Consider the following 41876-nt stretch of genomic DNA (forward strand, 5'->3'; position numbering starts at 1 on the left):
ATCTGCAAGGGCAGGTCCTCGCCCGGCAGCTGCTCGGCCAGGTAACGGCGGAGTTTCTCCTCGTCTATGAGAGGGGGGAGTGTGGTCATACTTCCTCCTTTATCTACGAGCCTGGGATTCCCTGGAGGGAGCTGCATACAGGAACATCGCTATATATGATAGCGCGCACGCTCGCGCTTTGGCCAGGCGGACTTGATTCCGAGAGGATCAGGCAGGAGTGGGAATAATTGAGCCTGAAACCTCTGTTCCAGATGGTGACGAGGACGAGGCGAGAAGATTGCCAGCTCGTCTAGTCTCGCTCCGCTCATGGAGAGGCCCAGGGAGGGGAGGGGGTTGGGAATAAAAGGGGGAGGCCCGGTGTTATTCTGGGTAGTTAGCAGTCAAGATTAGCGAGTGCTAGACAGCAGTGAAAAATCTGTGCTATAATGCTGGCAATCACCCGCGTAGATTGCTAAAATTCCCGGGGAGGAGAGAGAGCGGGGCGCCGGAAGTCGGAGCTGCCGCTCCCCCGGTTGAGTGAGGAGCCTGGAATGAAGTGTGAGCGATGTCATAAAAACAATGCCAGCATCTCCGTCGATCTGCTCGTGGAAGGGCGCCATGAGCGGCATTATCTCTGCCAGCAGTGTGTCGATGAGTTGATGCGCTCATCGATGAACCAGGCGGGGAACTTCTTCGGGCAGGGTTTCCCCGCGGCGGCCTTTGGCTTCTTCAACGGCCATGAGGCGGCCAACGGGCGCGGGACCAGGACCGCCGAGCGTCAGGCGAACGGCAACAGCAAGACGCCGACGCTGGACCAGTACGGTCGGGACATTACGGCGGAGGCGGCACAGGGGAAGCTTGATCCGGCGGTTGGACGTGAGCGCGAGCTGCGCCGTTTGATCACCGTCCTGGGTCGCCGGCAGAAGAATAACCCGGTGCTGATTGGCGAGCCAGGCGTGGGGAAAACGGCGATTGTCGAGGATCTGGCGCGGCGCATCCATGCGGGTAACGTTCCTGCCCCGTTGCGCAACAAGCGTATTGTGGCGCTCAACATCGGCGGCATGATCGCCGGGGCGATGTTCCGCGGGCAGTTTGAGCAGCGCATGAAGGCGATCCTTGATGAGCTGCGGCAGGCGCCGGATGTGATCCTCTTCATCGATGAGCTACATACCGTTGTCGGAGCGGGTGCGGCGGAGGGCGCGGTCGGTGCCTCGGATATGCTGAAGCCGGCGCTGGCGCGCGGTGAGATCCGCTGTATCGGTGCGACGACACTTGATGAATATCGCAAATATATTGAGAAGGATGCGGCTCTGGAGCGCCGCTTCCAGCCGATCATGGTCGATGAGCCGTCGGTTGAGGAGGCCATCGCCATGCTGCGCGCCGTGCGGCCCAACTATGAGGCTCATCATGGCGTGACTATCCCGGATGAGTCAATCGAGACGGCGGTCAAGCTCTCCGATCGCTATATCAACGATCGCTTCCTGCCCGATAAGGCCATCGACGTCATGGATGAAGCTGCTTCGGCCCTGCGTCTGGAGGCCCTGGAGAAGGGCATCGTCAGCCCGGCGATGATTACGGAGCTGGAGCAGCAGTTGGCCGATATCCAGGCCAAGAAGGAGGCGGCGGCTAACGCCGAGGACTATGAGCGCGCAGCCCTCTTGCGCCAGCAGGAGCTACTGACGCTGCAGAAGCTGGAGAAGGCTCGTTCCGAGGCGGATGCCTCGTTCCAGCTGATCGTGACTCCGGAGCTTATCGCTCAGGTGGTCGAGAACTGGACGGGTGTACCGGTGACGCAGATGATGGAGAGCGAGCGCCAGAATCTGCGCGATCTGGAGGAGCGCCTGCGCAGACACGTCATTGGCCAGGACGAGGCCATCAGCGCGGTGGCTCGGGCCATCCGTCGCTCACGGGCCGGATTGAAAGATCCGAAGAGACCAATTGGTTCCTTCCTCTTCCTTGGCCCGACGGGCGTTGGTAAGACCGAGCTGGCCCGTGCTCTGGCGCGTGAGCTGTTCGGTGGCGAGGAGAATATGATCCGCCTCGACATGTCGGAGTACATGGAGCCGCATACGGTCTCGCGCCTCTTCGGTAGCCCGCCTGGCTATGTGGGCTATGAGGAAGGCGGCCAGTTGACCGAGCAGGTGCGGCGTCGCCCCTACAGCGTGATCCTGCTGGACGAGGTGGAGAAGGCCCATCCCGAGGTCTTCAATGCCTTGCTGCAGATCCTGGACGATGGTCGCCTGACCGATGGTCAGGGGCGCACCGTGGACTTCAAGAATACGGTGCTGATCATGACCAGCAACGCTGGTACCAATGAGCTGAGGAAGGCGGCTCGCATCGGCTTCATGCCGATCACTGGCAGCGGTGAGCGCGCGGAGCAGTACGAGGCAATGCGCGAGAAGGCTCTTGAGGGCCTGAAGCAGATGTTCCGGCCCGAGTTCCTCAACCGTATTGACCAGATCGTTGTCTTCCATTCGCTGGGCAAGGACGAGCTGTATCGCATCGTCGATCTGATGCTGGATCAGGTGCGAGAGCGCCTGCGCGAGCAGAAGATCGAGCTGGTGATCAGCGATGAGGTGCGCGAGTTCTTGCTGCGCGAAGGCTACGACGAGGAGTACGGTGCGCGTCCTCTGCGCCGCGCTATTCAGACGCACATCGATGATACGCTGGCCGATGCCCTGTTGAACGGTGAGATCGCTGCGGGCCAGACGGTGCGCCTGGTGCTGCGCGATGGCCGCGTGGTGGCCGAGGCAGCGGTTCCTGAGTCTGAGCCCGCTGCCTGAGAAAAGCCAGGCAGCGCTATTCAAGACGTCCATCGATCCCCTCACTGGGATCGATGGACGTCTTTTTATGCTTGTGCCTGAGCCGTTGGCCGGTCGTTTGGGGGGCGTTGCAGCAAGAAAAGCTCCCCTGGGGGAGTCGTGCCAGCAGCGGGAGCAGCATTGTAGTGTGTGTCTCGTCGAGGGTGCCCCAATCGCGATCATAATCGGGCGCCAGTTGATCGTAGCGCTCGGCGGTCAGGCGTCGCCGTTCCTGCAGCCAGACAGTGCGCTCTAAGGTCACTGCCGTGCCTCCCTCTCTGTGCTCTGACAGGATGCTAAAGCAGGTTGGACCATGAAAAGTGTGCTAGCCGATCGAGTTGGCGAATGTGGCTGATGAGAGACTCGCGCCTGTCTGGCTCCTCAATGGCGGCGGCGGCCAGCTCATGGAAGCGGTCGGCCAGTTGTTCCTCGCTCAAGGGGTTTTCGGGATCGCCGAGCGGATAGCGTACGCTGGCGCGGAAAACCTGGCCATCGTCCATCTCCACGCTGGCCGTGGCGCGCCACTCAGCAGGGTAGTAGCGGTCCAGTGCGGGATCGCTCTCGCAATCGACACGCTGCATCAGGTCGCGGATCTCAGGGCGCTGCAGCCAGGTTTCGCTGAAGACGCTCAGGCCGGCCTGGCCCGTGATCAGGGCTACGGCGGCCCCGAAGGGCATGCTGAACTGGGCGTCGACAACGTTGCCTGGCCGCCGCTTGGCCTCGATGGGATCGGCGATCAGGCCACGCCCGGCGCTCAGCACGCCGCAGCGTACGCAGCGGATATGATGCGGGTCAGGAGCGTGTTGGCGGCGAATGGCCAGCAGACAATCGATGGGGCCATGCATATAGCGACAGCAGGCGTAAGGCTTGAGCGAGACGCGCAGAATAGCGAAGTCCTCTGCGCTGGCGGGTGGCCGCAGCTCCTCTGGCAAGCCGGCGTCAGAGTAGGCATGCAGGAAGCCATAGCGTCCACTGAAAATCTCCTGCGGCCCACGAAAACCAGCGGCGGCCAGGCGCGCAGCGGTGATGCCGGCGTGGGCGCTCCAGCCGGGGTGCAGGCGTTTGGTCCAGGCCCCGTCATCGAGGTAGGCTAACGAGCCAGCGGCCATGCTGCCGGCAATGCCCAGGGCTTGCGCTATCTGTTCTGCTGAGAGACCCAGCAAGCGGGCGCTGGCGGCGGCGGCGCCGAAGGTGCCGCAGAGAGCGGTTGGATGGAAGCCGCGGGAGTAGGCTGAGGCGGGATTGAGGGCGGCGCCGAGGCGCAGCGTGATCTCATAGCCGGCCACGACGGCGGCGTAGACATCGTTGATAGGGGCGGCCAGCTGTTCGGCCAGGGCCAGTGCCGCGGGAAAGATCGCCACACCCGGATGCAGCGACGAGCGGTTCTCGACGTCGTCCATCTCCAGGCCGTGGGCGGCCACACCGTTGACCAGGGCGGCCCAGGCAGCTTCGGCGCGCTCACCACGTCCTAGCAGGGTGGCCCCAGGTCTGTCAGGCGATAGGCCGGCCCGCGAGGCCTGCACGACTCCCATCGTCACCAGCAGTTGATAGGCTGCCTCAGTGGATGGGAGCCGTGCGCCGCCTAGTGCGACAGCCAGATGGTCGAGCAAGAGATCGCGAACTCTGGCGCGCACTCGCTCGGGCAGGGCCGTTCCTTCCAGGGAGGCGCAGAAGCGTGCCAGCGCTTGCGTTGCGCTCATAGAGCACCTCGTCTCTTTCTGTGGGAGGTTCCTCGTGTAATAGAAGAGGTGACCTGCACTCCCTCACCTGTATTCCAGATCAACACTCGATTCTGATCATATCTCATCTGAAGTAGAGGTGTATAGATGTGTGCTCGTAAAGCCGAGGGGCCGTCGTCTGACGAACCTTTGGAGGAACTACCTGAAGACGTCGAAGCCTTCATTGATCACTTTCTCGGCACGATGTGTGACCCCAGTCGTCGGCAGATCCTGGCCTTGCTGGCCGCGCCCGCTGTTGAGCATGAGAGGCCGGTGGAGATGCGTTCGGGGGAGATCGCGCGGGCGCTGGGGTTAGCCCATGCCACCGTCTCTGGCCATCTCCGTCAGCTAGCGCGTACGGGACTGCTCGGCTCGCGGCGCAGTGGTAACGAGGTCTACTATAGCGTGCGCAATCACTTGCTAGTGCGGGCCTTTCACGATCTTGTTGAGGCTCTTTACAAAGAGCATCAGGAGCGCTTCAAAGGGAAGCAGGAGTCGCCTGAAAGCGATAGGAGTGCGTGAGAGGGCCTGATGGACGGCCCCCAGGCAGGCTTGTAGGGCGGACGAACGGACGGAAGGATCAGGCGCTCGCCTTCTCGATTGCTCTCTGAGGAGGCGAGCGTCTCTGCTTTGCTCAGGCTGTGAGAGAATGCTATACTGCACAATGAATGACACTGAACCTGGGCAGGAGAGACCAACGGTCATGCAAGCCACACGTGTCAAGGAAGGTCGCAGGCCACTGATTCTCATGCGTCTTCGCCAGAGCGCGGAAGTGCGCAAGCTCTACGCCGCGCGGGTGCCCTGGTGGCGGCGCGCTCCGATTGGGTATCTACTGTGTATTCCGATCGTGGCCTGTGGGCTGGGGATCGTCTATCTAGAGCATTTCTTTGCCCTGCATATCTATGTGCCGGACCTGCCGCTGGTTTTGCCGGTACTGCTTGTCGCCTTGCTATGGGGAGTTGGGCCGGCCCTGTGCGCTGCACTGCTCTGCACCCTGGCGCTCATCTATATTTATGTTCCCCCACAAGGGGCCTTTATGGTGTTGCCGCGTGTCCAGTGGGCTGCGGACAACATCGACAAGCTCGCCGAGATCATGCCTTTCTTTCTGATCGAGGTGGGCATCGCCATTATCGCCGGCCAGCGTGAGTCGGCGCGGCGCCGCGCCTTGCTGGCTGAGCTGGAGGCCCAGGCCCGGGCCCAGGATCTGGAGCAGCTCAACGAAGAATTGAAGCGTGTAGATATGCTCAAGGACCACTTTATCTCGGTGGCCTCACATGAGCTGAAGACCCCCATCACCACCATTCGTGGTCAGGCTCAGATCGCCCTGCGGCGTCTCACACGTGTGGCTGATCTACCACCCGAACTGGAGAATGTGCGCCTGGCCTTGCAGAAGATCGACGAGCAGACCTATCGGCTCAGCGCGCTCATCGATGACATGCTGGCGCTGAGCAGCATTCAGGCCGGCAAGCTCAAGCTGCGGCCTCGTGCCTGTGACCTGGTAGAGATCTGCCGCGAGGCCGTTGAAGATCAACAGCTCGTCTCAGGTCGCACGATTACCCTCTCCACCCCTGTGGAGAGCCTCACAATCAAGGCTGACTCCGACCGCCTCCATCAGGTATTGACCAATCTCCTCAGCAATGCCATCAAATACTCGCCCGAGCATACGCCTGTCGAAGTCGGCCTGGCCTGCCTGGATGGTCAGGTAGAGATCCGCGTACGTGATCATGGTCGAGGCATCCCTGAGGACCAGCGGGAGCAGATCTTTCAGGCTTTTTATCGGACGCCCGAGGCTCAGGCCTCGCCCAAAGATGGCTGGGGCTTGGGCCTGGCCATCTGTAAAGATATTGTGGAGCGGCACGGCGGGCGCATCTGGTGCGAGCCTGCCCCTGGCGAGGGCACAGTCTTCGTCATAGTCCTGCCCGTGAATCTGGACTGATCCCACCTGTCTGGCACCTGCCCGAAACAATCCGCATCCAGGGGGGCCCGGCCCGTCCTCAGCTCAGCCAGTAGGGCCAGGGCCCGACAACTTACTGCCCTGCCGAACAGGAGCAAGGCGTATCGGCCTCGCGCTCGTCAAAGGGGTGCTGAAGACGCCCGCTCCTGTTTCTCGGCCTCTTCAGGTCAGGGTAGAGGCGACCAGATACTAGCTGGCCGCGACACCCGCGCTGGCTCGACGATAGCGTGCGGCGCCCATCTCACCAATGCCGATGGCCAGCAGGGCGACCAGCAGGTGCACGACCTGGATAATCCAGTGCGAAGAGTTCAGCAGCCAGGAATTCTGCATCAGCCCAATGATCGGCAAGAGAAGGCCGACAATGACAGCCAGCACTGCGATCACCGGACTCCCCCCGCGCACCAGGGCTTGCCCGATGCCGACCACCCACAGCGCGAGCACCACGATAAAGCCGAGCAGCATATGGACTGGAACCAGCTGGGCGGCGTTGCCTGTCCAAAAGAGCACCCCAAGGATCAGGGCTAGCAGTCCGGCAATGCGCAGAACGAAGGAAGCGATCTTAATAGCCATGCAATTCTCCTGCAAACGGCGAAAGTAGCAGAGGTGACCTCCCTTTTCACCTGGGCGGACGAGCGTGCTCTCATCCATCCCTCCATCCATCTAGCCAGCCAGTGGACCCCTGGAAGCCTGGGAGGGCACTCTCACTGTGTGGCAGGAGCAGCCAGGTCGCTGCTTCCGATTCCGATGAGGAGGGATCGATGGCGGCCTGCTCCTCGCCACAACTAGAATCATAGCATTTACCGGAACGGCAAGAGCAAGCCGGCCCGCCCGGGCGGACCAGCTCCCGTTGAGAAGGTGCAGGACGTGGCAGCCGGCCTGGCCTCTCCCGGCGAGGGAAGCTGTGTGTGGGCACTAGTGTGGGATGAAGGCTTGCCAGAAGCGGCTCAGGTGTTCCCGTAGCGGCGCGTGTTCGGGGCGTCGCAGATAAGGATCACTTGCCCATAGGCGCGCAGCCAGAGTGCGTGTCTCCTCGATCAAGCGCGTGTCGTTGAAATCGGCGATCCGTAGCTCGGGCATCCCGCTCTGACGCACGCCAATGAAATCGCCTGGACCGCGCAGACGCAAATCGTGCTCGGCCAACTTAAAGCCGTCGTCGGTCTCCTGGAAGATTGCCAGGCGCTCACGGGCCTGTAGGCTTGCATCGGCGCTCAACACATAACAATAGGACTGATGAGCGCCGCGTCCGACGCGGCCACGGAACTGGTGGAGCTGCGAGAGACCGAAGCGATCGGCGTCTTCGATCACCATGACAGTAGCATTCGGCACATCGATGCCCACCTCCACCACCGAGGTCGCCACCAGGATATCCAGCTCGTGATCGCGGAAGCGGCGCATGACGGCGTCCTTCTCCGCGGGCTTCATCCCGCCGTGCAGCAGGCCCAGCCGACGATGAGGAAATACCTCGCGGCTCAGCCGCTCATATTCGGCAGTGACTGCCCTGGCGCTCAGGCTCTCAGACTCGTCGACCAATGGGCAAATAATGAAGGCTTGGCGGCCCTCGGCAAGCTGTTGCTCGATCAGGCGATAGGCTTCCTCGCGGCGGGCGCCGGTGCGCCAGCGGGTAATCACCTTCTGGCGGCCTGGCGGAAGCTGATCGATGACCGAGAGATCCAGGTCTCCGTAGAGCGTCAGCGCCAGCGTGCGCGGAATTGGGGTCGCTGTCATCACCAGCATATGGGGATGGTAGCCCTTCTGACGGAGGGCCTCGCGCTGTTCCACGCCAAAGCGATGCTGTTCGTCGATAATCACCAGGCCCAGGCGCTGGAAAGTCACATCCTCCTGGATCAAGGCATGGGTTCCGATGGCCACAGCCGCCTCGCCACTCTCGATGGCCGCGCGTCCAAGAGCGCGCTCCCTGGGACGCAGTCCCCCAGTGAGCAGTACAGTGCGGATGCCGAAGGGAGCGAGCATAGCGCCGATGCTGCGTGCGTGTTGCTCGGCCAGGATCTCGGTCGGAGCCATGATCGCGCCTTGGTAACCATTGAGAGCGGCCACAAAGAGAGCAGCGGCGGCCACGGCAGTTTTGCCCGAGCCGACGTCACCTTGCAGCAGCCGGCACATTGGCTGGCTGCGGCTGAGGTCGCCCAGGATCTCGCAGAGCACGCGGCGCTGGGCCGCTGTGAAGCGGAAAGGAAGGGTAGCCTCGAAAGGACGCTGATCCGCCAGCGGGGCCCACAGCGTTGAACCTGGCTGAGGAGATGGGGCATTCTGAGAAGCCTGGAGATTCAGCTCCTGAGTGGCAGCGGCGGCCTGGACCGCTTCGCGCTCGGCTGCTGTTGGCTCGGCGAAGACGCGCGCCAGGTCGACCCGGAACGCCTGACCGCTGGGGAGTTCACGCTGCCAGCGTGTTCGACGCTCCTGCATGCCGAGCTGGATCAGGAACAGCTCGTCGAAGGCCAGACGACGTCGAGCAGCGGCAAGCTGCTCCTCAGTGGCTGGGTAGTGCATCTGGGCCACGGCCTCCGACAAAGGCAGCAGTCCCGCAGCCTGCCGAATCGTCGCGGGCAGATGGTCGGGGATGAGAGCCGCATAGCGATCGACGACCCAGCGCGTCAGGCGGCGCATCGTGCGAGCTGGCAGACCCTCGGTGAGCGAATAGATGGGGACAAGGATGCCCGTATTGAGCAGCTCGCCTTTCTCGGGCAGCTCATGGCTGCGCACTGTGAAAGTGACCTTATTGCCGAAGCGCTGTTTGACTCCCGTGACGACCAGCCACTCGCCCCGCGCCTCGGACAGCTGCTTTTGCAGATAGGGCTGGTTGAACCAGACCGCGCTGAGACGACCGGTGCCGTCGCTAAGGGTGGCTACCGTACGTGTGCGCCCGCTGCCCGTGCGGCTCGTTTTCACCTCCCAGATAAGTCCGCGGGTGGTGACTAGCTCGTCAAAAGGCAGCTCGGCGATACTAAGCAACTTGCTGTAGTCGCGGTGCTCGCGTGGAAAATAGAAGAGCAAGTCGCCAACCGTGCGGATACCCAGACTGTGCAGGCGAGTTGCGACCGTTGGGCCTACGCCATGAATGGCGGAGACATCGGTCGTCAGCAGCGTCAAGGCCGCGTGACCAGGTGAGCTGTTGCTATCCAGGGCGATCCGGTCCAGCCCAGCCTCCTGGTGTTCACGGCCTCCGCGGCCCGCTTCCACTGGCTTGCTAGAGCGCGCTGGGGTGGCAGAGGCTATTGTTGGCGCCGAGCGGGGCGACTGCCCGAGTGGCTCGTTGGGGGGGGCTGACGATCTTGGCCCTGAAGAAGGTTGGCGGCCAGGAACGGCGCTATCCTCACTCTCCAACTCGTTCAGGAGGGCTAGAGCGGCCCGCAAATTGGCTGCCCGCTGCAGCGGGTCCTGCTGGCGATAGCCCTCTAAACAGGAGGCCAGGCGATAGAAAGGGCGTAGGTCACGTCCTGACGCATGGCAAACAGGTCCGATCTCGTCCAGCCAGCGTCTCACAAAGGCTTCCAGCCCCCCAGGTTTGACGGCCTGGTCCTGATGATTGGTGTGCTGTTCGTGTTGAAGCACTTTGCGGGCGCGCTCGATATATGGCTTGAGTGCGGTGCTGGCTCCTGTTGTCATACGTTGACGCTACTGCTTGTTTCTTAAGAATACTGCTGCTCACCTACTATAGTCGTCGCTGCCCAGGAGTGTCAAGGGCCTCTGGGCCGAGGCGGTCTTGTATTCTGCAGCCGGTCCGGGCCTGTTGCGAGGTGGCGGGCCGGGGTCTGCATTGTGTGCCGAGTAAAATAAAACTGAGCCTCTGGTCCTGGTGGGCCTATCTACTAAAGGTGTTGCATAAATAGTACCTATTGATCCTGGGGCCGAATGGGCATAATATAAGAGCTGTGAGCCTGCAAGATGCTTCTGGAGGGAAAGAAAAAGAGATGGCACTGATTGGATCTGCTGCCGTGGTGGGAATTTTCGAAGAGCGGAGTCAGGTGGAGCAGGCGATCGGCGAGCTGAAAGCAGCTGGTTTCCGGGATGATCAGATTACCAGGCTATCGCGTGAGCCACTCAAGCTGCAGGAAGCCGGTCCAGCGGAGCGGTTACTGGAGCGAGTGAGGGCCAAATATAACCTGACGGTACTTGGGGGTATAGTAGGGGCCATTGGAGGGGGGCTATTCAGCCTCATAGCATCTTTTGTGCTTCCTCTGGCTGGTGTCCGGATCAGTGGGGGGCCGGTAATCGCCTTGCTCGAAGGTCTTGTTCTTGGGGCGTTGGGAGGGGGCTTTCTCGGGGCCATCATTGGCCCCTCTGTCATTGCAACGGGGCCGGGGCTGGGGCCGCGTTCTGCGGAAACCGAGGCTTTGCGGGGACGCACCATTATCATGGTCAGAACGCTAGAGCGTCAGGCCGAAGCGGCCTTCATCCTGCGCAAGTATGGAGCGCGCAATGCTCTGGTGCCGCGAGCCACAGAGACCGCCGCGATGGCCGCCCTGCGCCTTGCCGGTCCTGGTCCTGGTCCTGGCGACGGTGTGGCCAATCCTGGCGGTGGGGGGGTGTCCTCTCCCCCTGCGGAGGAAAGTGCTCAACTGGAAGGAGAGAGCCTTACGGGCCGTGGAACGGAAGTGGAAGAAAGCGCAACGGAGCGAGTAGCGGCCCGCAATCGGGTAGATGAGGGGAGGGGCGAGGGCTAGCCGGACTTGTGCGGCCTCGCCAGTTCGGAAAGAAATCCTGGGCTCGAGCCAGGGCAGGACAGGGAGGGAGAGGCGCAGCGCCAGGAATCGCAGAAGGCCAATGCCAGGTGAAGCAAGCCTGGCGGTCGTAGCGGTTGGCCTACCCTACTCTGTCCTGCTCAGGTGGCCCCGCCTCACACAGTGGGAGGTCGGGCTTGGGTTGGCGAGAGTCTCTCACTCTTAAGCAGAGACCACATCCTCATAGGTATCGTGGACTGGCTGCCAGCCCAGCACCTTGCGGGCTGCCTCATTGCTGCAGCGGAACGAAGGAGGGCAGGGCATTGAAAGATCGCGTGGGGGAGGAGGCACCTGCAGCAGGGCGGCGATGTGGTCCACGTACTCCCCATAGCGGACCGGCGTTGCGACGATGTTAAAGATGCGTCCCACTGCCGCCGGCTGCAAAGCAGCGATGATAGCCGTCGCCATATCGGCCACATGAATCGGCGAAATAAAGTTGCTCCCATCGCAGATCACCACAAGCTGTCCCTCGCGCAGGCGAGCAACCAGCGTATCCTGGGCTGTGCCGCGCCCGACGAAGCTGCCGCCGCGCAAGATGCACCATCCCAGTTCAGTGGGATCGACGGCCTGGACCATCTCCTCCATTGCGATCACCGGTCCGCAGACCGTAGCGCGCTGCGGCGAGCGGTCAATTGGAGTCGTCTCATCGAGCCAGCGCTCGCCCCCATCGGGGTAGGCGATGGCGATGCTCTGCTGGATATAGTAGCGGGCCCCCGCCGCGCGCGCTGCTGCCAGCAACAGCCGGGTGCCCTCGGTGCGCAGGCGAGTAGTAGTTTCCCAGGCTGAGGCTTCGGTGGGATTTTGCGGGATGGCTGTCGCGATATGCACCACCGCATGACAACCACGGACCAGGGCCGGGAGCTGTTGCGCGGTGGCCTCGGTCAGCAGGTCGCCACTGACTAGCTCGACTCCGGGGGCTTGGATCAGTCGTCCCCGTTCGGGAGAGCGCACCAGCGCGCGCACCGTATGTCCCTGCTGGAGCAAGCGAGGAACAAGCGCGCGCCCCAGAACTCCTGTTGCACCGGCAACAAAGACCTGCATTGTCTTTCACCTTTCTCTGGTGGCCTTGCTTCAAGCCTTGCTTTTTTAACCGTTCCAGGCGCTTGCTGGCCTCGCTTTCTGCTCTGCTGGCTGGCTAGCTGGCCGGTTTACGAGCAGCGCCTGGCAGGTAGTACGTAGTGAATAAGTAAGCTGCCGCTCAATGAGCAACGGTTGGGTTGGTCATGGGTCGGAATGGAAGAGAGCCCGCTGCCAACGGGCGAGCGGGCAGGCTGGGCTTGCCTGAGCGAGAGAACAAACGAAGACGATGACCTACTCAGGCCGATTTCTCGCGCTCCGACGCCGGCTGGCTGGCGGGCGGCGCAAAATGGATTTCCAGGGCCTTATCGACGAAGCGCGCCACCGTTGCCTCCTGGCTGGCCAGCACAGCAGGCAGAGGGATATCGCGCTTAAAATTGCCGATCTCGATGATCATCTCATCTCCTTTTTTCGTCATCAGAACCTTCTCCAACTCGATATGGGGGAGAGGAAGGCGCAGGACGTAATGGCCATCCTGCTCGATGACCTCCTGAACAGGCCCGCGATAGAAGACCTGGGTTGGGTCCTGCTCACCGAAGATGGCGCAAGCCAGCTCGGCCAAACGCTCGATGCCGAGCGGTTCCTGAGCGTAGTAAGGGGCCTCCCAGACGGGCAGAGGAGCGAAGGTCTGCTGGATATGGCGACGAAGCTTTTCCTGGCTCTGATACATCTGTTGCATAAACTGATCCTGGTAAGGACCGGGCGGCAAGACGCGGTTGCAGACCACGCCGTCGATGGGATAGCCGAAGAGAGCGAGATAGGTTTCAGCACGCAGCGCCTCCTTAATCACCATGCGTTCTGGATTCACGACTGGGCGATAGGAGCTAACGGCGGGGTCGCTCAGCACGGTGCGGAGGGCCGTGACGCGCTCGCTGAGCAACTGGATGGCGTCCAATACCTCTGCTGATGGGAGGAAAGCCTTAATCAAGGGGCGTGCCAGATTGAGCGCACTGTTTTGCAGGCCGGCGATACGCCCGGCATACCACTGGAAAGTATCGGGCATGCTCAGCAGGCGCACCGTTTCGCCAGTGGGGGCAGCATCGATTACCACCACCTCAAAAGCGCCGTCGCGGGCATTACGGTAGATATTGAGCAGGCTCACGATTTCATCCATGCCAGGGATCAGGGCCAGTTCTTCGGCCATGATACTATTCAAGCCCTGAGCGCGCAGGAGAGTGCTCAGCGTGCTCTGCAGTTTCCCCCAACTGCGTCGCATCTCATCGAGCACATTCACCTCCTGGGCCCACAACAGGGGAGCCAGCTCGCTCGGTTCCGAGGTCAGAGGCTGCTTCAGGCAATCGGCGAGACTATGGGCCAGGTCGGTACTCACCACGAGCGTCCGCTTGCCGAGCTGAGCTGAGCGGACGGCAGTAGCAGCGGCCACCGTTGTTTTCCCCACGCCACCCTTGCCGAGATAGAGAATCATTCGCATAAGAGAAACCTTATCTTCCCTCGTCGGGTGTGCTGTCCTTATTATATGCTCTCGAAGGCACAGTCTGGCGGCGCAAGGTATCTATTCCAGAGGGCGGCGCCTGGTCAGACGGCCTTGTTTCTGTTTCTGCAATTACTACGTTGGGTGGTGGGGCCAAGTTAGAGGGAGATAGGAGCAAGAAGCAAAGCGGCGAGCAGGCAGCCGCACAAGCCCAGGTCGGCAGCCGACTCGCCGGAAAAGAGCGCCTCTATCGTCACGTGCCTGCCCGCATGCTCACACTGAGGCAGTTGTCAGGGAGCCAATCCCACTGCCCGGCTGGAGATCGCCGGGGGTGGGATGGTTTTGCCGGCGTTGCCGGAGGGCAGGTAGACGAAATAAGCTACAACTGAATTTTGCCGTGCAGGAACAGCATTCTAATGAACTCCAGGCGACGGACGATCTCCATCCGATCGCTTCCTCCACTCTGGTACCACTGGCGTAGCCAGAGCAGAGAGGTGACCTCATCCTCAGTAAAGCCCTGGCACATCAGCGCCTCGCCCTCGTCGATCAGTTGACTGAGCGTCGTGTCGCACGGGGTCTCAGGTTGCCGTTCCTCATCGATCCGTGGATTCATCATGCTCTCTCTGTCCTCACGTTCAATCGCTCGCTCACTCACTCACGTGCCGAGCCCCTATCTCGCTTTGCCCATGTGGTGCAGGTTCGATGACTGCTGATGCTCGTCAATTATAGCGAGAGAAGAGCAGCAGACGGTCAACGTTTCAAATAAGGCGAGACCTGGGCATCTGCACAAGTCCTCTCATTTTATAGTAACGCTTTCCATCCCTCACTTTGGCATTTCCTCCGCAGCAAGGGAAAGCGGAAATAGCAGGTGCGGCTCTCTACCCATTAGCCCGGGAGCGCCCAAGCGGCGCACTGGGCGACCTCTGGCGGTTCTCGCTCTTATTACGATTGAGGCCCCGCACAGGTTCCATCTCTGGTGGTGGTGCGAGCAGCGAGCCTGGTGAGGAGAGGAAAGGCCCTGACATCCCATCTGGTCTGGCCTGGGCCTGCTTACTGGGTACTTGCTGGGCCAGTGAGAGAGTGGGGAAGCGGGCGAGGCACTGGCAGGAAGTGTGGAATAGCAGAGGCAGAGGGGTGTGGATATGCTATAATAGTTGCCGGGACTGGAACAGCTTGGGAGCGAGGAGTGGCTTCAAGCCGCACTTCACTTCTTTTATCCGATCCTCTCCTCTATACTTTTTATCTCACAATATCTTAGGAAGTTGAGGGGTGAATTATGCATTTGATGAAGCAGATGCAGGCACAGAACTGGCTGATAGATTTTCGCGGGGGCACGCGGGCCAACATGTACCGTGTGCTCAAGACGGTTGTTGCCACCCGGTCGCCGTATCAGGAGATCCTGATTCTGGACACCATCGGTTTTGGGAGGGCGCTTTTTCTGGATGGCATTCCGCAGTCCTCGGCCCTAGACGAGCACATCTATCACGAAGCGCTCATTCATCCAGTCCTCATTGCACATCGGCAGCCCAAGAAGGTTTTCATTGTTGGAGGGGGAGAGGGAGCCTCGCTTCGTGAAGTACTGAGGCACAACACCGTTGAGCGGGTAGTGATGGTAGACATTGACGACACGCTGGTGGCGCTGGCCAGGGAGCATTTGGGGGAGTGGCACCAGGGAGCCTTTGACGATCCGCGAGTTGAGCTAGTGCATACGGATGCGCGGGGCTATCTAGAGAAGACCAACGAGACCTTTGACAGTGTCATTGTTGACGCCACAGACCCACTGGAGGGGGGGCCGGCGGCCCTGCTCTTCACCACTGAATTTTTCCAGCTGGCCAAGTCGCGACTCAATCCGGGGGGGACTTTTGGCATGCAGGCTGAAGCGACCGACATTGGAGTCTGTGAGGCGCATGCCTCGATCATCAAGACCCTGAAGCAGTGCTTCAAATCGGTGTTTTCCTATCAGGCGATGGTCACTTTCTTTGGTCTCCCCTGGGGCTTTGCTGTAGCCAGTGACGCGGACATCGCGGCGCGCTTTACGCCGGAGGTTATCGCGGCCACGCTGCGGGAGAGGGGTTGCACCAATCTCAGATTTTACGATGTTGAGTCGCACCAGCACATGTTTGCTCTGCCCAAGTACGTACGGGATGCCATCGAAGACCCGAACGTGGGCATGATCATCCGGGACGACCGTGTCCTTGTAGTGGAATAGAAAAAACGCCCACCTGAGCCATGCCCCGCTTGGCTTCGGCGCGGGGCATGGCCGTGAGCGTTTTCTGCGCCGAGGAGCCGACCCCACCCACAGGGATGCTCTCCTTCCTCCTCTTGTTCCCTTCCCTTCCTCCTCCTTTCCTCTCTCGCACCTTCGCGGCGACCCGTCCCTGCGGACAGGCAGGTGGATAGCGGGCAGGCGGACAGGTTTGGTGGATGAGCGGAGGGCGGAATTAGCGGGCGAGCCGGCGAGTTTCGACTTTCCCTGGCTCGAAGAAAGAGACGAGCGCGGCGTGGATGCGTTCAGCGGCGTCGGAATTATCCCGCTGGTAGTTGCAGATGTAGACCTCCAGCGTCGCGTAGCCCAATTCTGGCCAGGTATGGATAGCAATATGAGACTCAGCCAGGGCGATCAGGCAGGTGATACCGCCCCCATCGAACTGATGACAAAAAGCTCCCAGTTGCGTGAGATTGTGCTCTTTCGTCATCCTAGAGACGGCTGCACGCAGCTTCTCGCTATCCAGCTGAGCCATCAGGTTCTTGTCGCACGAATACAGTTCCGACAAGATGTGCTTTCCAACCGGAGGGGGTGCCATCGATTCAGAAACGCTTCCTTTCCTGAATTAATGTACCACTTTCGTAGCCCTGGTCGGTGCAACCAAACTCTATGTATCGCCAAAGCGATATTGTTGAGGTGCGTTGGTGAAAGCAGATATATCAGCCCAGATGGCTCCAGGGCGTTTTGTCACAGCGGCCATACTAGTTTAGCATATTTCTTCCCCCATGACAATGGCTGTGCTTTTGGCCAGCGGTCGATGTTGCGCGGTGCCTCTGTGGGCCTCTCGAGTGCTCTGAGGTCCTCTACGGTCTGTCCGATCAGGGAGCAACGTGCTGGAGAAACTCAGGGAAAGGCCAAAAAGAGACCTCCCAAAAAGATGGCCGTGATGCGCAAGCTGGCATCACGGCCATAGACTGGCTGATTGGTTGCCTTTAGCCGCTGTGAGAGAAGATCAAGGCACCAGCCTCCAGCCCTGCTACTGGCTTACTCTGCTGGCTGGGCCTGCTCTGGCTTCGAAGCCTGGCGTGTAACCACATTTGCGATGCGGCCTGGCACGTAGATGAACTTCTCCACGGGGGTATCGCCGATAGAGGCGGCCACGCGCGGATTGCGCAGCACCAGCTGACGGATCTCCTCCTCGGATGTCTCGACCGGCACCTCCAGGCGTTCGCGCACGCGCCCATTGACCTGGACCACCAGCGTGAAAGTTTCATCGCGTGTCAGGGCCTCATCATACTGTGGCCAGTCGCTCAGATGGATGCTGCCCTGGTGGCCGGTCATTTCCCACAGCTCCTCGGTGATATGAGGGGCCATCGGAGCCAGCAGGTGCATCATGGTCTCCAGGGCCTGGCGATAGGTGGCGGTGCGAGCGACCGGCTCGTGCTGTTGTTTGATCAGGGCATTGTTCATCTCCATCAAAGCGGCCAGGGCTGTATTGAAGCGGAAGTGATGCAGGTCCTCGGTGACCCGCTTAATCGTCTTATGGCGCAGGCGCTCGATGGCGCGGCTTGCCTCGTTCTCCTCCTCGCTGACTGTGCCGCTGACCCAGCTTTCCGTCACCAGGTTCCAGAAGCGGTTCAGGAAGCGCCAGACGCCTTCCAGGTTCTCTGCTTTGAAGCTACCGCCCTGGTCGAAGGGGCCGATGAACATCATGTAGCAGCGCACCGTATCGGCGCCGTACTTCTCGACATACTTATCGGGGGCCTCGACGTTGCCGCGCGACTTTGACATCTTTTGGCCGTCGGAGCCCAGGACCATGCCCTGGTGATACAGGCGCAGGAACGGCTCATCGAAATGCAGATAGCCCATATCGCGCAGGGCCTTGACGAAGAAGCGCGCGTACAGCAGGTGCATGGTAGCGTGCTCGGCGCCGCCCACATACTGGTCGACCGGCAGCCAGCGGCGGATGGCCTCCTCGCTCCAGGCCTGTGTGTCGTTATGCGGATCGGCGTAGCGCAGGAAGTACCAGGACGAGCAAATGAAGGTGTCCATCGTATCGACCTCGCGCGTAGCCGGGCCGCCGCACTGGGGGCAGGTTGTATTCAAGAAGGCCGGTTCGTAGCGCAGAGGGGACTCGCCCGTCGGCTTGAACTGGACATGCTCGGGCAGATAGACGGGCAGCTGGTCCTCGGGAACGGGAACCGTGCCATCCTTGGGACAATAGATGATGGGGATCGGGGCGCCCCAGTAGCGCTGGCGGCTGATCAGCCAGTCGCGCAGACGGTAAGTCACCTTCGACTGTCCGATGCCCTGTTCCTCCAGGTAGCTAATCACGCGGCGGATGGCCTGGTCGGCGGGCGTTCCTGTAAAGGGGCCGGAGTTGATCATGGTTCCGTAGGCCGCCTTGGCCTCGCTCCAGGTTGCCGGATCGCTTTCCTCCTCGCCTGGGGGCAGGATCACCTGACGGATGGGCAGGCCAAACGTGCGGGCGAACTCGAAATCGCGCTGATCGTGGGCAGGCACGCCCATCACCGCGCCCGAGCCATAGCTCAGCAGCACATAATCGGCGATCCAGACCGGCACGCGGTCGCCGCTGACAGGATTGGTGACAAAGCCGCCGGTGAAGACGCCCGTCTTCTCCTTCTCGGTATTCATGCGCTCGATCTCAGTCATGCGGCGGGTACGCTCGACGTAGGCCTCGACCGCGGCGCGCTGTTCAGGAGTTGTCAGGCGCTCGACCAGTGGATGCTCCGGGGCCAGTACGAAGAAGGTCACACCGTAGATCGTATCGGGGCGCGTGGTAAAGACGGGGATCTCGACGCGCTCACCGGCGATCTCGGTAAAGAAACGGATCTCTGCCCCCTCGCTGCGTCCGATCCAGTTACGCTGCATCGTGATAGTCTTCTCGGGCCATTCGATGCCATCGAAGCGCAGCAGCTCCTCGGCGTATTGAGTGATGCGCAGCAGCCACTGCTCGATCTCCTTGCGGATCACCGTACTGCCGCAGCGTTCGCACGTGCCGTTAGGCAGCACCTGCTCATTGGCCAGGGTAGTATTGCAGCCGGGGCACCAGTTTGCGGGGGCGCGAGTGCGATAGGCCAGGCCGTGCTTATAGAACTGCAGGAAGAGCCACTGTGTCCATTTATAATACTCGGGCTGACAGGTCACGACCTCGCGCTGCCAGTCCCACTGAGCGCCCATCATGCGCAGCTGTTGGCGCATGCGTTCGATGTTGGCCATTGTCCAATCGTGGGCCTGGATGCCGCGTTTGATGGCGGCGTTTTCGGCGGGCAGGCCGAAGGCGTCGAAGCCGATGGGCTGCATAACATTGTAGCCCAGGCGGCGCATAAAGCGGCCATAGGCATCGAAAGGAGAATAGTTGTACCAGTGGCCCATGTGCAGATCGCCGGAGGGGTAGGGGAACATCACCAAATGATAGAACTTGGGCTTAGGCGAATCGTCCGGCGCGTGATAGATCTGCTCCTCCTCCCAGCGAGTCTGCCATTTTGGTTCAATTACCTTTGGATCATATTTTGTGCGCGTGATCATTGCAGGTGTCCCTCCCCTGATAATCGGTCGGACCTGATCAGGCACTGCGGCCAACAGCAGGAAAGCAGAGGCAAAGCGAACTGGCGTCGTACATAGGCTTGCGAAGCCAGCCCGCGGCGCCCGCGCGAGAGCGGTGGCGCTTATTCTGCTGCTTCTCCTGGTCTGGCTGGCTGGCTGGCTCGTAGTGGTGGCCCTGCTTTGATAGCGGCGGTAGTCCAGGTGGAGCGGCAGCCGCCGAAAGACAAAGCAGGCTGCGGCGCAGACCAGGCGCAGGGCGAACGGCGCCGAGCCAGGAAGGCGACAGCGACAGGCCAGGAAATAAGCGACGGAGTAGGGAGCGAGCGTAGCAATAAAAAAACCTTTCATCCCCTCGGGACGAAAGGTTTTTCCGTGGTACCACCCTGTTTCCAATCACCATCAGCAGCTTACTGCGGAGTTGAAGAAAGGTGGACCTGAGGGGACTCGAACCCCTGACCTCCTCCATGCCATAGAGGCGCGCTACCAGCTGTGCTACAGGCCCAAGCAAGAATAGAGGCGACGCTTCAGAGCGCCGAACAAGCGAGCTATTCTTCACTCCGCAGGGCCGGGTGACTGGCACTCATTCACTGCTATAACGGGCATACCGACAGGTGCTACTGACTCCCGAGGCGTTCGCACCTGTTGCTCACAGGCGAGTTCGGTCGTTTTCCCGTGTAGCCTTGCACCAGCCGGCTACTCTCTGGACGGGTCTGGCGACCTACTACTCCTGCTCATCGCCAGAGCTGTTCTCTTTCCGCTGCCCTTTTACTATAGCACAAAGCTTTGCGGTTTGCAAGGGGGGAAGGCCCTTTAGTCCTTGCTGCCGTTGAGCTGTGCTCTACTGCTGAGCAGGCAGCGGGTGGAGATGAGGGGACTCGAACCCCTGACCTCGACAGTGCGATTGTCGCGCTCTACCGGCTGAGCTACATCCCCAAGCCTTTGTGTTGGCAGCTAGAATGATAGCACATTGAAGGGTGAATTGTAAAGACCCTTTTCGAGGAGATCTTGCAATTCACCCGTTCCGTTTTATGGAGATGGCGGCAGGCTGGCGATAAATTCCGCCAGGTTTTCACGTCCGTCGACGCGGATGCGCAAGAGAGCGAAAGGCTGGGTGCTTTGCTGGAGCCAGCCGGTGGGGCCGGGGTCGGTTGTAGCGCCGACATAGCCGTCGGCGGCCAGCATGGTGGAGATGCGTGTCTGTTCGAGGGGGGTACCGTGGCGGAATGGCTCGCCGCTGGGGTAGCAGAACTGTTGGATAGGGATGCCGAGGTGCTGCTGCAGGGCAGCCTGTGAGGCCTGCAGCTCCTGCTGAGTGAGCTGGGGGTCGCCGATGATGATCCAGCCCAGGCTTGTATGGTGCACGGTATGTGAGCCGACCTGCATGCCCTGGGCGAGCAGACTACGGATCTCGTTCCAGCTCATATAGCCCGCGGCGCCCACGGCCCCGGTGATGATATAGAACATGCCGCTGAAGCCGTGGGCCTGTAGGAGGGGCACAGCGTAGTGATAGACGTCCTCGTACCCATCGTCAAAGGTAAGGATGATGGGATGCGGGGGCAGCGGTGCGTCGAAATAGAGAGCGTTGAAGAGCTGGTTGAAGGTGATGGTGTGGTAGCCGTGGCTTTTGAGATAGTCGAGCTGGGCGGCAAGGTTGCGCGGCGTGACCGTCAGGCTGAAATCGAGCAGGTTGTGGGTGGGGGCTGGTGAGACATGATGGTACATCAGGATGGGGACGGAGACGCTGCGGGCGGCTGGCTGCGGTGGGGGCAGGATGGGGGCTTCGGAGTCTGCCGGTCCGCCAGAAAGCACATACCAGTGTGGCTGTTCATCGCCCTGACCGGGGCTGCCCTGGACGATGAAGGGCAGGTTGTGGTAGACGCTCGCCGGGTGCCGGTCCTCGGGCGGTAAATTAGCTTCCTTGCTCAAGATGGCGTCGGGGGCCAGTTGCAGCGAGGCCGGGACGGTCAGGGTATCGCTGTAGCTCGTCATGGTCTCGGGGTCGACCCAGCGGCTGAGCCGGCTGGGCAGTCCCAGGCTGAAGCCCTGGAGGGTGTAATGGGCAAAGCGTGCCTGCCAGAAATGCGCGAAGGCTTGCTCGTCGGGCCAGAGGGCGCGCCGGGCAGGTGCCAGGAGCGACCACATGGTGCTGTAGTCATGGTGCAGCAAAGCTGTCAGATAGCGCTGAGCGAGAACAAGCACTTGCTGCTCGTTGGCCGGCTCCTGCGGGTGCTCGGCGATGAAGGTAGCAGAAGAGTGACGCTGGGCCTGGTTGCCGCCCGTGCTACTGCCGCTCAGAAGCGCATAGAGGCCCCAGGCGAGAACGGCGGTGGCGATCAGAAGCAGGCTGAGGAGGCCAGTCAGCAGCAGTTGGATGGTCCGGGATGGGGTCGAGCGATAGCGGTTCCTGCTGGGAGAGAACAGGCTTGCCGGTCGTCTCGCTGCTCCCCCTGAGCGGGCTGATCCTGGCTCGCTCTGGGAGACCGACCCGTGCGGCTCGTGATTGGTGGTGTATCTCATGGCTGAGCACCTGTGCATGTTGTGTGTTCTTGCCTATAGCTGTACATGACCGCCCCCTCATTATACCAGAATTTAGGTAAAAATACCTATTCAAGAGCAGCAACTGGCGATCAGCTGTGATGAAATACGCTGATAAGTGATGAGGTGGAGAGAGTGGCTTGTGTCTCCTTAGAGGATAGGAGTGCTGGGAGAAGTTCTTCACCCAGGTTTGAGGAGAGGAGGGAGAGGAAAGGGCAGGAAGGCTGGCTCCGCGCAGTAGCGGGCCAGCCCATTCCGGAGCCGCGGGCAAACGTTATGTGGCGGTGGCTGCCCGGCGGTCGGCGGCCCCGGCGCGCATCTCGCGAGCGAGGCGGGTCGGCTGTACGAGGGGTTAGCCTTGACAGAGGTGGTAGTAGCCGGGGCTAGCCTTGCTTCTCATGGTGACCACCGAACTCGAAGCGCATAGCCGAGAGCAGCTTATCGGCAAAATCTGCCTCGCCGCGGGAAGCGAAGCGCTCGTAGAGGGCGGTGCTGAGCACGCCGGCGGGTACGGCCTCGTCAATAGCGGCTTTGATTGTCCAGCGCCCTTCACCGGAGTCGGAGACGCGCCCCGCAAACTGGCTCAGATCGGGATCTTGGAGCAGGGCGTGAGCGGTCAGATCGAGCAGCCAGGAGGCGATGACGCTGCCGCGGCGCCAGAGTTCGGCGATGTCGGCCAGGTTGAAGTCGTACTGATAGTACTCGGGGTTGCGCAGCGGCGTCGTCTCGGCGTCGATCTCTTCGGGATGCTTGCCGATGTTGGCGTGGCGCAAGATGTTGAAGCCCTCGGCGTAGGCGGCCATGATGCCGTACTCGATGCCGTTGTGTATCATTTTGACGAAGTGGCCGGCGCCGTGTGGGCCGCAATGCAGATAGCCGTGCTCGGCGGTACCGCCGACCTGCTCGCGTCCGGGAGTACGTGAGACGGCCTGGAGGCCGGGGGCGAGGGCTTCGAAGAGCGGTTCGAGCCGCTGCACGATTTCTGCCTCTCCGCCGATCATCAGGCAGTAGCCGCGCTCAAGGCCCCAGACGCCGCCGCTGGTGCCGACGTCCAGGTAGTGGATGCCATGCTCTTTGAGTGTGGCGGCGCGGCGAATGTCGTCCTGATAGAAGGAGTTGCCACCATCGACAACGACGTCGTCGGGGGAGAGCAGCGGAATGAGCTGCTCCAGAGTGGCATCGACCGAGGCGGCGGGAATCATCAGCCAAACGGTGCGGGGCGGCTTCAGCTGCCCAACGAGTTCGGACAGGGAAGTAGCTCCTGCAGAGATGGCCCCCTCTTTCAAGCGTTTCTCCACGGTCTCGGCGTGGCGTGCATAGCCAATGCATCTGTGGCCGGCCCGTTGGAGCCGCAGCGCCATATTGGCTCCCATGCGTCCAAGCCCGATAAGACCAAGTTCCATATAGCGATCCTTTCTTTTTTCTTTCTTCTCTAGCTAGCGAAGTTGGTGTTCTCCGGGGTACGGATGGAGAGGCGGGCGCGGCATGCTCTGGTCTGCCTGATGGGAGGGAGTCCCTTCTGACGGCAGACGGCTGGATGCTGGGCGAAAGGAAGAGCAACGCAGCGCTGCCTGTCCATCGCTAAGTGTACCATACTGGTGCAGGGAAGTGAAAAGAGAAGGGCTGACTGGTCGGAGTGGGGGCGCTGGGGGAAGGTCTGCCAGGCTCTCACCAGAGGGGAGGGCCGACGCCAGCGAGGGGGATCTAGAACCTGGAAAGGGCTGCTCCCTGGCAATCTATCTGCCAGGGAGCAAAGCAAGGGTAAGGGAGGTTGCTGCTGTCGAGCTGTAGTGTAGCCTGAGAGGCGATAGACCTACCTCATCGGCGCTACAGCGAGGCGGCGCTTTCCAGGCGATCTCAGCTCATCAGATCGTGTGAGCAACTGGCTGAGCGGTTTGACTTCCTCTGCCAGGTCTGGCGAGAGCAGGCGCTGGCTATCAGGATCAGAGAGGGACAGCCCCGGGGCTGTCCCTTACGCGCTTAGCTGCTGGTGCGCTGGCGTGTTCGACGCATCAGTACATAGCCCGTTTCCAGGATGGAGAAGATATCGATGCCGAAGGCGTACAACTTCATGCGCGTGCGCGAGAGAACGTTGCGCACCGGGCGCATCTCCTGATCCCAGACGCCTTCGGCCTGGGCCAGGCTCAGGCGCCGCCGACAACGCTCTACTTCGGCCTCGGTGATCTGGCCATTGGTGAAGCTGGCAAGAAGGACTTCGTAGGGGCAGTAGTGGGGATAGGCTTCGAGCAGGGGGAGCAGCACACAGATTTCACTGTTGGTAAATTGCTGCTCGGCGATGAGACGGGGCAGACCTTCCTCACAGGCGAGCTGGGCCAGGGTGCCCAGGGTCAGGTTGAGGGCCAGGAGATGGTGGGAAGGGAGCAAATCGCGCAAGGCAAAATGGCGAATCTCTGCAGGTTCTTCTTGCACGGGACGTGGGGACGCTTTGGTCATACGCAGAGAGGTCTTCTGCATGGCACGCTCCTTCTGGCTGGCTAAGATAGCTGCTGACGGACGGACCAACTTGCCGAACGAAGCCCGCGCCGAGCCGGGGGCCGGTGGTGGCTTTGTGCCGCCTGTTTGCTGCTGGAGCGCCCGGGACGTCCCCCCTCTTTCCGCGTCAAGGCCAGCGCAGTTCGTCGCCGGGCCGCGGACCCCTCTTCCGCTGGCGCTCGCTTGTTGCTGGCTGGCGAAACGGCTGCTACTCAGGAGAGGAGCAGCAGGCCCTGCACTGCGAGAGCACTATAATAGCTGCACGAAAATAACGCTCCTTTCCTCATACTGCTTCTCCACAAGCGCATCTTGCTCCTTGAATGCTGCTCTCTACAGAGGACGAACGAGCGGCGCGTTGATCAAATTACGTCTGGGGAGCGCGCTCGCTGTCGCTGAGCCGGCGCTTCGGCGCGCTGGCCGTTGCCGTGGGAAGCATGGACTGCTTCAATAGGTGCTGTACAAAGAAACGCAATGATATTCAATGTCTGGTATATTTTGTTCCTTCCATATTTTACAGTACCAGATAATCGCCCAAAAATCAATACCTGAATTGGCTTTTTTGCTTCTCTTGCCAGAAAGGGCAGTGCCATCCCTCTGGTGGGGGGGGGTGAGCGCTGCGTATGGGACATTCTGGCTATTTTCCCGCGCTGTGCCCGCAAATTGGGCGATTCTGTTCCATACTGCCTTTCGGTATCAGCTTTTCGGTATCGGAATGCAGCTGATCGTTCAAGGGTTAGCCCTCTCTCTCAGTACCTCTCTATCTCATTCCTGTTCTTCCATCCTGGCTACTTCGGATCATCTCGATTCCACAGGTACATGCTGGAAGAGCTGCCTTGCTTCTGAGATATGGGGTAAGAGAGACGGTTGTCCTTGAAAGGATAATACAGATGTAATTCAACAGGAAAGGTGCGCTTCAACCATGCAGAAGACCGCCCTGCCGGCCTGGTTCGGCGATTCGCGAATAGAGGCCAGCGCGGATGTCGTGATTGTGGGGAATGGGATCGCCGGCCTGACTGCTGCGATCGAGGCTCGCCGTTTTGCGCCTGATGCCACGATTCTAATCCTGACGGAGCAGTGCTATCCGACGATTCACACGCCGGCGCTGCGTCAAGTCCTCTCTGGTAAGGTGAGCCGGAGCCAATTGCTGGCCTATCCCGAGGGGACGGAGCAGGCGCGTGGGATCAAGGTGGGGGTAGCGCGGGTTGAGATGATCGATGCGGTCGAGCGGAGGCTGCTGGTAGCGGGTGGGGGGGTAGTCCACTATGGAGTACTCCTCTTGGCGACAGGTAGTGTTGCCCGTGGGTTGCCGAAGGATCTGCCTGGTACTGCGCTGGATGGCGTTCTGACGTTGCATCGTCTGCCTGACTATCTTGATGTCAGGCGCCGGCTGCGGGAGGTGCGAGAGGTGGCGGTGATTGGTGGTGGGGTGCATGGAGCTGAGACCGTCATGAGCCTTTTGCACGTAGGTAAGCGTGTTCACTGGTTCATTCGCGGTTCCTACTGCCTGCCGCGCTTGCTCAATCGAGTGGCGGCTGAGCTTGTTTTGCGACACGTGGAGCAGGCGGGGGCGCTGGTTCATCTGGAAAGCGAGGTGATAGGCTTTGTGGGCAGGGTAGGGGAGTTAGCGGGTGTTGCCACGGCTGACGGGCGTCTTGTTCCTGCGCAGCTGGCGCTGATTTGCACAGGGACCCGTCCCGCGCTCGACCTGGCGACTCGTTCCACCCTGCCTCTTGTCTACGAGGAGCAGCAGGGCATTCTTGTCGATGAGCGGCTCTGCACCAGTGTCCCGGGAATTCTGGCCGCGGGCGATGTGGCGGCCTGGCGGCATCCTCTGAGCGCATCCTATCGCTCGCGGCCATCCTGGCATGCTGCTGTCCTTCAGGGACGAGTGGCTGCAGCGACCATGATGGGGCGGGTGGTGACCCAGGTCAGCGAGGTGATTGGTGCTTCCTGGCAGGCCACACGGCTGGGTTCGCTCTCCATCCTGGCGGTCGGCGATCCCTTGGCGGAAGCAGCGGAGGTGAAGGTCCTGACGCGGCATGGGAAGCAGAGCTACCATCGCCTGGCGCTGGTGGATGATCGTCTGGTTGGCTATCTCGCTCTGGGAAGGGCGCAGCCTGATGCCCTGGCGATCAAGCGCCTCATCGATGAGGCGTTGCCTGTGGCGGCCATTCAGGATGCTCTGCTCCGAGGCGATTTTGATGCACGTGCCTACTTTGCGCGGCTTCGCTCGTCTAAGCTCTATACCTTAACGGCGCCCGGGCGGCTGGCGGAGCGTACATTGGCGACCTCCCGGTGTGCGCCTCCTCTGTCTCCTCCGCTGGGCACGACGGCTGCAGTGGCGGGATGGCAGGCGCCGCCCCAGGGCGGTGAACCCTTCCTGCAGGGAAGCGTGTCAAGAAGGAGGCCCCAAACTGAGCCACTACGGAGATTGATCCCTGCGCAGCATGGTGCCGATGTAGCCAATGCCGCGGGTTCTGGAGCACTTGCTGATCCCGATTCTTGGACTGGGGGGCTGGAGCCTGAGCCGCTGCCGCGACGGCTCTCGCTACCGGCCTCTCTCTCCCAGTCGAACCCGCGTCCGCTGCGGTATTGTCGCTAGCCAGGCAGCGAGGCCTGGCATGAACTTGCTCCTTTCTCAAGCGATGCAATCCTTCTTACTGACTGGGAGGCGCCAGGGTGGTTGGTTGCGGGCGTCAGATGGCTGACTCTCTGGCATCTGGCTGCTCTCTACTGGTGTTGCTTGGTGGTTTTGGGCTGACCATCCATCCTGGTGGTGTCCTGGTGATAATGGTCCACCGCGTGCTGGCCGGTAAGCAGGGAGGCCGGTCACTCAAGCATCCATACATCAGGGGAGGATGATTTTATGCTGTGTCCACGTTGTCACGCTCAGTGGGATGGGGAGAGGCGAGCCTGTCTGCGCTGTGGCTTCGTGTTACCTGTGGCCAGCGGAGACGCGGTGGCTCGCCCGGGAGATCGGGAGCGGCCCCATTGGTCAACCGGCGCTGGTGGAAGGCAGCCGCACTTGCATGTTCCGCGGGTGACTCCTGTTGCCGGGCGGCATGCTGGTGGGCAACAGCCGCCCGTTCCACCGGTGCTGGTGAGCGAGGCGCCGCGTTACCAGTCGCCAGCGGAGCAGCTGCGTCAGCATCGGCCCTGGCAGACTGCTGGTGCTGGTGCTGGTGGGCGTCAGGAGCCGACGACTCTGGATGATCAACGCCGCACAGAGGAGCAGGTGCGCGAGCGGGAGCGCCGGGGAGTAGGGCGCTCTTCTGGGGCGCAGCCTTCGACTGCGGCTGAGGGGCTGCGGTCCCTGCAGGCGGGCGAGCTGCTCCAGGGGGGGCGCTATCGTCTGGCTGAGCGTCAGGGGCGTCATGAGTGGTTGGCGGAAGCTTACGAGACCTTCTGGCTGGCGCATGATGCTCGCCGTGGGGGGGCGCCAGTTCGCATTTGTGAGTTTGTGCTGCCGCGTGAAGATGGTCGCCTGCGGGGGGCGCTTGTTCGCTCTGCTGCTTCTTCCCTCCATGCGGCGGGACGTCACACGCAGATCCCTACCTTGCTCGATGTTTTTTCGGAGGCGGAGCGCGATTTCTTCGTCTTCGAGCATGTTGAGGGGGAGTCGTTGTTGCTCCGTTTGCGTCGGCGCGGGCGTCCTCTTGGTGAGCAGGAGGTGGTCGAGTGCTGTCTGCAAATGGTGGATGTCCTGGAGTTTCTGGCCAGTCAGACCCCTCCTATTGTTCACGGTTTGATCCGGCCAGACTATATTATTGCCGGTCGCACGCGCTCTCACTATGTGCTGACGGGCTTTTCGGTGATGCTGGCCTCGGGGGCAACGCAGTTTGTGACCGGTATGGCTCGCGCGCAGCTCTCGCCTTATACGGCCCCCGAGCTGACTCATGGGGTGATCGATAGCCGTGTTGATCTCTATGCTTTGTTGGCCACGGCCTACCATCTGGCGACCGGTTGTCCGCCGGCCAGAAGCCAGGGCCGTATCCCTCCGGCTCGTCAGTTGAATCCGGCGCTCAGTCCTGGTTTCGAGGCTATTTTAGCGAAGGGTCTCTATTCAGGACAGGGGCTACGGCCCGATCTCTCGCAGCGCTATCAGCATCCTGCCCAGTTGCGTCAGGCGCTCACCGAACGGACGACGCAGCGGGAGGCACCGCTCCAGGTTGTTGAGCCTCCTGCTGGACTTTCCCAATCTGTGTCTGTGGTCTCTGAGCCGCGTCCGCCTGCGACCGAGCCGCTGCCTGATGCGTCTGAGGACCCGCTGCAGGGTCATCCGCTCTTGCAATCGTTGGCTCCTCCCTCGGATCTTTCGCAGCACGAGGAGTCACTGCTGCCCGCTCCCGAAGAGCTGCCCCCCTTGCCAGATGGCAATGATTATCAGCGGGTGCTGCTGTGGGGGATCACGCTCTTTCTCTCGCTCGTCTTGACCATCGCTCTCGCGCGTGGCTGGTTCTGATCAGGCTCGACGAGTGGGTGATGGCCGAGGTGACCAACGGGAGGGGAGAGGCGCTGCGTTGAGTGCAGCCGCCGGGCTGAGCATGCCAGTCGCTCCAGCTAGCCGGCGAGGGAATAAGTAGGGGGAGACTGCCCGGCTCGCAACCTGGAGCCGGGCTTTTGTTCTGCTGTGCGAGCTGCCTCGTCTGGCAGCTGGTGTCTGCTCAGGAGGAGGGTTCTGCTGCTTGAAGTTGCAGCAGGTCGAGCATGGCCCCACACTCGCGGAGGATGCCCGTGGCCTCGCGTTGATAGTTGAGGGCCTCGCTCTGGCGTCTGGGGCTGTCTTGTAAGAGCAGCTGGGCATAGCTGATCAGGGTGCGGGCGTAGTGCAGTCGCATGCCGCGTTCCTGGAAGATGCGCAGGGCCTCCTCAAGGTGGTGCTCTGCCTGGAGATGGGTCTCACGGGTTCCTGCCTGGGCAGAGATACGGCCTAGCAACGCCAGGGCCTCCCCCTGGATGATCGTCATGTTGGTGCGGCGCGCCTGTTCGAGAATGGCCTCGGCCTGGGACTGCGCGTGGCCTGGTTCTCCAAGTAGGAGGTTGACCTCGGCCAGGGTCAGTTTTCCCTGGGCTTCGACGTCTGCGGTGATCCCTGATTGGGCTGAGGCCAGCCGCAGCGCGGCCCGGGCTCGTTGGAGCAGTCGCTGTTGAAGTTGCTGGCCCTGCGCGCGTTGCTCGGTCTCGGCGGTGATTTCTCGGGAGAGGCTGGCCTGTAGCAGGCGCGCCTGGCCAAGGCGTAGACGGGCCAGGGCGACCAGGGCCGAGCTGATGCAGGGGCTGCTTTTAATGGTGCGTCCGATGGTCAGCGCTTGATAGAGGGCCTGGCCGGCCTCGCTCAGCTGACCGCGGGCTTGCAGGACACCAGCCAGATAGCCGTTCCAGTAGCTGAGGTAGACCTGGTCTTTCCCTTGCTCGCCCTGGGCGATAGCTTGCCTGAGATAGCGCTCGGCATCGTTAAGGTCACCTGTGCGTTCGGCGAGGATGCCCAGGTTGCTGAAGACGACGGCCATCAATGGCAGATCGCCTACCTCGTCCGCCAGCTCTAGCGAGCGACGACAGTAGGCCAGGGCTTCGGCATGGTTCGCGCGGTAAAGAAGGACATGTCCAATATTACAACAAATGTGGGCAATTTCTCGCTTATGGCCGAGTTCTTCGGCAAGCTGGAGGGCGACTTGCAGGTGATGCAGGGCCTGCTCGTGGCGACCGGTGTTGATCTCCAGGGTACTTAAAAAGCGGTGGGTGCGGGCGAGACCGATGGGGTCGCCGCTGATCAGGGGGGTAGCGGGCCGTGTTTCTTGGTGAGCCAGCCTCTCCTCGGCGTTGGCTGGGGTTGAGATGGGGGCGCCGCCGGCGCGTGTCTGGAAGCTGTGCGTGTAGAGGGCTTCAAAGAGGCGCAGAGCCTCCTGCCCCTCCTGGCGCGCTTCGGCGTAGCGGCCTTCGTCATTGTAGATGTAGCCTCGCAGGTAGCGCAGGGTGGCCCAGGCCATCCCTCCTTCGATGCCTGCTGCGCGCAATCTGGTGGCGGCCCGGTCGCAGTAGTCGTGGGCGCGGGCGAAGTCGCTCATATAGAACCAGGTGCGGCCAATCTCGGTGAGCAGGCGCGCTTCAAGTTGCGTTTGATAGGGCGGATCGCTCGGGCCGTATGTCCGGCCTTCCTGTGCAACATCAAAGGCACGCTGATAGAGCTGGCAAGCCTCGGCGTAATGTCCCTGGATGCGGATGCACTCGGCCAGTCTCCCCAGGAGATAGGCGCGGCGGTCATAAGGGAGAACCTGGGGGCTCCTGGTGGGCGTAGTGGGGTCGCTGATCTGTGGGAAATGTTCGACGGCGATCCGATAGAGGCGGGCCGCCTCGGTATAAGCCGAAAGGGCGTAGGCGGCCTCTGCTGCCAGCGAGGCGTAGCGGATAATCTGCTCGGGTGGGCCGCCGCCGGCGACCAGGTGGTAGGTGATCATGGCGGCGCCCTTCTCTTCGTGGCCACTATAGAGCTGGCGCAGGGTTTCGGCGGCGCGCCGATGCAGCAGGACGCGCTTCATTCCAGACATGCTCTCGTAGAGGTGGCTCGCCAGTAAAGGATGCCAGAAGTGGTAGCTGATATGGCTGCCGCTGCTGGTCTCGCTCAGGACGCCGGCCTGCAGGGCCTCGTCTAACAGATCGAGGACGCGCTCCTCGTCGAAAGGCTGGGGATCGGCGGCTTCCAGGGCGCAGAGGGCCTCGAACTCGAAGGAGCCGCCGAGAATGGAGGCGTCGCTGAGCAGGCGGCGGCAGTGGCGACTGAGCCGGGTGAGGCGCATATCGAGCACGGCGGTGATGGTCTCGGGCAGGTGCTGCAGGCTTGCCTGAAAGCTGCTCTCGGTAGGGGAAAGCAGTTGCATTTCAATGCTGCGGGCCAGTTCCTCAGCAAAGAAGGGATTGCCAGCGGCGTGCGACTGGATGAAGCGCAGGGCTGCCGGGGGCATATGGCTGACGATCTGGGCAATCTGTTCATCGGTGAGCGGCGGCAAGTCCAGGGTGATGACGCCGTGTTCGCGCTGCAGGTGGGCGATGAGCGTCTGGAGGACGGTATTGGCGGCCAGATCGCTGTCGCGGCAGGTGCCGATGAAGAGCACCGGGTGGCCGGCGAGACGGCGCACCAGGTAGCCGAGTAGCTCACAGCTGCTGGCGTCGGCCCAGTGCAGGTCGTCCAGCACGAGCAGGAGGGGAACCTGTTTGCTGATGCGCGTCAGCAGTTCTTGCAAAGCCTCTTTGAGGCGCTGCTGTTCCTGCTCTGGGGGTAGTGGTGGTGGGGGTGGCAGGATCTCGTAGAGTTCGGGCAGGATAGCCCCGAGGGGGGCATAAAGTTCGGGATGTTGTCGAATCTCCTGGGTAAACCAGAAGTCTTGCTCGGTAATGCTCCGCAGTGGTTCAATCCAGAGGCGGTACGGGATGGCGCTTTCTTGCTCGTAGACGCGGCTCCAGATGACCGTCCACTGGCGTTGCAGGGCCTCGCGGCTGAGTTCTTCGGCCAGACGAGTTTTGCCAAGGCCGGGGGCTGCGACCAGGACGGCGTACTGAGGTTGGCGTTGGGTTGCCAGGGGCAAGGTGGCAGTGGCCCCGTTGCGGGCCGAGCCGGTCCCGCTGGCTGCGGGAGTCAGCCGCTCCAGGGTAGTTGTAGCGAGCTGCTCAGTGGTGATGAGGAGTTGCCGTAAGCGTGTCAGCTCCTGATCACGCCCGACCAGAGGGCTGCGGTGGGTGCGCCCGATCTGAGGGGAAGAAGAGGCGGAGACACTCTCTCGGGAGGTGGCTGGCTGGCTCGGTTGAGGAGCGGGCGCAGGCCGGGGGCGAGAGAGAGGATGGTTGGCGCAGATAGCCTGGTAGAGGGTCTGAAGCGCCTCTGAGGGGATCCCTTCATGTGAAGAAAGGAACTGCTGGTAAAGGCGGATGGCCTCGCTGCGGCGACGTAGGGCTGCCAGGCAGTACATCGTCAAGGAGAGAGCTTCGTCATCGCTGGGGTTGTAGGCTAAGAGGCGTTCGAGCAGTGGCAATGCGCCAGTGAGGTTATCTCGGGCGAGGCGTAGATCGACCAGGGTTAGCAGGGCCTGGCGCCAGCTCCTGCGTAGGGTTTCGCGTCTTCTGGCGAGCTGGGCGGGATAAGGCGGGACAGTCCAGCCAGCGAGCAGGTCCCCTTTGTAGAGGCGCAGAGCCTCATCGAGCAGGCTCTCGCGGAGCGGCTCGTCGCTGCAGCGCGAGGCCTGGTTGAGCAGCTCTTCGAAGGCGTCGGCGTCGATCCACAGGGTTTGCTGGCCGGCAAGGCTGAGCGCCTCCTCGCTTTCTTGAAGCAGTATGGAAGCTGAGGCTAAGGCGCTGGCACTGGTGAGCCAGTAGCGCAGGTTGGAGACGGCGCGTTCGAGGCGGCGGATGGCCTCGGACGGCTCCAGGCCAGGCCAGAGGGTGATCATGGCTTGCTGACGCGAGAGCTGACGCTCTGGACTGGCGGTCAGCAGAGCCAGGAGGGCGCGCCCGGCGAGTTGGAGAGTGGGGCGTCCGCCACGTCGGGTGGTTCGCTGTTCTTCGATGGAACGTTCCAGACGTAGGCTGCCAAGCAGGTAGAGGCGTCGCTGCGAGGGCTGCGCTGGCTGACCGGCCACGATCTCTTGTTGTTCGATCTGGGTCAGCGCCTCTGGTGGCAGGGTGCGGCCAATATAGGTGCGTGTGGTCTGGCCGCCCTCGCTGCGATAAGCGTACCAGTAAGGTCCGTGCCCGCGCCCTGCGCGACATTTTTTACACTGTGGTTTGCCACAAAAGCTGTACTGACGATAGTAGGTGACCTTACTGTTCATCGCGCGCACTCCTTGCCGCTACGCAGGCTTGCTGCTGGGGAGCTGATCGCAGAGGCTACCAGGAAGGGCCTGGCCTGCGTGCGTCGCACTGGTCTTGCTGGTGCGTCTAGGGGCCACTGGGCGGCCCACAGGCTCTTTCTCCTGGCGAGGGCAAGACGGTGGCTGCGTGGCTGCGCTGGTCCCAACTGGGTCTGGGGGGCCGCTCCTGCCCCGGAAAGCCCTGACACTTCTGGCAGAGGGAGACGGTGATGGTTGACGACGTGGGGCGACTGCTGGAGCTGGCTGCTTACTGGCAAAGCAGGACCATCCCCGGCCTGCGCTGCTCTGGCATGGGAGCGCGCTCTCTTTCCGTGCTCCAGTGCGGGTCTGGTGAACTGGGCAGGAGAGCCCCGGAGTGCTGCAGGCATCGCAAAGCTGTGGCGCTGGTTCTTGAACGGGTCTTCTGGCGCCATCGTTACTACACGCATGCGCTCTGCTGCTCCCTCGTGAACTGGCCTGGCTTACGTGGCATCGGGCACCCTGTGAGGCCATCGCAGGTGTGAAGCGGAGCCTCTGTCTGATCCCTGGCCAGGACGGCCTGATCTCATTCGTCTTAGCTCGCTGAGTCTGCTCGCTAATCTTTAGCAGGACTGCTGCATTCTCTTGGCTGCCATAGGACGAAGGCTTAGAAAGAGGCCTGCGCCTACCGGGCCTCTTTCTCTCCTCCGAATCCCAAAAAGGCCGCACTGTGAAATGTCGGTAGGAAGTAAGTAGTCACAGCTAAGATTACCCGATAAATATCGGTGCTTCAACCTGACCGCCAAATGCGACCGCTGGCGAGCGGCGCGGGAGGTCGAACTGTTCATGCGAGCGACCGGCGTTTCTTATTATAGCTTATGAGATGTGATCTGTCAGGTAATGCTCGCTCTATGGTGGCAAGAAGCGCCTGCCAGGGATTGCGGCCCGGTTCTGGTTGAGGTTCAGGGCCGTGGAGAGGTGCAGTAATCGAGAGAAGGGGAATGGGAGACAAAAAGGTGGGTCGGTCAGCGCTGCGGCTTCGAGGGGTTCAGACCGGGGGAGGCTGACCGACCCGTTGTATCGACAGGCGGGCCAGGCAGGTGCGGCTGGTGTGTCAGTGGGCCGGGATGGTGCTACGGGAGGTGGCCGTAGCCCGTGGCTCACTGGCTGTGGCACCCTGCCGGGGGCCTGAGCTAGCTCGCCATGTCTGCAATCACGGCGAAGGGTGCGCTGATTAGTCGAAGTGAGACATCAGGCGCTTCCTTTCTCAGGGACGTTACTCTGAGAGGGACGAGGGCGATCCGATCGGTTGAGTGATCTTGACCTGGTCGCATCCTCGCCCGCTCAGGCAAGGGTTGTGTCGTTTGCCCGTGTGGGCTATGGGTAGCTCCTCTGGCCAATGCGGCCCGTAGAGGGCGGTGCTGCCAGGACGGCTGGAGCGACGGGCGCTGTTGCAGCCTATGAGTGGCTGGGTGGTACCACGTGACGCTCTGCGTCGCTCGCCGTCACTGCCACATCCCCGGGACCACTGCCAGCAGCAGGACCAGCAACTTGTTAAAGGCTTTGAGATCGACGCGCTAGTACTTAGGCTATACCTGTATCTGTACCTGCACGTCTCGCCTGGTGCCCGGTCTCGTTACGGCTTGTTTAGGTCTCGCCTTGCTTCAGTGAATATGGCTGACGAGAGTTGCCCTCGGCTAGAAAACACGGGCAGGAGGCAGAACCTACTTATGGACCATAGCGATACTGAAGGCTTGGTGATGCGCTTGATGGCAAAGTAAGTAAATGATGGAACCCGCCCGTTTGCAGGGTCAAAATCAGACCCACGGCAAGAGCCGCCAGAACGATCAGTAGGCAGATGGTGATAATGAGCTGCTTGCGGTAAACGGCAATATTCATTGGGCTTGCTCCTTCCTGAGTGCACTTCCGGACGACAGGACGAGATGACTACCTGCTGACTAATCGTAACGGACAACGTCAGTCTAGATATCTTGGAACAGATGGGCACATGGTTTTCGGTAGATGTTCACCTCCGCTGGATAGAGCGAGCTTGACTCTTACGGCTTTGCGCATGGGGTGCTGCTTGTGATCCGGAGCTTTGCTCCAGCCTCATCCCCATTCTGGCTTTAGCTTACTTTTATAGTAATCGATGAACCGCTGACAGCACCCAGGATTCTTCACCTGTGTATCAGGACAAATAACCGCCGCCCCCTAGAGGGACATATCAAAACTGATGGATGTATAAACGCGATAAAGCATTAGAGGGTGATTGTCAAACTGACCTTTACTCTGGTCACTTCCGTCTGAGCGAGGTGGCACTGGAGCTGATCAGGATTGAGGGGCTTTTGCCTTTATCCTGTATTGATGGAGGAAACGCTCTGCCACTTGGACCTCAAGGTTGGCCTGACACTCTCTAAAGATCCGATGAGCATCCTGCATGTAGTTGAGACCCAACTTGTAATCACGGCTGCTAGCTTTGTTTTTTGAGAGGAGGACTTGGCCATAGCGGCAAGCGGTACGAGCATATTCCAGATACATTCCTAAAGAGGAGAACAGGGCAAGGGCTTGCTCAAACATTGGTGCAGCCTCTCTATAGTTTTCCCTGAGAGCTAGGATCTCTCCCATGAGACGTTGCGTCTTTGCTTGCTCTTGTCCCGAGTGACTCGATATGAACTGCTCCATCAGATAGACAGCTTGTTTATGGGCTGCATCTACCTGCCCGAGCTGAAGGCATGTTTCTGCCAGTGCTAACAGTCCTTCGATACGTACCTCTCTCTCTAGCTCTTCAATTTTGAGACCTCTTAAAAGTGCGGATTTGGCTTTCAAAAGTAATTTTGCTTGATTATTGTCTTTCAATGTTGCTTTTGTGGAATAATAGGTTTTACTATTGATAATACTCTTGCTCTGAAATAAGTAGAGGCTACCGAGAGAAATTAAGGCATATCCAATACAAGGTTTATTATTTATATGTCTAGCTATATTGATGGCTCTTAATATATATTTCCTAGCTTCCTGGAAATCTCCTTTATCTCTAAGTGTATTTGCTAGATATGTTTGGCATATACTCATATAAATATGATCGTTTAACACCTCTGCCAGGGCGATGCACCGTCTAAGCCAGGCTTCTGACTCGGCCAGTACGCCAGTCCTTGCGGACAAGATGCCTAAATTGCCATATATTACCAGCAACAGTGGACTATCGTTATATTTTTCTGCGATTGAAAGCGCATAGCGGAAGAAGGTCTGGGCCTGCCCATAGCTGGCTCGGCTTAGATGGGCATGTCCAATGTTACAGCATACTGCTGCTATATCCCTTTGGCAGTTCAGTTGCTCGAATCTGGCAAGAGCTAAATTAAGATGAACTAGCGCCTCATCTGTCTTGCCTACGCTGTTCGCAATCGAGCCGATTAAACGATGGGTACGGGCTAGATCAATTGGGTCGCCAGCCAAAATCGAGCTGACATGAGTTGTCCTTGGGCTAAGCGAGCCTCCCGGTGCTGGACTTTCCAGGATATCTTCAAAAATGGTTAAAGCCGCTCTGGCCTCCTCTAATGCCTTTTCATAGTTGCCATCCTGCCAATCAATGTAGCTACGCAATCTTCTAATACTTGCCCATGCAGCGCTTCTTACAATCCCCGCCTTCTCTAGAACATGCTCGCTATGCTTACAGGAGTGTCTAGCTTGTTCATTGTCTCCCTGGTTGTACCAGGTCCAGCCGATCTCGACCCAGATCATCGCCTGATACTGGGCCTCGTAGAGGGCCTCCTCCGGGCTGGCCGGCTGGCGCCCATAATTGCGCACCTCCAGCAGGCGCTCGTAGAAATGGCGGGCCTCCTCCGACTTGCCCTGCACCCGCAGCGAATAGGCCAGCAGCTCGTACAGGTCCGCCAGGTGCAGGCGCTCCTCCTGGCTCCAGGCGGCCAGCGGACGCCCCTGCGACGCCTGCAAATACTGGATCGCCAGGCGATAATAATACTCGGCCTCCCCATAGGACGACAGCGCGTAAGCGTGATCCCCCGCCAGCTCCGCGTAGTGCCTGATCATCGCCGCCTCGCCTCCGCCCTTCACCAAATGCTGCGTAATCGTCGCCGCGCCTTCCGCCTCGCGTCCCGCATACTTTTGCGTCAGCACCAGGGCGGCCCGCCGGTGCAGGCTCGTCCGCCGCGCTCCCGACAATCGCTGGTAGAGGTGCAGGCCGAGCAGCGGGTGCCAGAAATGGTAACTGATGCGCGTACCGGCGCCTTCCTCGACAAGGACACCCTCGCGCAGCGCCTCCTCCAATAGATCGAGTAATGTGGCTTCATCAATATTGCTGCCACCCAATTGCTCTAGCTGCAACACCTCCCCAAACTCGAAAGCCCCCTCCAACACCGAGGCATTGCTCAACAAACGCTGGCAGGCCGAACTCAGGCGGCGCAAACGCAGATCGAGCACCGCCGCAATCGTCTCCGGCAGCGGCAGAGCCCGCCCGAGCTCCTGCTTCTGCCCGCCGTTGGCCGCCTCTGACACGAGCTGCTGCACCACCTGCGGGCCTGTACTGGCCAGCGTCCGCGCCAGCTCCTCGGCGAAGAACGGGTTACCTCCCGCCTGCTTCTGAATATAATGCACCAGTGGCTCCGGCAGATGGGCCACCAGCGAGGCGATCTGCTCCTCGCTCAACGGCGCAATTTCCAGGCGCAGCGCCACCTGCTCGCGTTGCAGATGGGGCAGCAACGTCCGCAGCGGATGCTCCTCCGGTAGCTCCGTATCGCGATAAGTAGCAGTGATCATAATGGCTCGCTGCTGCAAATGGCGCACCAGGTAGGCCAGTAGCTCGCAGCTACTGGGATCGGCCCAGTGCATGTCATCCAGCACGATCAGCAGGGGAGTGCGCTCGCTGATCATCGTCAGCAGGTCCAGGGTAGCCTCCCACAATCGGCGCTGTTCATCCTCGGGCGACAGGGGGCTGGCAAACTCAACATGGGGCAAAGCATTCAGCTCGGGGAGAAGAATACTCAAAGGCTGATAGAGCAGGGGACGATGACTAATCTCCTGGATCTGCCAGAAGCCGCGACTCTGAGCATTGCGCAACACCTCCGTCCAGGGCCGGTAAGGAACGCTGCTCTCCTGAGCATAAACCCGGCTCCAGGCGATGGCCCAACCGCGCTGCTGCGCCTCTCGTCCCACCTCCTCTGCCAGGCGCGTCTTACCGATCCCCGCCTCGCCGGCCAGCAAGACGCACTGCGGTTGGCGCGGCTGATCGAAAGGAGAAATCAAGGCTCGCCGACGATTGCCCAGACGCACGCGGCGCTGCTGCTCGCAGGTATGCATCACCGTACGCAACGTCTCCAGCTCCTCCTCGCGACCCACCAGCGGACTCTGATGCTGGCGCCCAACCTGCACCTGTGAGCGCCCGTCGCGCCCCTCCTGGCTGCGGCTCTCCACATCCAGCAACGATGTCAGAGGCACTGAGGGCAGCCCCTTGACGCCCACCGAGCCGCGGCGCACCTCCTCATAGAGCCGGCGCGTCTCAGCCAACGGCTCGATATCATGGGCCCGCCGTAGCGCCTCGACCAGGCGATGGTAGACGCGCATAGCCTCAGCCCGCCGCCCCCGGGCCGTCAAAGCAATAATCAGGCGCTGCACCGCGGCCTCATTCGTATCATCGGCGGCCAGCAAACGGTCCATCGGCTCGATCACCGCCGCATAGGCCTCGCGGGCCAGACGCAGATCAGCCAGCTCCAGCAGTGCACCCATCCAATGCCGGCGCAGCATATCGCGTCGCGTCACCACCCACGGCACATCAGACATCTCCGGCAGCAGATCATTTGCATAAAGAGCCACCGCCTCCTCAAGCAGATGCTCCCGCTCAGAGGCCATGCGCTGCTCCTCATGGGCCTGTGCCAGCAACAGCTCAAACGCATCGCTATCCACCCAAATCTCATGCTGATCAGCCAGAATCAGCCCCTCATGCTCAGTGCGCAGCAGATGCGAGGTTGAAGCACGTGGAAGCGAAGGCTCCAAAATGCGGCGCAGCGAATGCACCGTTCGATCAAGCCGGGCCGCGGCGGTCTCAGGATCAAGATTTGGCCAGAGCGCTTCCATAATCTGCTCGCGGCCAAGCTTGCGCCCCGGGCTAAGGAGCAAAAGAGCAAAGAGCTGGCGCGGACGCTGATGGTTCCAGCGGACATCTTCGACCGTCTGCCAGTTACGTCCCACCCGGCGCTCAAGCTCAAAGCGACCTAGCATCGAGACGCGGAGCACGGCGGGATCATCGTCCTGGGCGGGCCGCCCGGCGATCCAGGTCTGGATCTGCTCAGGCTGGACATCGGGAGGTAAGGTCTTCCCAATATAGGTGCGCGTCGTGCGGCCATTCACCGTCTTGTAGGCATACCAGTAGGGGCCATGTCCAATGCCCGTGTTACATTTGCGACAGCGCGGCTTGCCGCAGAAGCTGATTTGTTGATGGTAGGTCACTTTTGTGCTCATGTGATGATCCCCTGAAGGTGGTTCCTACCTGTCTCTGAACTGCACGGTGCTGGAGATTAGGGATAGGCTGAGCTGCGCAAAGGGAGCCTACCGGGACGCTGTGATTAACTCCCTCATTATACCTTATACCCAATTATGCGCAAGCTGGCAGCAGGAGCGGGTCAAAAGGATAGCGCCCCTCTCTCATGCTCTTCACCTGACAACGCTAGCGCCCACTGTGCAAGAATCCTGCTGGTAGCGCGCCGGCAAACAGTTCCCCACTCATTGACAGCCTGGTGGCGAAGATCACTGCTTGATCCTGGTTTGAGATCAACACAAACGCCTCAGCGAGCTTCCCCCAGCGCAATCCCCAACAACAGCACTGGCTCGCGCGCCAGCCAATGACCAGCCGACGGCCAGCAAGGACCAATGAGCACATCACGCTTTACATAAGACTGGTATAAGACAGGACCAGCTCGAATCTTCTACTCAAACCAGCTCCCGTGGCGGCTGTGACCCCTTACTCATCTGACCGGGAGCAGAAGCCTGGGACACGAATCAAGCAACTCAAGGGCCTGTATCGCCTCATTGCAAGGTATACATCTTGCGATTCTGAGACGCCTGTCGAGAGAAGTCGAGCCATCTACTCCTACAGATGGGGACCTCAGCAGGCCCCCATAGCGCCCGCTTCCCACTGGCCTGCGCCTTCTCCACAAGAAAGGCGGAGGAGCAACCCCCTCCCAGGAAGATAGTGAGGAGGTAGGGAAAACTACCGATCGGTATACTGCCCAGTGTCAGTGAGATCCTCGTCTGTCCTTGTGTTCTTCTGCGCGCCTGGCGCAGGTTAACGAGGGAGGAAGACAGCCCATGTGCGAGAGCGAGGTTGCACGGCTGCGATCGCAGATCGAGAGAGAACTAGAGGCCATGCAGCGCGGTCTTTACGGCCTGGCTCTAGGGACCGCCCGCCATGAGTTCATCCGGCGACGCATGGATCATCTTGGACGCTACCAGCAGCGACTCGCTGGTCAGGTAGGCGAAGAGCAGGCCATGCAACTGATGTATACCCTCTACGTCCAGGTGGTGGGCTAGCAGGGGCAAGCGCTCACATGAGCGAGGAGGCGTAGACGCTGACTATGAAAGAGCAGCTGCCGTCGGAGTACGAGACGCCTCTGTTGGCACACCTGCAGGCTCTCCCGGGGTTGGTGAAAAGACAACTGTCTGGGCGCGGCAGATCCCCTTTGCGCCGTTGGCAGCGCGATTTGCCCCTGCGCCTGGAAATCGGCACAGCCTGGCACCAGGGCGAGGGTCGTCGCCTTGGCCCCAACGGGGATCGCTTAATCGCCCTGCAAGGAAGCTGTATTTGCAATGAACGCTTGCTTCCCATCGGCCTCTTCGTGGTGGCCGACGGCCTGGGACTGGGCGATCGCGCCTACGATTTAGAAGCAAGCAACCTGGCTATCCAGACCCTCCTGCATTTCGTCCTTCTGGGCCTGGCAGGCTCTCGCCCCCTGAGCGAGGAACAACTGCCGAAGTTGCTCGTCGAAGGCATCAGGCGCGCGAACCAGGCCGTCTATCTGCGTAGCATAGAAGCATGCGCATATATAGTCACAACGCTGACGGTGGCCCTCATAGTCGAGCTCACAGCCTATATCGCCAACGTAGGCAACAGCCGGGCCTATCGTTATCGAGAGCGCGAGGGACTGCTGCAGATCACGCGCGACCACTCGCTGGCCGCACGCATGGTTGAGACCAGCGTCATCACGCCAGAAGAAGCCCAACGTCATCCCGAGCGTCGGCAGCTCTACCGGGGACTTGGCAGCAAAGCCACCGTTGACGTCGATTGCTTCAAGCTTGGCCTCCAGGTCGACGATCGCTTGCTGCTCTGCTCCGATGGGTTATGGGAGGTTGTTCCTGAAGCCCAGCTCTTAGAAATCCTCTCTCTACCCGGCCTCTCCTCGGCAGAGATCTGCGATCGGCTCGTGACCACGGCGCTCGACAGCGGCGGGCTTGACAACATCAGCGCGGTTCTCGTGCATGTAGCACCAATAACCGCCTGATCACTGCTCAAACAACATAAGGTCAATCTTTACAGCATATTTCTCGAAACAGGTC

Annotated in this window: 25 protein-coding genes and 2 tRNA genes (1 of these 27 only partly in view); 9 read left to right on the forward strand and 18 right to left on the reverse strand. The window is 60.8% G+C overall.

Annotation, left to right across the window (positions count from 1 at the left end; translation table 11 throughout):
* Positions 1–89: the start of a phosphotransferase family protein gene (locus tag BGC09_RS12350; RefSeq protein WP_069804299.1), read on the reverse strand. Its footprint begins 958 nt before the window's first position; the window shows 89 of its 1047 coding nt (coding positions 1–89); the start codon lies at positions 87–89; the stop codon falls past the left edge of the window.
* A gap of 441 nt (positions 90–530) precedes the next feature.
* On the opposite strand from BGC09_RS12350, the gene BGC09_RS12355 reads away from it, so the two are divergent.
* On the forward strand, positions 531–2762 hold the full coding sequence (locus BGC09_RS12355; protein WP_069804300.1) for an ATP-dependent Clp protease ATP-binding subunit: 2232 nt from the start codon (positions 531–533) through the stop codon (positions 2760–2762).
* Between the two features lie 16 nt (positions 2763–2778).
* On the opposite strand, the gene BGC09_RS12360 is transcribed toward BGC09_RS12355, so the two are convergent.
* On the reverse strand, positions 2779–3042 hold the full coding sequence (locus tag BGC09_RS12360) for a hypothetical protein (protein WP_069804301.1): 264 nt from the start codon (positions 3040–3042) through the stop codon (positions 2779–2781).
* A gap of 34 nt (positions 3043–3076) precedes the next feature.
* Positions 3077–4480 carry an MmgE/PrpD family protein gene (locus tag BGC09_RS12365; RefSeq protein ID WP_069804302.1) on the reverse strand — a complete coding sequence of 468 codons (1404 nt, stop codon included), beginning with the start codon at positions 4478–4480 and terminating at the stop codon, positions 3077–3079.
* 126 nt (positions 4481–4606) lie between these two features.
* Between BGC09_RS12365 and BGC09_RS12370 the strand changes: the two genes are divergently transcribed.
* Both BGC09_RS12370 and BGC09_RS12375 read left to right on the forward strand, forming a co-directional pair.
* A complete protein-coding gene (locus BGC09_RS12370; protein WP_069804303.1) occupies positions 4607–5020 on the forward strand; it encodes an ArsR/SmtB family transcription factor in 414 nt (137 codons plus the stop codon).
* 181 nt (positions 5021–5201) lie between these two features.
* A complete protein-coding gene (locus BGC09_RS12375; protein WP_069804304.1) occupies positions 5202–6434 on the forward strand; it encodes a sensor histidine kinase in 1233 nt (410 codons plus the stop codon).
* Between the two features lie 207 nt (positions 6435–6641).
* On the opposite strand, the gene BGC09_RS12380 is transcribed toward BGC09_RS12375, so the two are convergent.
* Together BGC09_RS12380 and recG are read right to left on the reverse strand one after the other, a co-directional pair.
* Positions 6642–7022, reverse strand: coding sequence for a hypothetical protein (locus BGC09_RS12380; RefSeq protein WP_069804324.1), 381 nt, complete (start codon positions 7020–7022; stop codon positions 6642–6644).
* A 342-nt stretch (positions 7023–7364) separates the two neighbouring features.
* On the reverse strand, positions 7365–10076 hold the full coding sequence (gene recG / locus BGC09_RS12385; RefSeq protein WP_069804305.1) for an ATP-dependent DNA helicase RecG: 2712 nt from the start codon (positions 10074–10076) through the stop codon (positions 7365–7367).
* Between the two features lie 305 nt (positions 10077–10381).
* Between recG and BGC09_RS12390 the strand changes: the two genes are divergently transcribed.
* Positions 10382–11134, forward strand: a complete 753-nt coding sequence (locus BGC09_RS12390; protein WP_069804306.1) for a hypothetical protein — start codon at positions 10382–10384, stop codon at positions 11132–11134.
* Between the two features lie 219 nt (positions 11135–11353).
* Here the strand turns inward: BGC09_RS12390 and BGC09_RS12395 are convergent, their stop codons facing one another.
* From BGC09_RS12395 to BGC09_RS12405, 3 genes are all read right to left on the reverse strand, one after another.
* Complete coding sequence (locus BGC09_RS12395; RefSeq protein WP_069804307.1) at positions 11354–12232, reverse strand: NAD-dependent epimerase/dehydratase family protein; 879 nt, start codon at positions 12230–12232, stop codon at positions 11354–11356.
* 274 nt (positions 12233–12506) lie between these two features.
* The gene (locus BGC09_RS12400) at positions 12507–13700 is read right to left on the reverse strand and encodes an ArsA family ATPase (RefSeq protein ID WP_069804308.1); all 1194 of its coding nucleotides are present in this window, start codon (positions 13698–13700) and stop codon (positions 12507–12509) included.
* 379 nt (positions 13701–14079) lie between these two features.
* Positions 14080–14316 (reverse strand): hypothetical protein, encoded by a 237-nt coding sequence (locus BGC09_RS12405; protein WP_069804309.1) that lies wholly within the window; start codon positions 14314–14316, stop codon positions 14080–14082.
* Positions 14317–14976: 660 nt separating this feature from the next.
* Here BGC09_RS12405 and speE point away from each other — a divergent pair.
* Entirely contained in the window at positions 14977–15909 is a 933-nt protein-coding gene (gene speE / locus BGC09_RS12410; protein ID WP_084658617.1) for a polyamine aminopropyltransferase, read from the forward strand.
* A 232-nt stretch (positions 15910–16141) separates the two neighbouring features.
* Here speE and speD read toward each other — a convergent pair whose 3' ends face one another.
* From speD to BGC09_RS12445, 7 genes are all read right to left on the reverse strand, one after another.
* Positions 16142–16504, reverse strand: coding sequence for an adenosylmethionine decarboxylase (gene speD, locus BGC09_RS12415; protein ID WP_069804310.1), 363 nt, complete (start codon positions 16502–16504; stop codon positions 16142–16144).
* 446 nt (positions 16505–16950) lie between these two features.
* Complete coding sequence (gene leuS, locus BGC09_RS12420; protein ID WP_069804326.1) at positions 16951–19455, reverse strand: leucine--tRNA ligase; 2505 nt, start codon at positions 19453–19455, stop codon at positions 16951–16953.
* Between the two features lie 447 nt (positions 19456–19902).
* Positions 19903–19975 (reverse strand) — tRNA-Ala (locus BGC09_RS12425).
* Positions 19976–20333: 358 nt separating this feature from the next.
* Positions 20334–20406: transfer RNA gene (locus BGC09_RS12430), tRNA-Ala, on the reverse strand.
* A 93-nt stretch (positions 20407–20499) separates the two neighbouring features.
* Positions 20500–21990 (reverse strand): polysaccharide deacetylase family protein, encoded by a 1491-nt coding sequence (locus tag BGC09_RS12435; RefSeq protein WP_069804311.1) that lies wholly within the window; start codon positions 21988–21990, stop codon positions 20500–20502.
* A gap of 401 nt (positions 21991–22391) precedes the next feature.
* Complete coding sequence (gene gnd / locus BGC09_RS12440) at positions 22392–23411, reverse strand: phosphogluconate dehydrogenase (NAD(+)-dependent, decarboxylating) (RefSeq protein ID WP_069804312.1); 1020 nt, start codon at positions 23409–23411, stop codon at positions 22392–22394.
* A 577-nt stretch (positions 23412–23988) separates the two neighbouring features.
* Entirely contained in the window at positions 23989–24483 is a 495-nt protein-coding gene (locus BGC09_RS12445; protein WP_069804313.1) for a hypothetical protein, read from the reverse strand.
* Positions 24484–25420: 937 nt separating this feature from the next.
* On the opposite strand from BGC09_RS12445, the gene BGC09_RS12450 reads away from it, so the two are divergent.
* Together BGC09_RS12450 and BGC09_RS12455 are read left to right on the forward strand one after the other, a co-directional pair.
* Positions 25421–27103 (forward strand): NAD(P)/FAD-dependent oxidoreductase, encoded by a 1683-nt coding sequence (locus BGC09_RS12450; RefSeq protein ID WP_069804314.1) that lies wholly within the window; start codon positions 25421–25423, stop codon positions 27101–27103.
* Between the two features lie 264 nt (positions 27104–27367).
* Entirely contained in the window at positions 27368–28963 is a 1596-nt protein-coding gene (locus BGC09_RS12455; protein ID WP_084658622.1) for a protein kinase domain-containing protein, read from the forward strand.
* A gap of 202 nt (positions 28964–29165) precedes the next feature.
* Here the strand turns inward: BGC09_RS12455 and BGC09_RS12460 are convergent, their stop codons facing one another.
* The 3 genes from BGC09_RS12460 to BGC09_RS12470 form a co-directional block, all read right to left on the reverse strand.
* A complete protein-coding gene (locus BGC09_RS12460; RefSeq protein WP_069804316.1) occupies positions 29166–33320 on the reverse strand; it encodes a DUF6788 family protein in 4155 nt (1384 codons plus the stop codon).
* Positions 33321–35045: 1725 nt separating this feature from the next.
* The gene (locus tag BGC09_RS22895) at positions 35046–35216 is read right to left on the reverse strand and encodes a hypothetical protein (protein WP_176728914.1); all 171 of its coding nucleotides are present in this window, start codon (positions 35214–35216) and stop codon (positions 35046–35048) included.
* A gap of 429 nt (positions 35217–35645) precedes the next feature.
* On the reverse strand, positions 35646–39785 hold the full coding sequence (locus BGC09_RS12470) for a DUF6788 family protein (protein WP_069804318.1): 4140 nt from the start codon (positions 39783–39785) through the stop codon (positions 35646–35648).
* An 846-nt stretch (positions 39786–40631) separates the two neighbouring features.
* On the opposite strand from BGC09_RS12470, the gene BGC09_RS12475 reads away from it, so the two are divergent.
* Positions 40632–40853, forward strand: a complete 222-nt coding sequence (locus BGC09_RS12475) for a hypothetical protein (RefSeq protein WP_052887876.1) — start codon at positions 40632–40634, stop codon at positions 40851–40853.
* 44 nt (positions 40854–40897) lie between these two features.
* Positions 40898–41821, forward strand: coding sequence for a PP2C family protein-serine/threonine phosphatase (locus tag BGC09_RS12480; protein ID WP_069804319.1), 924 nt, complete (start codon positions 40898–40900; stop codon positions 41819–41821).
* Positions 41822–41876: the final 55 nt, after the last annotated feature.

The sequence above is a fragment of the Thermogemmatispora onikobensis genome (genome assembly GCF_001748285.1).
GTDB classification, from domain to species: Bacteria; Chloroflexota; Ktedonobacteria; order Ktedonobacterales; family Ktedonobacteraceae; genus Thermogemmatispora; species Thermogemmatispora onikobensis.

Coding starts and splice junctions, on each gene's coding strand:
- BGC09_RS12355 (WP_069804300.1), top strand. CDS start 531: ATGAAGTGTGAGCGATGTCATAAAAACAATGCCAGCATCTCCGTCGAT.
- BGC09_RS12380 (WP_069804324.1), bottom strand. CDS start 7,022: ATGGCTATTAAGATCGCTTCCTTCGTTCTGCGCATTGCCGGACTGCTA.
- BGC09_RS22895 (WP_176728914.1), bottom strand. CDS start 35,216: ATGAATATTGCCGTTTACCGCAAGCAGCTCATTATCACCATCTGCCTA.
- recG (WP_069804305.1), bottom strand. CDS start 10,076: ATGACAACAGGAGCCAGCACCGCACTCAAGCCATATATCGAGCGCGCC.
- BGC09_RS12400 (WP_069804308.1), bottom strand. CDS start 13,700: ATGCGAATGATTCTCTATCTCGGCAAGGGTGGCGTGGGGAAAACAACG.
- speE (WP_084658617.1), top strand. CDS start 14,977: ATGCATTTGATGAAGCAGATGCAGGCACAGAACTGGCTGATAGATTTT.
- BGC09_RS12390 (WP_069804306.1), top strand. CDS start 10,382: ATGGCACTGATTGGATCTGCTGCCGTGGTGGGAATTTTCGAAGAGCGG.
- BGC09_RS12450 (WP_069804314.1), top strand. CDS start 25,421: ATGCAGAAGACCGCCCTGCCGGCCTGGTTCGGCGATTCGCGAATAGAG.
- BGC09_RS12375 (WP_069804304.1), top strand. CDS start 5,202: ATGCAAGCCACACGTGTCAAGGAAGGTCGCAGGCCACTGATTCTCATG.
- BGC09_RS12370 (WP_069804303.1), top strand. CDS start 4,607: ATGTGTGCTCGTAAAGCCGAGGGGCCGTCGTCTGACGAACCTTTGGAG.
- BGC09_RS12475 (WP_052887876.1), top strand. CDS start 40,632: ATGTGCGAGAGCGAGGTTGCACGGCTGCGATCGCAGATCGAGAGAGAA.
- leuS (WP_069804326.1), bottom strand. CDS start 19,455: ATGATCACGCGCACAAAATATGATCCAAAGGTAATTGAACCAAAATGG.
- speD (WP_069804310.1), bottom strand. CDS start 16,504: ATGGCACCCCCTCCGGTTGGAAAGCACATCTTGTCGGAACTGTATTCG.
- BGC09_RS12435 (WP_069804311.1), bottom strand. CDS start 21,990: ATGAGATACACCACCAATCACGAGCCGCACGGGTCGGTCTCCCAGAGC.
- BGC09_RS12455 (WP_084658622.1), top strand. CDS start 27,368: ATGCTGTGTCCACGTTGTCACGCTCAGTGGGATGGGGAGAGGCGAGCC.
- BGC09_RS12405 (WP_069804309.1), bottom strand. CDS start 14,316: ATGATGAATCCACGGATCGATGAGGAACGGCAACCTGAGACCCCGTGC.
- BGC09_RS12480 (WP_069804319.1), top strand. CDS start 40,898: ATGAAAGAGCAGCTGCCGTCGGAGTACGAGACGCCTCTGTTGGCACAC.
- BGC09_RS12445 (WP_069804313.1), bottom strand. CDS start 24,483: ATGCAGAAGACCTCTCTGCGTATGACCAAAGCGTCCCCACGTCCCGTG.
- BGC09_RS12395 (WP_069804307.1), bottom strand. CDS start 12,232: ATGCAGGTCTTTGTTGCCGGTGCAACAGGAGTTCTGGGGCGCGCGCTT.
- gnd (WP_069804312.1), bottom strand. CDS start 23,411: ATGGAACTTGGTCTTATCGGGCTTGGACGCATGGGAGCCAATATGGCG.
- BGC09_RS12470 (WP_069804318.1), bottom strand. CDS start 39,785: ATGAGCACAAAAGTGACCTACCATCAACAAATCAGCTTCTGCGGCAAG.
- BGC09_RS12460 (WP_069804316.1), bottom strand. CDS start 33,320: ATGAACAGTAAGGTCACCTACTATCGTCAGTACAGCTTTTGTGGCAAA.
- BGC09_RS12365 (WP_069804302.1), bottom strand. CDS start 4,480: ATGAGCGCAACGCAAGCGCTGGCACGCTTCTGCGCCTCCCTGGAAGGA.